Source organism: Herbaspirillum sp. 1173 (genome assembly GCF_031455335.1).
GTDB lineage: Bacteria > Pseudomonadota > Gammaproteobacteria > Burkholderiales > Burkholderiaceae_D > Herbaspirillum > Herbaspirillum huttiense.
On sequence record NZ_JAVDSP010000011.1, the window covers coordinates 113610 to 168061 of the forward strand.

The 54452-nt window shown below is 64.1% G+C and carries 56 protein-coding genes (2 of these 56 cut by a window edge); 27 read left to right on the top strand and 29 right to left on the bottom strand.

Features of this window, described 5'->3' with window-relative positions:
• Positions 1 to 276 carry the 5' end (the start) of an RtcB family protein gene (locus tag J2X56_RS24435; RefSeq protein ID WP_134137646.1) on the bottom strand. Its footprint begins 978 nt before the window's first position, so the window shows 276 of its 1254 coding nt (coding positions 1–276); it begins with the start codon at positions 274 to 276; its stop codon lies off the left edge, out of view.
• Positions 277 to 625: 349 nt separating this feature from the next.
• Positions 626 to 2179 carry a TROVE domain-containing protein gene (locus J2X56_RS24440; RefSeq protein ID WP_134137645.1) on the bottom strand — a complete coding sequence of 518 codons (1554 nt, stop codon included), beginning with the start codon at positions 2177 to 2179 and terminating at the stop codon, positions 626 to 628.
• A gap of 198 nt (positions 2180 to 2377) precedes the next feature.
• On the opposite strand from J2X56_RS24440, the gene rtcR reads away from it, so the two are divergent.
• Positions 2378 to 3979: an RNA repair transcriptional activator RtcR gene (gene rtcR / locus J2X56_RS24445; protein ID WP_121037338.1), complete on the top strand. Its 1602-nt coding sequence runs from the start codon at positions 2378 to 2380 to the stop codon at positions 3977 to 3979.
• 21 nt (positions 3980 to 4000) lie between these two features.
• Entirely contained in the window at positions 4001 to 4453 is a 453-nt protein-coding gene (locus tag J2X56_RS24450) for a GNAT family N-acetyltransferase (protein WP_121037335.1), read from the top strand.
• A 1-nt stretch (position 4454) separates the two neighbouring features.
• Here the strand turns inward: J2X56_RS24450 and J2X56_RS24455 are convergent, their stop codons facing one another.
• From J2X56_RS24455 to J2X56_RS24470, 4 genes are all read right to left on the bottom strand, one after another.
• Positions 4455 to 4628 carry a hypothetical protein gene (locus J2X56_RS24455; RefSeq protein WP_209569934.1) on the bottom strand — a complete coding sequence of 58 codons (174 nt, stop codon included), beginning with the start codon at positions 4626 to 4628 and terminating at the stop codon, positions 4455 to 4457.
• Positions 4629 to 4686: 58 nt separating this feature from the next.
• Positions 4687 to 5325, bottom strand: a complete 639-nt coding sequence (locus J2X56_RS24460; protein ID WP_134137644.1) for an ATP-binding cassette domain-containing protein — start codon at positions 5323 to 5325, stop codon at positions 4687 to 4689.
• Between the two features lie 41 nt (positions 5326 to 5366).
• Complete coding sequence (locus J2X56_RS24465; protein WP_034333872.1) at positions 5367 to 5618, bottom strand: hypothetical protein; 252 nt, start codon at positions 5616 to 5618, stop codon at positions 5367 to 5369.
• Between the two features lie 253 nt (positions 5619 to 5871).
• On the bottom strand, positions 5872 to 7107 hold the full coding sequence (locus J2X56_RS24470) for an MFS transporter (protein WP_209585124.1): 1236 nt from the start codon (positions 7105 to 7107) through the stop codon (positions 5872 to 5874).
• 134 nt (positions 7108 to 7241) lie between these two features.
• Here J2X56_RS24470 and J2X56_RS24475 point away from each other — a divergent pair, with 134 nt between their 5' ends.
• The 3 genes from J2X56_RS24475 (at position 7242) to J2X56_RS24485 (ending at position 10574) form a co-directional block, all read left to right on the top strand.
• Positions 7242 to 8216 carry a LysR family transcriptional regulator gene (locus J2X56_RS24475; protein ID WP_310163467.1) on the top strand — a complete coding sequence of 325 codons (975 nt, stop codon included), beginning with the start codon at positions 7242 to 7244 and terminating at the stop codon, positions 8214 to 8216.
• A gap of 245 nt (positions 8217 to 8461) precedes the next feature.
• On the top strand, positions 8462 to 8659 hold the full coding sequence (locus J2X56_RS24480; RefSeq protein ID WP_199724987.1) for a hypothetical protein: 198 nt from the start codon (positions 8462 to 8464) through the stop codon (positions 8657 to 8659).
• A 175-nt stretch (positions 8660 to 8834) separates the two neighbouring features.
• Positions 8835 to 10574, top strand: a complete 1740-nt coding sequence (locus J2X56_RS24485) for a methyl-accepting chemotaxis protein (RefSeq protein WP_310163471.1) — start codon at positions 8835 to 8837, stop codon at positions 10572 to 10574.
• An 85-nt stretch (positions 10575 to 10659) separates the two neighbouring features.
• Here the strand turns inward: J2X56_RS24485 and J2X56_RS24490 are convergent, their stop codons facing one another.
• Positions 10660 to 12162, bottom strand: coding sequence for an acetyl-CoA hydrolase/transferase family protein (locus J2X56_RS24490; protein WP_310163474.1), 1503 nt, complete (start codon positions 12160 to 12162; stop codon positions 10660 to 10662).
• A gap of 183 nt (positions 12163 to 12345) precedes the next feature.
• On the opposite strand from J2X56_RS24490, the gene J2X56_RS24495 reads away from it, so the two are divergent.
• From J2X56_RS24495 to J2X56_RS24505, 3 genes are all read left to right on the top strand, one after another.
• Positions 12346 to 13245, top strand: coding sequence for a LysR substrate-binding domain-containing protein (locus tag J2X56_RS24495; protein ID WP_039788456.1), 900 nt, complete (start codon positions 12346 to 12348; stop codon positions 13243 to 13245).
• 188 nt (positions 13246 to 13433) lie between these two features.
• On the top strand, positions 13434 to 15665 hold the full coding sequence (locus J2X56_RS24500; RefSeq protein ID WP_310163477.1) for an FUSC family protein: 2232 nt from the start codon (positions 13434 to 13436) through the stop codon (positions 15663 to 15665).
• 87 nt (positions 15666 to 15752) lie between these two features.
• On the top strand, positions 15753 to 16880 hold the full coding sequence (locus tag J2X56_RS24505; RefSeq protein ID WP_310163479.1) for a mechanosensitive ion channel domain-containing protein: 1128 nt from the start codon (positions 15753 to 15755) through the stop codon (positions 16878 to 16880).
• 92 nt (positions 16881 to 16972) lie between these two features.
• Here the strand turns inward: J2X56_RS24505 and J2X56_RS24510 are convergent, their stop codons facing one another.
• The 3 genes from J2X56_RS24510 to J2X56_RS24520 all read right to left on the bottom strand — a co-directional run bounded on the left by J2X56_RS24510 (position 16973) and on the right by J2X56_RS24520 (position 19019).
• Positions 16973 to 17263 (bottom strand): DUF4148 domain-containing protein, encoded by a 291-nt coding sequence (locus tag J2X56_RS24510; RefSeq protein ID WP_310163480.1) that lies wholly within the window; start codon positions 17261 to 17263, stop codon positions 16973 to 16975.
• 497 nt (positions 17264 to 17760) lie between these two features.
• Positions 17761 to 18051 carry a DUF4148 domain-containing protein gene (locus J2X56_RS24515; RefSeq protein WP_034332278.1) on the bottom strand — a complete coding sequence of 97 codons (291 nt, stop codon included), beginning with the start codon at positions 18049 to 18051 and terminating at the stop codon, positions 17761 to 17763.
• Positions 18052 to 18614: 563 nt separating this feature from the next.
• On the bottom strand, positions 18615 to 19019 hold the full coding sequence (locus J2X56_RS24520) for a DUF4148 domain-containing protein (RefSeq protein ID WP_204726266.1): 405 nt from the start codon (positions 19017 to 19019) through the stop codon (positions 18615 to 18617).
• Between the two features lie 24 nt (positions 19020 to 19043).
• Between J2X56_RS24520 and J2X56_RS24525 the strand changes: the two genes are divergently transcribed.
• Both J2X56_RS24525 and J2X56_RS24530 read left to right on the top strand, forming a co-directional pair.
• Positions 19044 to 19286: a hypothetical protein gene (locus tag J2X56_RS24525; RefSeq protein ID WP_209585116.1), complete on the top strand. Its 243-nt coding sequence runs from the start codon at positions 19044 to 19046 to the stop codon at positions 19284 to 19286.
• A gap of 214 nt (positions 19287 to 19500) precedes the next feature.
• The gene (locus J2X56_RS24530; protein WP_121037312.1) at positions 19501 to 20244 is read left to right on the top strand and encodes a glutamine amidotransferase; all 744 of its coding nucleotides are present in this window, start codon (positions 19501 to 19503) and stop codon (positions 20242 to 20244) included.
• A 4-nt stretch (positions 20245 to 20248) separates the two neighbouring features.
• Here the strand turns inward: J2X56_RS24530 and J2X56_RS24535 are convergent, their stop codons facing one another.
• Complete coding sequence (locus J2X56_RS24535; protein WP_310163486.1) at positions 20249 to 21175, bottom strand: LysR family transcriptional regulator; 927 nt, start codon at positions 21173 to 21175, stop codon at positions 20249 to 20251.
• Between the two features lie 150 nt (positions 21176 to 21325).
• Here J2X56_RS24535 and J2X56_RS24540 point away from each other — a divergent pair, with 150 nt between their 5' ends.
• Both J2X56_RS24540 and J2X56_RS24545 read left to right on the top strand, forming a co-directional pair.
• Positions 21326 to 22345: an NAD(P)-dependent alcohol dehydrogenase gene (locus J2X56_RS24540; RefSeq protein ID WP_310163489.1), complete on the top strand. Its 1020-nt coding sequence runs from the start codon at positions 21326 to 21328 to the stop codon at positions 22343 to 22345.
• Positions 22346 to 22689: 344 nt separating this feature from the next.
• Positions 22690 to 23046 carry a hypothetical protein gene (locus tag J2X56_RS24545; RefSeq protein WP_034332285.1) on the top strand — a complete coding sequence of 119 codons (357 nt, stop codon included), beginning with the start codon at positions 22690 to 22692 and terminating at the stop codon, positions 23044 to 23046.
• An 82-nt stretch (positions 23047 to 23128) separates the two neighbouring features.
• Here the strand turns inward: J2X56_RS24545 and J2X56_RS24550 are convergent, their stop codons facing one another.
• Positions 23129 to 24397, bottom strand: a complete 1269-nt coding sequence (locus J2X56_RS24550; RefSeq protein WP_204726353.1) for an MFS transporter — start codon at positions 24395 to 24397, stop codon at positions 23129 to 23131.
• A 149-nt stretch (positions 24398 to 24546) separates the two neighbouring features.
• Here J2X56_RS24550 and J2X56_RS24555 point away from each other — a divergent pair, with 149 nt between their 5' ends.
• Positions 24547 to 25446, top strand: a complete 900-nt coding sequence (locus J2X56_RS24555; protein ID WP_310163493.1) for a LysR family transcriptional regulator — start codon at positions 24547 to 24549, stop codon at positions 25444 to 25446.
• 14 nt (positions 25447 to 25460) lie between these two features.
• Here J2X56_RS24555 and J2X56_RS24560 read toward each other — a convergent pair whose 3' ends face one another.
• Positions 25461 to 25937 carry a hypothetical protein gene (locus tag J2X56_RS24560; RefSeq protein WP_252697518.1) on the bottom strand — a complete coding sequence of 159 codons (477 nt, stop codon included), beginning with the start codon at positions 25935 to 25937 and terminating at the stop codon, positions 25461 to 25463.
• Positions 25938 to 26185: 248 nt separating this feature from the next.
• Between J2X56_RS24560 and J2X56_RS24565 the strand changes: the two genes are divergently transcribed.
• From J2X56_RS24565 to J2X56_RS24580, 4 genes are read left to right on the top strand one after another with little or no spacing between them, the layout of a single operon-like run.
• Complete coding sequence (locus tag J2X56_RS24565; protein ID WP_209569948.1) at positions 26186 to 26371, top strand: hypothetical protein; 186 nt, start codon at positions 26186 to 26188, stop codon at positions 26369 to 26371.
• Between the two features lie 47 nt (positions 26372 to 26418).
• Positions 26419 to 26664, top strand: a complete 246-nt coding sequence (locus J2X56_RS24570) for a ferrous iron transport protein A (protein WP_034332290.1) — start codon at positions 26419 to 26421, stop codon at positions 26662 to 26664.
• The gene (locus J2X56_RS24575) at positions 26661 to 28487 is read left to right on the top strand and encodes a ferrous iron transporter B (RefSeq protein WP_310163499.1); all 1827 of its coding nucleotides are present in this window, start codon (positions 26661 to 26663) and stop codon (positions 28485 to 28487) included. The genes J2X56_RS24570 and J2X56_RS24575 overlap by 4 nt, the downstream gene beginning before the upstream one ends.
• Positions 28484 to 28771, top strand: coding sequence for a DUF6587 family protein (locus J2X56_RS24580; protein ID WP_209569952.1), 288 nt, complete (start codon positions 28484 to 28486; stop codon positions 28769 to 28771). Before J2X56_RS24575 ends, J2X56_RS24580 begins: the two co-directional genes overlap by 4 nt.
• A gap of 33 nt (positions 28772 to 28804) precedes the next feature.
• On the opposite strand, the gene J2X56_RS24585 is transcribed toward J2X56_RS24580, so the two are convergent.
• The gene (locus tag J2X56_RS24585; RefSeq protein WP_088757169.1) at positions 28805 to 30010 is read right to left on the bottom strand and encodes a threonine ammonia-lyase; all 1206 of its coding nucleotides are present in this window, start codon (positions 30008 to 30010) and stop codon (positions 28805 to 28807) included.
• A 360-nt stretch (positions 30011 to 30370) separates the two neighbouring features.
• On the opposite strand from J2X56_RS24585, the gene J2X56_RS24590 reads away from it, so the two are divergent.
• Positions 30371 to 30727: a hypothetical protein gene (locus J2X56_RS24590; RefSeq protein WP_121037288.1), complete on the top strand. Its 357-nt coding sequence runs from the start codon at positions 30371 to 30373 to the stop codon at positions 30725 to 30727.
• A 126-nt stretch (positions 30728 to 30853) separates the two neighbouring features.
• Entirely contained in the window at positions 30854 to 31426 is a 573-nt protein-coding gene (locus tag J2X56_RS24595) for a methylated-DNA--[protein]-cysteine S-methyltransferase (RefSeq protein WP_034332298.1), read from the top strand.
• A 54-nt stretch (positions 31427 to 31480) separates the two neighbouring features.
• Here the strand turns inward: J2X56_RS24595 and J2X56_RS24600 are convergent, their stop codons facing one another.
• Genes J2X56_RS24600 through J2X56_RS24615 form a run of 4 tightly spaced genes read right to left on the bottom strand, consistent with a single transcriptional unit; the run spans position 31481 to position 35262 of the window.
• Positions 31481 to 32347 carry an ABC transporter permease gene (locus tag J2X56_RS24600; RefSeq protein WP_039782903.1) on the bottom strand — a complete coding sequence of 289 codons (867 nt, stop codon included), beginning with the start codon at positions 32345 to 32347 and terminating at the stop codon, positions 31481 to 31483.
• Between the two features lie 15 nt (positions 32348 to 32362).
• Positions 32363 to 33235: an ABC transporter ATP-binding protein gene (locus J2X56_RS24605; RefSeq protein WP_121037285.1), complete on the bottom strand. Its 873-nt coding sequence runs from the start codon at positions 33233 to 33235 to the stop codon at positions 32363 to 32365.
• Positions 33216 to 34193 carry an ABC transporter substrate-binding protein gene (locus tag J2X56_RS24610; protein ID WP_199724986.1) on the bottom strand — a complete coding sequence of 326 codons (978 nt, stop codon included), beginning with the start codon at positions 34191 to 34193 and terminating at the stop codon, positions 33216 to 33218. Before J2X56_RS24610 ends, J2X56_RS24605 begins: the two co-directional genes overlap by 20 nt.
• A 40-nt stretch (positions 34194 to 34233) precedes the next feature.
• Entirely contained in the window at positions 34234 to 35262 is a 1029-nt protein-coding gene (locus J2X56_RS24615; protein ID WP_121037278.1) for an ABC transporter substrate-binding protein, read from the bottom strand.
• Between the two features lie 460 nt (positions 35263 to 35722).
• Here J2X56_RS24615 and J2X56_RS24620 point away from each other — a divergent pair, with 460 nt between their 5' ends.
• Positions 35723 to 37624, top strand: a complete 1902-nt coding sequence (locus J2X56_RS24620; protein WP_134221000.1) for a potassium transporter Kup — start codon at positions 35723 to 35725, stop codon at positions 37622 to 37624.
• A gap of 79 nt (positions 37625 to 37703) precedes the next feature.
• Here the strand turns inward: J2X56_RS24620 and J2X56_RS24625 are convergent, their stop codons facing one another.
• Positions 37704 to 38171, bottom strand: coding sequence for an Lrp/AsnC family transcriptional regulator (locus J2X56_RS24625; protein ID WP_083859554.1), 468 nt, complete (start codon positions 38169 to 38171; stop codon positions 37704 to 37706).
• A gap of 139 nt (positions 38172 to 38310) precedes the next feature.
• Between J2X56_RS24625 and J2X56_RS24630 the strand changes: the two genes are divergently transcribed.
• The 5 genes from J2X56_RS24630 to J2X56_RS24650 all read left to right on the top strand — a co-directional run bounded on the left by J2X56_RS24630 (position 38311) and on the right by J2X56_RS24650 (position 42896).
• Positions 38311 to 39354, top strand: coding sequence for an ornithine cyclodeaminase (locus J2X56_RS24630; RefSeq protein WP_310163517.1), 1044 nt, complete (start codon positions 38311 to 38313; stop codon positions 39352 to 39354).
• Entirely contained in the window at positions 39351 to 40259 is a 909-nt protein-coding gene (rocF, locus tag J2X56_RS24635; RefSeq protein WP_310163519.1) for an arginase, read from the top strand. Before J2X56_RS24630 ends, rocF begins: the two co-directional genes overlap by 4 nt.
• 212 nt (positions 40260 to 40471) lie before the next feature.
• Positions 40472 to 41251, top strand: coding sequence for a basic amino acid ABC transporter substrate-binding protein (locus J2X56_RS24640; RefSeq protein ID WP_121037266.1), 780 nt, complete (start codon positions 40472 to 40474; stop codon positions 41249 to 41251).
• Between the two features lie 164 nt (positions 41252 to 41415).
• Complete coding sequence (locus J2X56_RS24645) at positions 41416 to 42168, top strand: amino acid ABC transporter permease (protein WP_310163522.1); 753 nt, start codon at positions 41416 to 41418, stop codon at positions 42166 to 42168.
• Between the two features lie 5 nt (positions 42169 to 42173).
• Positions 42174 to 42896 (top strand): amino acid ABC transporter ATP-binding protein, encoded by a 723-nt coding sequence (locus J2X56_RS24650; RefSeq protein ID WP_034332173.1) that lies wholly within the window; start codon positions 42174 to 42176, stop codon positions 42894 to 42896.
• A gap of 64 nt (positions 42897 to 42960) precedes the next feature.
• On the opposite strand, the gene J2X56_RS24655 is transcribed toward J2X56_RS24650, so the two are convergent.
• The 3 genes from J2X56_RS24655 to J2X56_RS24665 all read right to left on the bottom strand — a co-directional run bounded on the left by J2X56_RS24655 (position 42961) and on the right by J2X56_RS24665 (position 44891).
• Positions 42961 to 43806, bottom strand: a complete 846-nt coding sequence (locus J2X56_RS24655; RefSeq protein ID WP_209569959.1) for a DMT family transporter — start codon at positions 43804 to 43806, stop codon at positions 42961 to 42963.
• Positions 43803 to 44498 (bottom strand): methyltransferase domain-containing protein, encoded by a 696-nt coding sequence (locus J2X56_RS24660; RefSeq protein ID WP_310163524.1) that lies wholly within the window; start codon positions 44496 to 44498, stop codon positions 43803 to 43805. Before J2X56_RS24660 ends, J2X56_RS24655 begins: the two co-directional genes overlap by 4 nt.
• A 135-nt stretch (positions 44499 to 44633) precedes the next feature.
• Positions 44634 to 44891 carry a DUF3567 domain-containing protein gene (locus tag J2X56_RS24665; protein WP_034332163.1) on the bottom strand — a complete coding sequence of 86 codons (258 nt, stop codon included), beginning with the start codon at positions 44889 to 44891 and terminating at the stop codon, positions 44634 to 44636.
• 89 nt (positions 44892 to 44980) lie between these two features.
• Here J2X56_RS24665 and J2X56_RS24670 point away from each other — a divergent pair, with 89 nt between their 5' ends.
• Complete coding sequence (locus J2X56_RS24670) at positions 44981 to 45310, top strand: hypothetical protein (RefSeq protein WP_204726254.1); 330 nt, start codon at positions 44981 to 44983, stop codon at positions 45308 to 45310.
• A gap of 66 nt (positions 45311 to 45376) precedes the next feature.
• Here the strand turns inward: J2X56_RS24670 and J2X56_RS24675 are convergent, their stop codons facing one another.
• From J2X56_RS24675 to J2X56_RS24700, 6 genes are all read right to left on the bottom strand, one after another.
• Positions 45377 to 46126: a response regulator gene (locus J2X56_RS24675; RefSeq protein WP_134137614.1), complete on the bottom strand. Its 750-nt coding sequence runs from the start codon at positions 46124 to 46126 to the stop codon at positions 45377 to 45379.
• 167 nt (positions 46127 to 46293) lie between these two features.
• Positions 46294 to 48570 (bottom strand): ATP-binding protein, encoded by a 2277-nt coding sequence (locus J2X56_RS24680; RefSeq protein ID WP_121037251.1) that lies wholly within the window; start codon positions 48568 to 48570, stop codon positions 46294 to 46296.
• Positions 48567 to 49196, bottom strand: coding sequence for a DUF4390 domain-containing protein (locus J2X56_RS24685; protein WP_227022836.1), 630 nt, complete (start codon positions 49194 to 49196; stop codon positions 48567 to 48569). The genes J2X56_RS24680 and J2X56_RS24685 overlap by 4 nt, the downstream gene beginning before the upstream one ends.
• On the bottom strand, positions 49193 to 50512 hold the full coding sequence (rsmB, locus tag J2X56_RS24690; RefSeq protein ID WP_121037248.1) for a 16S rRNA (cytosine(967)-C(5))-methyltransferase RsmB: 1320 nt from the start codon (positions 50510 to 50512) through the stop codon (positions 49193 to 49195). The genes J2X56_RS24685 and rsmB overlap by 4 nt, the downstream gene beginning before the upstream one ends.
• 292 nt (positions 50513 to 50804) lie before the next feature.
• The gene (locus J2X56_RS24695) at positions 50805 to 51149 is read right to left on the bottom strand and encodes a DUF1840 domain-containing protein (RefSeq protein WP_039790503.1); all 345 of its coding nucleotides are present in this window, start codon (positions 51147 to 51149) and stop codon (positions 50805 to 50807) included.
• 172 nt (positions 51150 to 51321) lie between these two features.
• Positions 51322 to 51849 (bottom strand): hypothetical protein, encoded by a 528-nt coding sequence (locus J2X56_RS24700; RefSeq protein ID WP_134137610.1) that lies wholly within the window; start codon positions 51847 to 51849, stop codon positions 51322 to 51324.
• Positions 51850 to 51989: 140 nt separating this feature from the next.
• On the opposite strand from J2X56_RS24700, the gene J2X56_RS24705 reads away from it, so the two are divergent.
• A complete protein-coding gene (locus tag J2X56_RS24705; protein WP_134137608.1) occupies positions 51990 to 53996 on the top strand; it encodes an OPT family oligopeptide transporter in 2007 nt (668 codons plus the stop codon).
• Positions 53997 to 54026: 30 nt separating this feature from the next.
• Here the strand turns inward: J2X56_RS24705 and J2X56_RS24710 are convergent, their stop codons facing one another.
• On the bottom strand, positions 54027 to 54452 hold the end of the coding sequence (locus J2X56_RS24710) for a phosphatidate cytidylyltransferase (protein ID WP_121037242.1). The gene runs 516 nt beyond the window's last position; the window shows 426 of its 942 coding nt (coding positions 517–942); its start codon lies off the right edge, out of view; the stop codon is at positions 54027 to 54029.

Genomic DNA, 54452 nt, shown 5'->3' on the forward strand with positions numbered 1-54452 from the left:
CGCCATCATGCCGCAGCCGATATCGACCCCCACGGCGGCGGGAATGATCGCGCCCAGGGTCGGGATCACGCTGCCGATGGTGGAGCCCTTGCCCACGTGCACATCCGGCATGACCGCAATGTGCTTGTAGATGAACGGCATCTTGGCCGTATTGCCCAGCTGGGTTTTTGCCTCAGCTTCCACCGGCACACCGCGGGTCCACATTTTGACCGGCTTGCCCTGCCCGGTGGCCAGGGTGTCGTAGGACGCTGGTGCGATGTTGTCGAGTTTGTCCATTTTCGTTACTTTCTTGCTGAACATGAGGGAAGGCGAGACGCGACAAGAGTGCCAGCGACGGGTTTTCCGTGAAGGTAGTCGCTTGCGCATTCGCGCCTCATCTGAAAAAGTCGGGGCTCCTGCCCCTCGGCGGCCCGGCAATTCCGGGCCGCCCGCTTCATTCCGACCAGATCGGCAGGATTTGCGCCGATTCTTGCGAACCGCCGCCCCGGAGTTGAACCGGGCTACCCAATGTAATCCTGCCAGCATTCGGAATGATCAGGACCACGTCCGCCCGACCAGAATGTGCGCGATACGGAGATGTAATCGCAACGGCATTCGGGCGGCAATGGCAACCTGTCTTGCACTATCAAAGCGGTGTGGACGCGATCTCTTGCACCCAGTGTCCCGCCTGCATCTGTCCGGCCGCAAAGCTGGCCAGCAGTTTGAAGACCTCATCGGAGAATCCGCCGATGTTGAGGATGTCGTCCGACTCCGGCGCCTGGCTGGTGGCATACGGCGCCAGATCGATGCAGACCAGGCGCGCCTTCGGATTGCGGCGCTTGAACTGCTGCCACTGGCGCATCGTTTCGGTCGCGCCGCTGGCGTGATGGCGCAGCCAGGACTCGTTGTCCGACACCAGCACCACCAGATCCGCGCGCTGCTGGCGTTCGTTCAACCAGCGCAGCGGCGCACTGCAGTCCGTTCCGCCACCGCCGATACGCGCCAGCCGCGCGGCGTTGGCCATGACCTTGTCATGGGGAACCAGCGGGCAAGGCACCACGCGCTGTTCGAACGGCAGCACGCAGGCCGCAGGATTCTTGCGCACGATGGCCGCGGCCAGCAATGCCGCCACGTCAATGCATCGCACCGCGCTGGTCCCACCGGCACGCATGCCGCTCACCGGGCTCGACATGGACCCCGACACATCCGGGCAGACCACGACCGAGCCTTCCAGCACCGGCACATTGGCCAGCGCGATTTCCATGGCGCTCTGCAAGGCGTCGCGCACCAGCTCCGGCACTGCCCCGGCAGCAGCCTGCCACGCGGCCATCAGCTGATACGGGAACACCCGTGCCGCGGCAATGGCCTGCGGATCACACAGCTTGGCGGCGATCAGCTCGGTCATGCCGGGCAGCTCGAACACGCCGTGGCGCGCGAAGCTGTTCAGGTTCATGCGCACCATGTGCCAGCCACCCTGCCGCGCCATCCCGGCCCATTCTTGCGTGCCCGGCTGCAAGGCAGTGAGCAACTGGAATGGCACCGCCGGTACCGGCTGGCTGCGGTCACGCTGGTAGGCCCGCAGGGCACGCGTCAGCGGCGGCAGCGCGGCCTCATCAAACGGACGGCCGATCAGCCAGGCGAAGAACGCGGCGCGCCACGCTTCAGCCGGCTTGGGGTGGACCATGCGGACCACGTCCGCCAACGATGGCGACTGCCCTACACAGGCGGCCAGCAGTTGCTGCTCCGTGGCCTGGTTCAGCCAGGCCTGCACCAGCTTCTTGGGACGAGTGCCCAGCGACTTGCGGCCGGTCACGCCGGAACGCAGGATCTGTACGAAATTGCGCAGCATCTTGCCCTGATCCACCACGCCGGCAAATGCCGGTGCCAGTTCATCGGCACCACGGGCCGCCAGTACGGCCAGCAGCAGCGCCGGCATGTCTTTCATGTAGCTGCGGCGCCGAGCGTACAGCGCGGTCTGGGCGATGAAGCGCGGGGCGATGTCCTGGCTCAGTTCCAGCACGGTGGCCAGTTGCGCTTCGGCACTGGCGTAGAAGGTGCGGTTCAGACAGCCGGTGGCCGCGTACTGCGCCAGGATGTGCTCCTTGCTCAGGGCATAGGCAGCGCCGCCGGCGTGATTCATCGCATCGGCTGCCGGCAGCAGGCGACGCTTCAGGGTCTGGAACAGTTGCACATTCGCCATTTTCTTTTCCTCGTTGATCGCTTGGTCTTGTTCCCTGTATTGCAACGGGTGTGCCAGCTCGGACGAGATGTGCGGAAACTCCTTTTAACTCATTGAATTGATTGAATAAATCTGATTTTGGCCTGATTTCCCGAGATTTGCCTGTACCCGAGAAAAACAGGATAATTTATCCATCAAGATAAGAAGTTATCTAAAAATATGGCAAAGAAAAAAGTCGTCATCGGTTTCGTCGGTACCCAGCTCGACCACGGACGTGGTGCGCCGCGCTGGGAAAAATGGCGTCCGACCATCGCGCTGACGCAGTACCCGGACGTGGTCATCGACCGTCTGGAACTGCTCTACATCGGCGAGCGCCATCTGGGGCTGGTCGGCCAGATCGGTCGCGACATCGCCAGCGTCTCGCCCGACACCGTCGTGCGGCCGCATGATCTGCCGATCCAGGACCCCTGGGATTTCGGTGAGGTCTACGCCAACCTGCTCGACTTCGCGCGCGCCTATCCTTTCGACACGGACAACGAGGAATACTGGATCCACATCACCACTGGCACCCACGTGGTCCAGATCTGCCTGTTCCTCATGACCGAGGCGCGTTACCTGCCCGGCGTACTGTTGCAGACCTCACCACCGCGCCGGCAGGCGGCGGGCTCTCCTGGCAGCTATGCCCTCATCGACCTCGACCTGTCGCGTTACGACCTGATCGCGCAGCGCTTTTCGAGCGAACAGCGTGAAGCGCTGGCCTTGCTGAAGTCCGGTATCCCCACGCGCAATGCGCACTTCAACCACATGATCGAGGAGATCGAGCGCGTGTCCATCCGCTCGCGCGCGCCGATGCTGCTGATGGGGCCGACCGGGGCCGGCAAGTCCTTCCTGGCCCGGCGAATCTACGAACTGAAGAAGTCGCGGCATCAGTTGGAGGGCCGCTTTGTCGACATCAATTGCGCCACGCTGCAGGGCGACGGTGCGGCCTCAACCTTGTTCGGTCACGTGCGCGGCTCCTTTACGGGCGCAGCCCATGATCGTCCGGGCTTGCTGCGTTCGGCGCACAAGGGATTGCTGTTCCTCGACGAGATCGGCGAACTGGGGCTGGATGAACAGGCCATGTTGCTCAAGGCTATCGAAGAGAAGCGCTTTCTGCCGGTGGGTGCCGATGTCGAGGCGCAGAGCGATTTCCAGCTCATTGCCGGCACCCATCGCGACCTGGCGCGCGAGGTCGCGGCGGGCCGCTTCCGCGAGGACCTGTTTGCCCGCATCAACCTGTGGACCTATGCCCTGCCCGGCCTGGCCCAGCGCCGCGAAGACATCGAACCCAACCTCGACTACCTGCTCGAACGCTTCAGCGCCGAGCATGGACAGGTGGTGCGTTTCAACAAGGAGGCCCGGATGCGCTATCTGGCCTTTGCGGCGTCATCGGCGGCCAGCTGGCCGGGCAATTTCCGCGACCTGTCGGCGTCCGTCGTACGCATGGCCACGCTGGCCGATGCGGGGCGCATCAACGATGCGCTGGTGGAGGAAGAGACTGCGCGCCTGCAGCGTCAATGGCGCGCCAGTGCGCAGCCTGCGTCGGGGGAGCAGGACGTTGATCTGGACGCCTTGCTGGGTGAGCACGCGCAAGCGCTGGATCTCTTCGATGCGGTGCAGTTGCGCGCCGTGGTCGCCGTGTGCCGCCGTTCGCGCTCGCTGTCGGAAGCGGGACGCACGCTCTTCGCGGTCTCGCGGGATGCCAAGGCAAAACCCAATGATGCGGATCGGCTCAAAAAATATCTGGCGCGCTTCGGCTTGGCTTGGGATGATGTGGCGTAGACAGAACCCGGAGCCACTAGCATGAACATCTCCCTGGAATCGCCCACCCTGCCAGAGGTCAGGCAGCTCATTGAAGCGCTGGACGCTTATCAGCAGCCCTTGTATCCGCCCGAAAGCCATCATGGCATTGATATCGATGCGCTGGCGGCCGATGATGTGCTGTTCGCCGTGGCACGTGATGAGCATGGCCAGGCGGTAGCTTGCGGTGCCATGCGACTGGAGGATGGCAGAGCCGAACTGAAGCGCTTCTTCACGCTGCCCGCACAGCGCGGAAAAGGAACCGCCCGCCAACTGCTGGCTTGGCTTGAAGCCCGGGCCTGCCAGCTTGGATACCGTGAATTCCTGCTGGAGACGGGCTATCTGCAGCACGCTGCCATCCGCTTCTATGAAAGCTGCGGCTATCTCCCGTGCGGACCCTTCGGCACTTACGTGGACGATCCCAACAGTGTTTTCATGCGCAAATGCGTCGCCTGATTCACTGCCCCTGCATCACCACATCCCGTAGCAACCGATCCAGTACCGAATATTCGCCCCGCGCATCCTTGTGCGGCGTGGGCACGTGCTCCAGCCGCTGCAATTCCAGTTCGATGAAACGATTGATCTCGGGAATGGCCGCGCCCTCTTCGGCTTCGCCCGCGCGCCTTGCCACCACGCCTTCCAGGGGCAACGCATCTCGCAGATTGAATGTGAACAGGCCCTGGTGTTTCTCAGTCCCCCAGATCGATCGTCCCCGCCAACCGCACCGCTTCCGGCGTCTCATACATGGCCACCACCCAGGCCTGATCGGCATCAGCTGCATGCGCGTTGAGCGTAGCCGCAACGAACTGGATGGAAGCACGATCCAGGCTGGCGTAGGGATCGTCCAGCAAGGTCAGCGTCGCGTGCGCCGCGAAGGCGGCCGCCAGGTAGACCTTGCGCTTGCTGCCGGTGGAGAGCATGAAGAGCTTTTTCTCCAGGTGCGGCGTCAGTGACAGACCTTCGGTGAGTGCCGGCAACAAGCCATGATCGAAATGTGGATACCGTTGCGCCAGGGCTGCGAAGACTTCCGGCGGCGTCATCTGGTCATAGGCCTCGGTCCGCGAATCGATGAAGAACACTTGCCGGCGGTAATTCTCGGGCTCGCCATCGAGTCGCAGACCATTCAACTCCAGCACGCCATCGCGCGCCGGCATCAAACCACCCAGCAGATTGAGCAGCGTGGTCTTGCCGCGGCCATCGCCGCCGCGCACTAGCGTCACGCCGGCCGTGATGCGGGCCGAGAAGTCCTGGAACAGGTCCAGGCCGGGATAGGAAAAATTCAGGCGCGATACCAGCAGCAGCGCTGCGCGGTCAGAAACTTGGGTCATCGGTGAGGGGCGTGGGGAATCGAAGGGAGAGCGGATGGCGCTCAGGAGCGCTGGCGGCGCGCCGCCTGGCGTTTGGCTTCCTCGGCGGCCTGCTTTTCCTTGCGGGCATCGGCCAGCATGGCCAGGGCCAATGCCAATGGCGGATACAGCAGGATCAGGCCGCTCCAGTCATGGTCCGACAGAAACATCAGCGCGGCAATGCACAGGTCGACCGCCATCAGGAACATCAATGGCCACCCCACGGGCGCACCCAGGAAGGTCTTCTGTCGCTTGTTCTTGAAATACAGTGCCATGCCGTTCACCCTGCTTTGTGTTTCGCTGCATGGCCGCCGGGCAGCGCCGCAGGGCGCATTGATGGGCGGGCAACATGCTGGCGATGGGTTGTCTCCTGCCCCGGATTATAAAAGATGTGGACCCGGGGAGGGAGCCGGCAGCACATCTTCCCATCCGGCAAAAATGGTCCGGCCTGTGGAAAAAATATAAAAAAAACGGTCCCGGCAAACGCCGGGACCGTTGTCCTTGGCAAGACCACCGCAGGGCGACAATTCAACGGGCCTTGGCTGCCCCCGGCCACATGCGTACCACCAGGGCCAGCACGGCCGCCGCCACTGCCAGTGCCACCACCGCGATCCAGCCCCACTGAGCCAGCGCCAGGCTACCCAGCGCCGCACCAGCGGCCATGCCGATGAACATCCCCACGAACAGCACCGCATTCAGACGGCTGCGGGCACCGGGTTCGATGCTGTAGACGATGGTCTGATGCGCCACCAGCGTCGCCTGCACGCCCAGGTCAAAGCCGATGGCGGCCAGCGCCAGCAAGACCAGTTGACCTTGCGTCGAGAACCACGGCGACAGGGCCATCGAGGCGAAGGACAGCGCCGCCAGGCTCACACCCAGACGGGTCACCAGCTCCGGACCTTTCTTGTCCGAGATGCGGCCCGCCAGGGGCGCTGCCAGCGCACCAGCGGCACCGGCCAGGCCGAAGGCACCGGCCGCCGCACTGCCCAGGTGGAACGGTGCGCCATGCAACATCACCGCCAGCGTCGACCAGAAGGCCGAGAAACCGACCGACAGCAAGCCCTGGGCCAGCGCCGCGCGGCGCAACGCGCCATGCTTGCGCACCAGCGTACCCAGCGAGCCCAGCAGTGCGCCATACGACAGATGCGTGGTCGGATGGAAACGTGGCAGCCCGCGCCACGCGGCCAGGCCGATCAGCGCGATGCTGGCCGAGGCCCCCACGAACATGGCGCGCCAGCCAAAGTGCTCGGCCACGAAACCGCTGACCACGCGCGACAGCAGGATGCCCAGCAGCAAGCCGGTCATGACGGTACCGACGATGCGGCCGCGATGCTGTTCCGGTGCCAGGGTGGCGGCGGCCGGGACGATGTCCTGCGCCAGCGTGGCCGTCAGGCCGATGGCCAGGCTGGCGGCCAGCAGGGTTGCGATGCCGGACGCCGCACCGGCCAGCAGCAGTGCCACCGTCAGGATGGCCGCCTTGATGAGGATGATGCGGCGGCGGTCATAACGGTCGCCCAGCGGTGCCAGCAGCAGGATACCCAGTGCATAGCCGAGCTGGGTCGACATCGGCACCATGCCCACGGCGCGCTCGGAGGCCCCGATGTCATCGGCCAGCACGCCCAGCATGGGCTGCGAATAGTAGAGCGAAGCCACGGCCAGGCCGGCACCGGTGGCCAGCAGGCCGATCAGCCCGGTCGACAGGCCGTGGGCATGAGAGGAAGCCGCAGCGGGAGCGGCTGTATGCGTCTTGGGAATGCTGTTCATGATGGAACCTCAATAAGTGAGTCTGGCTGCCGGCCCGGAAAAATCCCCTTTCTGCCAGCGTTGGAACGGATTGTCCGCTTCCCGGCTCGCATCTGGTAGTAGCGCCTGCGGCAGAATTGTTATACGTTAGCCGTATGACCAAGCCCCTCTCCCCTGCCCCCAGTTTCTCCGCCACCGGCCTGACGGACCGCATCGAGCTGATCCAGACCTTCGTGCGCATCGTCGAGGCCGGCAGCCTGTCGGCAGCAGCGGCCCAGCTCGCGACCACGCAGCCCACCGTCAGCCGCCGCCTGCAGGCGCTGGAGCGCTCGCTGGGAGTGCGCCTGCTGCAGCGTTCCACCCACGCCATGAAGATGACCGAGGATGGCGAACGTTGCTACGAGCGCGCCAAGGAATTGCTGGCCGGCTGGGATGAGTTCGAAAGCGAATTGCGCGGTGCCCGCCAGCACGCGGAAGGTACGCTGCGGGTAGTGGTGCCGCACGCCTTCGGGCAGAAGCAGCTGATCGCGCCCTTGTTGCAGTTCATGCAGCGACATCCGCGCATCACCGTGGAATGGCTGCTGCATGACCGTGCCGCCGATTTCATCAGCCAGGGCATCGATTGCGCCATCCAGGTCGGCGAAGTCAATGATCCCTCGGTGGTCGCCATCCATCTGGCCGAGGTGCCGCGCATGACGGTGGTGGCGCCGGCGCTGCTGCAGGGCCGCGCCCTGCCGCGCCAGCCTGAAGAGCTGGCGGATTTCTCCTGGATCGCCATTCCGGCCTTCTACCGCCGCGAGATCACGCTCACCCACGCCACCAGCGGCGAACAGCGCCAGGTGGCTTTCCGTCCGCAGCTGGTCACCGACAGCCTGTATGCGTTGCGCAATATCGCCATCGAAGGCATGGGCGTGGCGGTAGGCTCATCATGGGTATTGGCCGAGGATGTGGCCGCCGGCCGCCTGGTCCAATTGCTGCCGGAGTGGGAGCCGGCACCGCTGCCGGTGTCGCTGATGTACCCCTATGCACGTTTCTACCCGGCCCGGCTGCGCCACTTCATCGACGCCATGAAGGAAGCGATGCCCTCCGTGGTGCACCAGGCCGTGGGACGGGGTGCGCTGCAGGGGTGATGGCCGCTGCCCATGAAGCCTTGGCCCCGACACGCTCCACCCAGGCAGCGATGTTGTCATCTAGGGAAATGCCTGAGGTTCAAGGATGAGTTATCCGCTTATAGTGGGCTCAACATCTAGTCCTGCGCGGCCGTGAATGCCAATGGCGGCTTCCGGCCCGGACAACGTTGGACAGGAATGATGTCCCCGCGCACAGGCGCGCAGACGCGCATTCGTATCGATCATCCAAAGCGGGGAACCAGAAAATGGCCATCGAAAAAGAGGATGACGCTCTTGCTGAGCATCATTCCCGATCGCTGATCCACCAGCTCAACCGGCTTGAGCAGATCATGGAAACCCTCACAGCGACGTTTGAAGAGATCGCACTTCAGGCCGACATCCGGACCGGGGATTCTTTCAAATCCCAGGCTGCTGATGCCATTGCCAAGGCCATGAAGACCTGATGCCGGTGCGCATCGGGTACGCGCTTCGACTTCCTTTTTAACTGTTTGCATCAAAGACCCCGCCGCCTCGTGCAGAGCGCTGCGGGTACGCTGTCGCGCATTCCGGTGCGCGGCATTTCAACGTAATGACATGAAAACCAACCAGTGATGCGCTGGCAACAATGGGGTGAGGAAAATGTTTGGATCAATGACCGTCGGTCGAAAACTGGGGCTGGCCTTTCTCAGCATGGTGGTGGTGTCGCTGGCGGTAAGCAGCCTCTCGCTGTTCAACTTCAACCGGCTCGAAGGGGCCAGTGCCATGAATGTCCATACCTATGAGGTCATGGGCGCGGCCGACGACATGCTGATCAACATGGTCAACATCGAGACCGGCATTCGTGGTTACGTGGCCTCCGGCAACGAGGCGTTTCTCGATCCCTACCTGGGTGGGCGCAAGGCGTTCAGCAAGGCTTTTGATCAGGCCAAGGCGCTGACCGCCGACAACCCGGTCCAGCAAAAGCGGCTGACCGAGATGCTGGAGCTGACCAACAAGATCGAAGAGGTCGACCAGACCCTGATCAGGTTGCGCAAGGAAGCCAATGCCAGCGCCTCCACCCAAGCCCTGCAAGCCTACTTCGGCGCGACCCACGACAAGGTCTTCATGGACCGCTTCCGCGGCCTGCAGAATGAATTCGTGAAAGCCGAAGAATCGCTGCTCAAGATGCGCGGCGAGCAGGTCCGTGAGCTCAGCAGCGCCACCCTCGCGGTGCTCATCGGCGGCGGGGCGCTCACGGTACTGTTGGCCATCGTCGCCGGCCTTGCGATCACCCGCAGTATCGTCAACGCCCTCGGCGGAGAGCCGGCCGCCGCCGCGCTGGTCGCCCAGCATATCGCCGCGGGAGACCTGACGGTACCGGTTCCCCTGAAGCAGAATGACCGCACCAGCCTGATGGCCTCGCTGGCCAGCATGCGCGAGCAGCTCACCACCATCGTGCGTGGCATCCAGACCTCGGGGGAATCGATTTCGGTGGCCGCAGGCGAAATCGCCACCGGCAATACCGATCTGTCGCAACGCACCGAGCAGCAGGCGGCATCGCTGGAAGAAACCGCGTCGAGCATGGAAGAGCTGACCTCCACCGTGCGCCAGAATTCCGACAACGCCCGGCAGGGCAACGTCGTGGCCGAGGATGCTTCCGCGCTGGCCCTCAAGGGTGGCGAAGTGGTCGGCCGCGTCATCTCCACCATGAACGAGATTTCCGACAGTTCCAGCAAGGTGTCCGAGATCATCACCGTCATTGAAGGCATCGCCTTCCAGACCAATATCCTGGCGCTCAATGCGGCCGTGGAAGCGGCACGCGCCGGTGAGCAGGGACGCGGCTTTGCCGTGGTCGCCAGCGAAGTGCGCTCACTGGCCCAGCGCAGCGCCGCCGCCGCCAAGGATGTGAAGGACCTCATCGTGCTGTCGGGGGAACGCGTACAACGCGGCACTCACCTGGTCAGCGAAGCGGGCGGGACCATCGATGAAGTGGTGCAGGCGGTGCGCAACGTCACGCAGATCATGAACGAAATCTCCGCCGCTTCGCTGGAACAGACGGCCGGCATCGAGCAGGTCAACCAGGCGCTCGGCCAGATGGACCAGGTCACCCAGCAGAATGCGGCACTGGTGGAGCAGGCAGCTGCGGCGGCCCAGGCCATGTCTGAACAGGCAACCGAACTGCGCAGTGCGGTGGGGATCTTCAAGACCGCCGGCGGCGTGGTGCGGCCAGTGCCGGTGGTGCCTGCGGCTGCTGCCGCCAAGCCGGCCCCCAAGGCCGTGTCCAGGCCGTCGCTTCCGGTGGCACCTGCGCGCGCCGCCAAGGCACAGCCGGCTGCCGGGCAAGGCCCTTCCTCCTCCTACAAGAAGGATGCTGGCGAGGGCGACTGGGAAACCTTCTGAGGGGTTGTCCCGCTGACGGGCCCGCGTATCAACGTGAAAATGCCTGCATCACGCAGGCATTTTTTTTGATGGCGCGTGGTGCACGTCAAGCCTGACGCTGATCCAGCCGCATGGTGCGCTGTTGCGCGTAATGCTGGTGCCAGGAGAACGCCTCGCCCAGCAGATGCGGCGTATGGCCACCGGCCCGGCAGGCGCGTTCGAAATAGTCGCGCAGCTGCGGCCGGTAATCCGGATGGCAGCACTGCTTGATCACCTTCACCGCGCGCTCGCGCGGTGCCAGGCCGCGCAGGTCGGCCAGGCCCCATTCAGTGACCAGCACGTCCACATCATGTTCGCTGTGGTCCACATGCGAGACCATGGGCACCACGCTGGAAATGGCGCCGTCCTTGGCCACCGACTTCGACACGAAGATCGATAGCTGTCCGTTGCGCGCAAAGTCGCCCGAGCCGCCGATGCCATTCATCATGTGGGTGCCGCCCACGTGGGTGGAATTGACGTTGCCGTAGATGTCGAATTCCAGCGCGGTATTGAGCCCGATGATGCCCAGCCTGCGCACCAGCTCCGGATGATTGCTGATCTCCTGCGGACGCAGCACCAGCTTGTCGCGATAGCGATCCAGGTTGGCCAGGAAATGCGCATACTTGGCCTGCGACAGCGTGATCGAGGAGGCCGAGGCAAAAGCCAGCTGGCCCGAGTCGAGCAGATCGATTGCGCTGTCCTGCAGCACTTCCGAATACATCACCAGATTGCGGAACGGTGACTCCACCAGCCCGTGCAGCACCGCATTGGCGATCGTGCCGATGCCTGCCTGCAGTGGCGCCAGCGTATGCGGCAGACGTCCGGCTTCCACTTCGCATTCGAGGAAATGGATCACGTGACGCGCAATGGCCCGCGTCTCATCGTCCGGCGGCAGCACCGAGGAGGGGCTGTCGGGCGTCTCGGTGAGCACGATGGCCACCACCTTTTCCGGGTCGAAGGGAATGGCCGGATGGCCGATGCGATCGCCCGCTGCCGTCAGCGGGATGGGTTTGCGCTCGGGTCGTGCGGCCGGCAGGTAGATGTCGTGCAGGCCCTCCAGCGCCAGCGGCATGCTGGTGTTGAGTTCGATCACGATATGCCGCGCCTGCTCCACGAAGCTGGCCGAATTGCCGACCGACATGGTCGGCACGATGCCCTCTTCGGTGATGGCGGCAGCTTCGATGACGGCGATATCGATGCGTGAGGGCGTGCCGCTGCGCAATTGTTCGGCGGTCTCCGAGAGATGCTGGTCGATGAACATGACCTCGCCCGCATTGATCTTCCTGCGCAGTGTGGGATCAACCTGGAACGGCAAGCGTCGCGCCAGCAGGCCGGCCTCGGCCATCAGGCCATCGCTGCCATTGCCCAGAGAGGCCCCGGTGATGACGGTGAAATGCAGCTCTTCCTGCGCGGCGCGGTCGGCCAGCGCACGCGGCATGGCCTTGGCATCACCGGCGCGGGTGAAGCCGCTCAGGCCGATGGTCATGCCGTTGTGGAAGAAGGTGGCCGCCTCGGCGGCGGACATGACTTTGCCGGCCAAGGCGGGCTGGCGAATGCGCTGGCTATCCATGAGAGTGTGCTCCTGCTCGGGTTCTTTAGGGGACGTGAAGTGCATCCTTGACGGACTTCTTGCATCTTGTTTGTCCCAAGTATAGGAGCCGGCAGGTATGCACTGTATGATTAAAATTCCGCCGTTCCAGTCGGAAAATGCATACTTCCCTGCCACCCTGAAACACCGCCGAAAGCCGCTGCCATGGACATCCGCGCCCTGCGCTACTTCACCGAGACGGTCCGCCTGGCCAGCTTCAGCCGCGCCGCCGATGCCTTGCACGTGACCCAGTCCACCGTCAGCAAGATGGTGCGCCAGCTGGAAGACGAGGTCGACGCCCCGCTGCTGGTGCGCGATGGCCGCCGCCTGCAGCTCACCGATACCGGGCGCGTGGTGTATGAGCAGGGCCAGCAGATCCTGGCCTCGATGCAGCGCCTGGACGCCGAGGTGCGCGATACCAAGGCGCTGCGCTGCGGCCGTCTGGAGATCGGCATCCCGCCCATGATCAACATCCTCTGCACGCCGGTGCTGAAGGCCTTCCGCGAACGCCATCCCGAGATCGCCATCGTCCTGAAGGAAGACACCGGCCCGCAGATCGAAGAGCGCGTGGCCAATGGCGAACTGGAAATCGGCATGACGGTCCTGCCCGCTGATCCGGAACTGGAATTGCAGACCCTGCCGGTGGCGCGCTATCCCATGTGGGCCGTGGCCCAGGCCGGCCGCTTCCAGAAGAACCGCGCCACCCTGCGCTGCGCCCAGCTCGATGGCATGCCGCTGGTGCTGCTCAACAACGAGTTCGGCCTCACCCGCAGCCTGCGCGGCATGTTCGGGGAATTGGGCATCCGGCCCGAGATCGTGGCCCAGAGCGCCCAGTGGGACTGGCTGGTGGCCATGGCCCTGGCCGGCATGGGGGCGGCGCTGCTGCCCGAACCCTTCATCCACCGCCTCGCCACCGACCAGTTGCAGGCGGTGCGGCTGGTGGAGCCGGAAGTGCAATGGCAGGTTGCCTATGTCACACGCGGCGGCGGGTATCTCTCGCATGCGGCGCGGGCGTGGATGGCCTTGAGCGAGGAATTGTTTGCGGGTGGCCGCGTGCGCAGGTAAAGAGAAAAGAGCGTACCGGAGCGCCTCGGTGCAAAAAGCGTCAGCATTCCATTTTGGAATGGAATTGGTGAATTTAAGTCATGCCATGAATACAGCCAGATTCCTATACTGGACCTGCCGATACCTGCCGCCCCTCCTCACTCGTGAATTCGGAACCGGAATGACGTCTTGACGCCGTGAGTGCGCAGGTGTCGGCACTCTCCACGAGTGCCCTGCCCTCCTCCACCTGCCCGCTCGCCAGCACGATCATGCCGCCGCTCTTGTCGTCGCGTTTTTCCGTCCGTTTTTCCCTCTATCGATTCCTGCTGCTGCACTACTGCCGGCGCTGCCGCACCCGTGTCGAGCGCTGGCGCCTGCAGTTCCCGCTGCGCCACGCCAACCTCTCCGAGGGCCTGCGTGCGGCCTGCGGGGCGGCGGCCATGCTGCTGCTGGGCGAGTGGCTGGGCAATCCCCTGTTCTCGTGGGCGGCCATCGGCGCCTTCCTGACCAGCCTGGCCGACAGCGCCGGTTCCAATCGCGCGCGCCTGGCCTCCATGGGGGGCTTCGCGCTGGCCTCGACGCTGGGCGGCATGATCGCCGCCAGCGCCGCCGGCTGGCGCGTGGAAGCGGGTTTGCTGACCATCATGGCCTGCGCCGGCGTGGCCGGCTTCTCGCGCATCTACGGTGCCGCAGCGGGTCTGGTGCTGATGCTGGCGGCGGGCGTCTCTGCCATCATGGCCGATGCGCCGGTGGTGCTGTGGCCGCTGGCGCAGAGCCATGTCCTGATCTATTTCGCCGGTTGCCTGTGGGCGCTGCTGCTGGGCTTGACGGTGTGGCGCATCCACCCCTTCGCCCCGGCGCGCCAGGCGGTGGCGCGCGCCTATGGCACGCTGGCTGAACTGGCCGCCCTCGCAGCCGAGACCGATGCCGCCGATCCCGCCTATGCCGTGCATGCCGCCGATCTGGCGGCCCACACCCGCCGCCATGCGCGCTTCGATCTGGCCGCCGCCCATCGCACGCTCGATGCGGTGGCGGTCGAACGCACCGAGTCCCGTCGCCTCTACGAAAACCTGCTGGTGCGGCTGGCGCGCGCCGACGCTCTCCTCGATGGCATCACCGTGCTGGCCGACCTGCAGCTGACGCATTACCAGCCCCTGCGTGCGCGTCAGCGCAGTGCCCGCGTGCTGGGTGCGATTGCGCGCCAGCAGCAGGCCATGCAGCGCGAGATGCAGCGCGGCGAGGCGATTGCCGCCGATGAAGATGCGCGCATCATGCTGCGCCTGCGCCAGCTGGTGGCGCGCCTGCCCAGCGGCACCGGGCGGCTGTTGCAGCAGCTCGATACCCCGCTGGCCCTGGGCGCGGACGATCCGGCCCGCCTCAAGCAGGCCGCCCGCGCCGGACATCAGGCGCGCCACGGCATGTCTGCCCTGCTGCATCGCCTGCGCGCCCTGGGGCGCAAGGCCGCGCTGCACGTGCGCGCCGGATCGGCGGAATGGCATCACGCCTGGCGCTGCGCGGCAGCGGCCGGGGCGACCTACCTCATCGTGCATCTGCTGGAACTGCCTTTCGGCTACTGGGCCACCATGGCCACCATGCTGGTCATGCAGCCCAGCATTGCCGACAGCTGGTCGCGCAGCATGGAGCGCGCCGTCGGCAGCGTGGTCGGCGGCGCGCTGGCCGTGGCCGTCTGCCTGGTGGTGCATTCGCCGCTGGGGCTGGCGCTGCTGGTGTTCCCGCTGACGGTACTGACGATGGCGCTGCGCCCGGTGAGCTATGGGCTGTATGCGACTTTTCTCACGCCGGTATTCGTGCTGGTGGCCGATGTCGGTGGCGATCCCGCGCATGAGCTGGCCAATGCCGCGCTGCGCGCGGGCAACAATGTCATCGGCGCGCTGGTGGCGGTGCTGGCCAGTTACCTGTTCTGGCCGCGCCGCCACGAGGCCGATCCGCAGGGCCAGTTGCGCACCATGGCCGGTCTCAATCTGGCCTATCTGACGGCGGCACTGGCGGTGCACGACACGGCACCCGACAAGGCCCGCCTGTCGTCGCTGCATGCGCATCGCCGCGCGGCCTGTGTGGCCAACGTCGAGGCCGGTCTGCTGTTGCAACGCCTGGCGCGTGAACGCGGCTGGCCCGAACGCGATCACGGGCGCGGCCGCACGGCGGTGGCCCTGTCGCGCCGCCTGGCTGCGGCGGCCAGCCATCTGTGGGCGCATCCGCAGCCGGTTGAAGCATCCCTGCCGGCCTGGCTGCTTGCCCTGGCGCAAGCCCTGCAGGAACAGGATGCTGCCGCATTGCACGCCCTCACGCGCCAGCGGCCGGCCCCGGTTGAGCTGGCCCAGGCGGCGGCGGTGGAGACCGCCTGCCTGCTGGTGGCGGCGCTGGAGGCCACGTCCGCTACCGGTTCGGCCGCATCAATCGGGCCCATGCCAGGAAATTGACGGAAACAAATTCCCCCATCCCTGTTCGAACCGGAAAAAGCGCCCCGCGCGTACCGCTTCAACAACACTCTGGATGGAAGGGAACGGATGAGCCTGGATCTCGATTTTCTGTACAACATGAACGAGGGGCCGCTGCGCTCCGGCCTGATCGTATTGGGCGTGGCCCTGGTGGCGGTGGTCGTCGGCATCGTCCTGCACCGCATGGGCATCGCCCTGGTACGACGCCTGGCGCGCGGCCGGCCCTTTACCACCACTGCCACGACCGTCACCTTCAATGCCAGCCGCACCTGCGTGATCCTCTTCATGCTGCGCCTGGTGCTGGCCGGTGCGCCGGACAATACCCCCGGCCTCACGCGCATCTCCTACCTGACCTCGGTGGCCTTCATCCTGGCGCTGACCTGGTTCCTCATGCGCTGCGTGAAATCGGTCAGCACCACGGTGGTCAACCTCAATCCCTATGATGTGGCCGACAACCTCAAGGCACGCCGCATCCTCACCCAGACCCGCGTGCTCTCGCGCAGCGCCTACTTCATCATCGCCCTGCTGGGCCTGGCCTTCGTGCTGCTGACCTTGCCCGGTGCGCGCCAGTTCGGTGCCAGCCTGCTGGCCTCGGCCGGGGTGGCCGGTATCGTGGCCGGTATCGCGGCCAAGCCGGTGCTGGGCAATTTCTTCGCCGGCCTGCAGATTGCCTTCTCGCAACCGATCCGCATCGATGACGTGCTCATCGTCAAGGGGGAATGGGGCCGTGTGGAAGAGATCACGGGCACTTTCGTCGTGGTGAGGATCTGGGATGAGCGGCGCATGATCGTGCCGCTGCAATGGTTCATCGAGAATCCCTTCGAGAACTGGACCCACACCTCCTCCACCATCCTCGGCACGGTCTTCCTGTGGCTGGATTTCGCCGTGCCGACGAACGCCATCCGCGCCGAATTCGAGCGCGTCTGCCAGACCCTGCCGCTGTGGGACAAGCGCGTCTGCGTGATGCACGTGACCGATACCAGCGAACGCAACATGCAGATCCGCCTGCTGGTCTCGGCCCGGGATTCGGGCTCGGCCTTCGACCTGCGCTGCCAGATCCGCGAGCACATGATCGGCTTCATCGCCAGCAATTATCCGGAAGCCCTGCCCCGCCTGCGCGCCGAGGTATCGTCGCGCAACCAGCCTGAGACACTGGACACCATCATCGATGGCGCGCCGGGAGAGAAAACCGGCTGAACAAAACGAAGCGGGCCGCACTTGCGTGGGGCCCGCCTGGAGGGGAATCTGGCGCGCCGGCTGGTCCGGGGCGCCTTTTTTGCGACCGCAACTTACTGATTCGAGATGGCCAGCTCGCCATTGGCGCGGGCCTGGACCAGTTCGGCGCGGACTTCATCACGGCTCTTGCCGGAGGCCACGACCTTCACGTCCTGGTCACGATCACTCACCAGCAGCTGGCCATTGGCACGGGCCTGTTGCAGCTCGGCCACGACATCGGCGCGGGTCTTGGTGGAGACGAAACGGGTTTCAGCGGGGTATTGGGCTTCAGCCATGGCAGCACCGACGGCGGTGGTCAGCAGCAGGCCGGCAAACAGGTTCTTGGCAATGTTCCTGGTGTTCATGATGGGTTCCTTTTTCGTGAGAGAGGATGCGCACGTCAACCCGTTCCGGTGGTGGTGGATCAGTCATCGCGTGCTGTCATCTTGGTGCCCAGTTTAGGGAAACACGGCACCGGGAAAAAGACGAAAAACCGGAATTCATTGTTCCGCAAAATACTAACAATTCGATTTCTTCAGCGATCACCTCGTGGTCACATACCTGACTGATGAATGAGAGACCAATGATCGAGAAAGTCGCGCAAGAAAAACTTAGAAACAGGAATGGACGTTTCTAAGACTTTGTTGCATAAGAAACTAAGTAAATGGGACTGCATGCTGTTCCACAAAAATGGCCAGCAAGCGATGAAGAGAGGAATGCGGAAGCGCAAAGGCAGGCGGGCCAGATTACCGGCGACCGAGGGGAGAGAACGTCGCTTTCATGAGGCCCGCCTGGGGAGAAACGCTGGCACCGGCGCGGCCGGTGCGAAGTGATGCCGATACGGAGACTGATGCGTCAGGGCTTACTGGTTGGAGATGGCCAGTTCACCATTGTTGCGAGCCTGGACCAGTTCGGCGCGCACTTCGTCGCGAGTCTTGGCGGAGGCCACGGCCTTGACGTCCTGGTCACGGTCGGTCACCAGCAGCTGGCCGGTGGCGCGGGCTTGCTGGAGTTCGGCGATGACTTCGGCGCGGGTCTTGGTGGAGACGAACTTGGTGTCGGGGACGCGCGAGGCTTCAGCCATGGCGGTACCGACGGCGGTGGTCAACAGCAGGCCGGCGAAGAGATTCTTTGCAATGTTCTTGGTGTTCATGATCGTTCCTTGGTGAGTGAGGAGATGAGCACGTCAACCTGGGCCGACGTTGGTGGTTCAGTCGTTGTGTGCTGTCATCTTGGAATCCAGTGTAGGCATCTGCAGCAAATCGATAAAGAGGCCAAAACGGAATTCATCATTCCGAAATCCAGAACAAGCGGATGCAGAAAAACTTATAACTTGATATTCGCAAAACTTATAAATGTAAAAGTCGAAATTTAAGTTTTATGACAGTCGTGAAATTGTCGTTTTCAGTGCTTCTTCATAGGAGAAATGCCCTTCGAGACGAGGCAAATCGCCTTGCAGAAAACTTAGAAAACGGGATGAATGAAGCAGGCAGATTCGTGGTGGCGAAATCGCATCCATGCAGATCCGCAGAGGCCTGTTGACGACCGGTGGCCGCAGGCAGAAAAGGCAGGCGGGCCGCACTACCGGCGACCGAGGGGAGAGAACGTCGCTTTCATGAGGCCCGCCTGGGGAGAGACTGTCGCACCGGGATCGCCGGTGCGTTTGCTGCGGCCCTGGCCTGGCGCGTAGGCCGGGTCAGGACGGGATGGTGCGGGTTACAGCGAAGGTGCCTGGGTGTTGCTGACGGCGGTGCCGTCCTGGCGGGCTTGTTGCAGCTCTTGTTGCACCTGCGCGCGGGTCAGGGTCGAGTGGAAAGGCTTTTCCACCGGATATTGATCGCTCACCAGCAGTTCACCATTGGCGCGGGCTTGCTTGAGCTCGGCGACCACGTCGGCGCGGGTCTTGGTGGAGACGAAGGGCTTGTCGACCGGATATTGGTCGGTGACCAGCAGCTCGCCGTTGGCGCGGGCCTGTTGCAGGTCGGCGATCACTTCAGCGCGGCTCTTGGTCGAGACGATCTGGGTCTCGGCAGGATACGGTGCCTCGGCCATGGCGGCGCCAACGGCGGAGGTGAGCAGCAGACCGGCAAACAGGTTCTTGGCAATATTCTTGGTGTTCATGATCGTTCCTTTGTGAGTAAGAAGATGAGCACTGCAACCTGTGACTACCCTTGTGGTTCAGTCGTTGTGTGCTGTCATCGTGGAACCCAGTTTAGGGATTTCCGCCGCCGGGAAAAACCGGATAAAGCGGAATACATCATTCCAGATATGCGAACAATCAGTTTTTTCGAGGCTGTACCGGCGATTTCACGCCGCAACTGCACATGGGATTTTGACAAGAAGTTGCATTTCTTCTTCTTGGATATTGGTCTCAAGTTATTGATTTAAAAGGGCTAAGGCGAAATTCCTTTCATATCGACCTTTTAGCTGCCCCTCCATCTTTTGCGCCGCCGCAAAGCTTTTTCTATTTCATCAATAGAGAATACCAATGACTTGTTCAACAAATTTGAGCAAGTTTTTCAGGCAGTCGCTGTATACGATACGATATAGCGAATCCGGATTCTCCAGCTTTTCCCTTCATATCACTCACAGGAGCAGCCCGATGAAAACCGCCCTCGCCCTGCGTCACGTTGCCACCGAAGACCTGGGCCAGCTGGCCCCGCTGCTCACTGCCGGCGGTTACCAGATTCGCTATTTCGATGTCGGAGTGGAGTCCTTCATTGACGTTTCGCCGCTGGATGCCGAGCTGGTGATCGTGCTGGGCGGTCCGGTGGCGGTGTATGACAGCGAGTCCTATCCCTGGCTGCGCGCGGAAGTGGCATGGCTGCGGGCACGCTTGCTGGAAGATCTGCCGACGCTGGGCATCTGCCTGGGTGCGCAGCTGATGGCGGCGGCCTTGCATGCGCGGGTGTACCCGGGCAGCTGCGGCAAGGAGATTGGCTGGGCCAGCCTGCAGGCGGGCCAGCATCTGGCCGAGACTCCCTGGCTGCAGGAACTGGTGGAACAGCAGACCCCCGTGCTGCACTGGCACGGCGACACCTTCGACCTGCCGCCGGGGGCGCGTCATCTGGCGTCGTCGGCGCTGTATCCCAACCAGGCTTTCGCCTGGGGGCGACATGGGCTGGCGCTGCAGTTCCATCCCGAGGTGGACATGCGCACGGTCGAACACTGGCTGGTGAGCCACGCCCATGAGATCGCCCACACCCGCAACCTCAGCCTGGCCACCCTGCGCGCCGATGCCCAGCGCCATGGCCGCCAGTTCGAGCGGGCGGTACGGCGCTTCTGGCAAGGCTGGCTGGAGAGCCTGCCCGCTCAGTCCTCGGCAGCGGAACAACGCCGCGCCTGAGGTCTCAGCGCGCGGCGGCCGCGGCGATCTTGCGACGGTCGACCCGCAGCAGCGGTGGCAGTGCTGCGGCCAGCGCATCGATCACGGTGCGCACGCGCAGCGGCAGGTGGCGCGTGAGCGGCCAGGCCAGGTGCATGTCGATGGTGGCGAAGGAAGCTTCGGGCATCAGCTTCACCAGCCGGCCGGCCTTCAGGTGGTCGCGGATGAGCCAGCACGGCAGGTGGGCCAGCCCGGCCCCGGCGACGGTGGCATCGGCAATGGCTTCCAGATCGTCGAAACGCAGCCGGCTGCTGACGGTGGCGATGCGCACTTCGCCCGTTTCATCGCGGATGGGCCAGCCGCTGGTCTTGCCGTAGAGGATGCCGTGATGCCGCGCCAGATCCTTGAAGTGGCGCGGCCGGCCATGCTGCGCGAGATAGTCCGGCGAGGCATACAGCATCATGGTCTGCGCGCCCATCCTGCGGGCGACCAGGTCACTGGTGTCGGGCATGGGACCGCTGCGCAGGACCAGGTCCACCCCCTCTGCGATCAGATCCACACGGCGGTCCGTGAAGGAGGCCACGATGTCCAGCTGCGGCCAGCGCCGCGCCAGTTCGACCAGCACCGGGGCCACGCACAGTCGGCCGAACAGGACCGGTGTGCTGATGCGTACCTGGCCAGCGGGCTCGCGCTGGCCATCGCCGACCAGTGCCTGGGCGCTTTCCAGTTCTTCCAGTGCGCGCAGGCAGCGTTCATAGTAGGCGCGTCCCTCGGCGGTCAGGCTCTGGCTGCGCGTATTGCGCTGGAACAGGCGCACGCCCAGCCGTTCCTCCAGCCGCGCGATGCTCTTGCCGACCGCCGAGCGCGTCAGGTGCAGGCGTTCCGCCGCGCGAATGAAACTGCCCGCCTCCACCGCCTGAATGAAGACCGAGATGCCGCTGAAGCTGTCCATGTGTTTCCTTTGAGCGCCCGGAACTTGTCCGCAGTGCCAGGTGATTGGTGAATCTGATTCTACAAGCAAGAGAAAAAGTGCCGCCACAAGCCGGGGCGCAATTTTTCTACACTGGCGCTCTTCTTTTTCTCTCGATCATCAGGAGCCACCATGGACCACACCATGCGCCGCTGGCATCTCGGCCAGTTCGGCAAGCAACACCTGCAATTGCAGACCGTCGCCATTCCCCGGCCTGGCCCCGGCCAGATCCTGGTTCGCGTGACCGCCGTCGCCCTCAACTATCGCGACAAGATGAACATCGACAACGGCACCGGCGGCGCGCAGGTGCAGCCGCCCTTCACGCCCGCTTCCGACATGGCCGGCGAGGTGGTGGCGGTGGGAGACGGTGTGCAGCGTTTCATTGCGGGCCAGCGCGTGATCTCCACGTTCTGGGGCGGCTGGCTCGATGGTCCCTGGCCGCAGGGCACGCTGGCACTGGGCGCGCCCGGTCCCGGCATGCTGGCCGAGTACGTGCTGCTGCAGGAAGACTGGGCCGTCGCCGCGCCATTGCACTTGACGGATGCGCAGGCCAGCACCCTGCCCTGCGCCGGTCTCACGGCGTGGATGGCGCTGGTGGAGCAAGGTCATTTGCACGCCGGGCAGACGGTGGTGCTGCAAGGCACGGGCGGCGTGGCGCTGTTCGGTGTGCAACTGGCGGCGGCGCATGGCGCGCGCACCATCCTCCTCTCGGGCGATGCCGGCAAGCTGGAACGCGCACGGGCGCTGGGTGCCACGCACGGCCTGCTGCGCAGCCAGTATCCGGAGTGGCAGCACGAGGTGCGGGCCCTGACGGAAGGACGGGGTGCCGATCATGTGCTGGAACTGGTGGGCGGCGAGAACATCGGGCGCTCGCTGCAGGCCCTCAGGCAAGGCGGCCGCTTGTCGGTCATCGGCTTGCTGGGCGATGCGCAGTTGCAGACTTCGATCTTCCCGTTGCTGCTGGGTCGCCACACCATCCAGGGCATCGGTGTGGGACACCGCCGTGCGCTGGAAGACCTGGTGCGTGCCGTGGATCACCTGCGCCTGGTGCCGGTGGTGGAACAGGAATATGGATTCGCGCAGTTGCCCGAGGCACTGGCGCATCTGGAGCGTGGGCCCTTCGGCAAGGTGGTGGTGCGCGCGGACCGTTGAACGAAGCTGCCGTGATGCCCGCCGGAAAGTGAGTACAAGCCTTGCCGGGCGGGCAGTTCCCGCTTGTTACGATTGCTTGCAACGCTCACTGACGCTTGCACTTTCCTCCGAACCTTGTTGTGCGGGATGCGTTCAGAGCATCACGCATGACGCAAACCGAGCTGAGCGGCAGGTCACGAAACCGCTCATCAATTTGCGGCATCGGGGAAGCTGAGAATCAGACCTTGTCCGACATAGCGCAACAGCAAGCCTGCCTATAGTGATGGACATGGATCAACGATCCAGCGACCCGACCTTACTGAAAGCCTCGGGCTTTTTGATAAACACAACGCAAGGAGGTAAGCATGAAGACTCGTCACATCCTGATTTCGTCCCTGTTCATGGCCCTGGCCGGTAGCGCCATGGCCCAGAATGCACCGACCAACGGCAACGCCGTGGGTGCTGCACCGACTGCGCCGATGAGCGCCACCGCGACCACGCCGTCGGCTGTGCCGTCGAACGACCCGTTCGTTCAGAAGCGTCAGGCTGATGCCGACGCCAAGGCCGAGTACAAGGCGCAGAAGAAGGCTGCCAAGCAGGAGTACAAGGCCGACAAGAAGGCCGCCAAGGCCCAGTTGAAGCAGGAAAAGAAGGACTCCACTGCCCAGCGCAATGAAGCCCTGGCCACTTCGCCGGCCACCCCGACTGACAAGACTCCGTAATTTGACAGACTGAGGTCTTGAGGATTATCCCCGGCTGCGGCCGGGGATTTTTTTGTCCGGGTCTTCTTGCCTGGTGGCCTTTTCAATTGCGTCCCTGCCGCCACAGACGCCGCGCCAGCCAGGCTGCCGTCATCACCTGCAACAGCATGAAGGCGGCCACCGCATTCCAGCCCGAGTGTTCCCAGAACCAGCCACCAGCCGAACCGAGAACGCTGCCGCCCAGGTAGTAGGACAGCAGATAGAGCGAGGCCGCATGGCCGCGGCCGCTGCTGGCCATGCGTCCGACCCAGCTGCTGGCGGCCGAATGCGTGGTGAAGAAACCGATGGTCAGCAGCACGATGCCCGTGATCACCAGCGCCAGTGACGAGGTGCAGGTCAGGAACAGTCCGGCGCACGAGGTGGCGATGCCGGCCGCCACCAGCGGTGCGCGGCCATAGCGGTCGGCCAGCGAACCGGCCCAGGAAGAGGACACGATGCCGAAGATGTAGGCGCTGAAGATCAGCCCGGTCAGCGTGGCCGAGAGCGAGAACGGCGGGCTCATCAGACGGAAGCCCGCATAGTTGTACGAGGTGGCGAAGATGCCCATGTTGAGCGCCGCGATGCCGAAGGTCAGCGGCAGGCGCGCATGGCCGAGATGGCGCTTCCACAGCGCGACGTGATCGCGCAACTGCATCGTGCCGTTGCGCACGAAGTTGCGCGAGGCCGGCAGCATCAGCACGAAGGCCACCGCCAGCGCCAGATCCAGCGCGCCGATGGCCAGCATGGCATGACGCCAGCCGATGTGCTCGGACAGGGTGCTCATCGCCACCCGCCCCACCATCCCGCCAAAGGCATTGCCGCCCACGTACAGCCCCATCGCATAGCCCAGCCCGCTGGCATCGATTTCCTCCGCGAGATAGGCCATCGCCACCGCCGGTACGCCACCCAGTGCGATGCCCTCCACCGCACGCACCACCAGGATCAGCTCCCAGTTTGGTGCCACCCCGGCCAGCAGGTTGCAGCAGGCCGCGGTGGCCAGCGAGGCGAACATCAGTTCCTTGCGGCCATAGCGTTCCGACACCATGCCCGCCAGCAGAATCGACACCGCCAGAAAACCGGTCGACAGCGAGAGTGCCAGCGATGCGCTCGCGGCACCGATGCCGAATTCCTGCGCGAAGGCGGGCAGCAGCGGCTGCACGCAATACAGCAGCGAGAACGTGGCGAAACCGGAACAGAACAAGGCCAGTACGATGTTGCGATAGGCGGCTGATCCGCGCACGGCCCCGCGCGGTAGAACGGTGGCGGGTTGCTTGACCGGCTTGCCGTGGAGGGCGCTGCTGCCGGTGGTGGAGGTATCGGAGACGGACTGCATGGCGATGCGCGCGCCAGGGATGGGCCGGCGCACGGGGTGTGTTGTGGAGGGAGGCAGTCTGGAATAATTCGGCTATATTGTCCAATATATGGCACCCACGCTCGCCATCTATAAAACAGATATCAGCCACTCTTCACAGGGCGCCCGACATGGAACTCCGACACCTCCGCTATTTCCTGGCCGTGGCCGAACAGCGCAGTTTCACGCGCGCCGCCGAGAAGGTCGGCATCGGCCAACCGCCGCTGTCGATGCAGATCCAGGATCTGGAAGCCGAGATCGGCGGTGCCCTCTTCCTGCGCACCTCGCACGGCGTGGAGCTGTCCGAGGTCGGCCGCGTGTTCCTGCCGCACGCACAGAAAGCGGTGGACGATGCCGAGCAGGCCTTGCGTGCCGCGCAGCAGGCGGCCAGCGGCGAAGTGGGTTTGTTGCGCATGGGATTTACTTCGTCGGCGGTATTTCATCCGCTGGTGTCGCACGCCTTGCAGCAATTCCGCGAACGCCATCGCAAGCTGGAAATTTCCCTGAGTGAAGGCATCACCGAACAGCTGCTGGCCGATATCGCTGCCTCACAGCTGGATGCGGCCTTCGTGCGCATCGTCACCACGCCCTCGGCGGAGCTGGGCGTGGTCGAGCTGCCGGCGGAAAAACTGAAGGTGGCGCTGCCGCGTTCGCATCCGCTGGCGCGGCGCAAGTCGCTGTACTTGCAGGATCTGGCCGGGGAGAATTTCATCATGGTCCCGCGCGGCAAGGGCTCGGCACTCTATGACAACATCTTCAGCGCCTGCCAGGCGGCCGGCTTCGACCCGCAGGTGATCCAGCTGGCCCCGCAACTGACCTCGGCCATCAATCTGGTGGCCGCGGGGCTGGGCATCTCCATCGTGCCCGAGGCGATCGAACAGGTGCAACTGGCCCAGGTGCGCTATATCGACATCCGTGAGCCGGCACCGCGCGCGCAGCTGTCGCTGGCCTATCACCGGCAGTCGATTGCGGCCTCGCGCTTTGCGGCGCACTTGCAGCGTTCGCTCAAGCGCAGCGCGCCGGACAAGTGAGTTGAATAAACGTCCTAGTTGGACTTGAAGCGCCCCAGCACCGAGTTGGCCTGCCGCAGGAAGGCGCGCGGATGCGCCTCCACCAGCAGTTCCAGCGCGGGCAGCATGCGCTCCAGCGCGATGGTCAGCGCGATGTCGCTGATCTCCTCGCCCCACAGCACCTTCTGCACGAAGGCGGCCGGGCCGATCTCGGCGATCAGGCTCATGCTCATCTGGCGTTCCAGGGTGTCGGTGCGCGGCCCGAAGGTCTCGTCGAAGATGCGCAGGATGGCGTCTTCCAGGTCTACCGAGGGGGATGGATGGGCGGGGCTGGCATCGGCCTCGTCATCCTGGCTGCTGACTCCTGAGGGTGACGGGGCAATGGGTGCCGGCCTCTGGCTGTTGTCGATCAGTGCGCTGGCCTCGCCGGCCATGCGGCTCAGTTGCTGTACGTGCAGCGTCAATGCGCTGATTTCAGCCAGCAACGTGCGCAGCGGCATCGGCTGCGGCATGTCGGATCCGGCGGGCCCTGCTGGATGTGGAATCATCTTGTTGTTGTCACTCAGGCCGACAGGCCTGCTCCCGTGCAAGCTGCTTGAATCGATCGCACCGGCCCGGCCACCCCCACGCGGCCCTTCCGGCTCCCAGTCATCCGGCCTGCGCAGCCGGTCATGCATTTCCCTGTGGAAACAAAAATAAGTATAGTGCGCTGCAAAAATTTACGCATGGAAATTTCAACGGGATTCGGCGAAGAAGCGACATGATTGCCGAAATTATTGTTCAGATGATAAAAGAAAATGATGAAGTTGCGTTTCTTTCATTATCTTTAATACAACACCTTGGAGAGGATTGCGCGGCGGTCGCTGCGGCATATCGCCGCAGCCGCGCCGGACAAGGCCCGGCGGGGCGCTGCCGGTCAGCAGCCGTCAGGCGTTCATCAGGGTGAGGGAATATAATGAGAATCGTTCCTGAATCCTGATCAGAAGAAAAACCATGCGTCTTACTGAACTAGCCAAGGGGGTCGGTGCCATCGTCGACCAGGTGACTGACCTTCAACCCGCCGATGCCGTGGCCGCGCGCCTGCGCGACCTCGGTTTCGTGCGCGGTGAACCGGTGCGGGTGGTGGCCAGCGCACCCTTTGGCGGCGATCCCATCGTGGTCCAGATCGGCTCGACGCGATTTGCCCTGCGCCGTGCCGAAGCCGAGCGCGTGACGCTGGCTGCGGGAGCGGCGGCATGAGCAGCGCCGCCCTCAACATCGCCCTGGTGGGCAATCCGAATTGCGGCAAGACCGCCCTCTTCAACCAGCTGACTGGCGCGCGCCAGAAGGTCGCCAACTACGCGGGGGTGACCGTGGAGCGCAAGTCGGGTGCCTTCACCGCCCCTTCCGGACGCCATGTACGTGTGATGGACCTGCCGGGCGCTTACAGCCTGCAATCCGTGAGCCCTGATGAACGCGTGACGCAGGCGGTGCTGGCCGGCCGCTATCCCGGCGAGACGGTGCCGGACCTGATCGTCTGCGTGGCCGATGCCACCAACCTGCGCCTGCACCTGCGCTTCGTGCTGGAAGTACGCCGCCTGGGCCGGCCCATGGTGCTGGCGCTGAACATGATGGATGCAGCCGCCCGGCGCGGTATCCGCATCGACGTGGCGGCGCTGTCGCAGCGGCTGGGCATGCCGGTGATCGAGACCATCGCGGTCAGGCGCGGCGGCACGCGCGCGCTGGTGGCGGCCATCGATACGCAGGCCCCCGTGCCCTCCCCGGCCGCGCAGGCACCGGAGGACCTGCACGTGGAAGTGCGCGCGCTGCTGGCCGATACCGTGGTGATGCCGGCCCCGACCGACCGCCGCGATGATGCGATCGACCGCGTGGCGCTGCATCCGGTCTTCGGGGTGCTGTTGCTGGCGCTGACCATGTTCCTGGTGTTCCAGGCGGTGTATGCCATCGGCAAGCCCATGACGGACGCCATTGCCGATGGTTTCGGCACGCTCGGCGGCGTGGTCGGCGAGTGGCTGCCGGAGGGGCCCTTGCGCGGGCTGGTCACCGATGGCCTGCTGGCCGGGCTGGGCACGGTGCTGGGTTTCCTGCCGCAGATCCTGGTGCTGTTTTTCTTCATCCTGCTGCTGGAGGAGTCCGGGTACCTGCCGCGCGCGGCCTTCGTGCTGGACAAGCTGATGGTCTCGGTGGGCTTGTCGGGACGTTCCTTCATTCCCCTGCTTTCCAGCTTCGCCTGTGCCATTCCCGGCATCATGGGCACGCGCAGCATCACCGATCCGCGTGACCGGCTGGCGACCATTCTGGTCGCGCCGCTGATGACCTGTTCGGCGCGCCTGCCGGTGTATGCCTTGCTGATCGGTGCCTTCATTCCGCATCGTCCGGTGCTGGGGATCTTCAACCTGCAGGGGCTGGCGCTGTTCTGTCTCTATGTGGCGGGGATTGCCGCCGCCATGTTGGTGGCCTGGGTGGCCAAGCGCATCGGCAATGCGCGCCAGGAGCGCGCGCTGTTGATGGAGCTGCCCTCCTATCGCCTGCCGAATTGGCGCGACATTGCGCTGGGCCTGTGGGAACGCGGTGCCATCTTCCTCAAGCGCCTGACCGGCGTGATGCTGGCGCTGACGGTACTGATGTGGGCCATCTGCACTTTCCCCTCGGCACCGGAGGGCGCGACCCGCGCCGCCATCGATTATTCCATCGCCGGTTATATCGGCCACAGCCTGCAAATGCTGTTCGCTCCGCTGGGCTTCAACTGGCAGATCAGCCTGTCGCTGATCCCCGCCTTCGCCGCGCGGGAGACCGCCGTGGCCACGCTGGCCACCGTCTATGCGGTGGGCGGTGAAGAAGGCGCGGCGCTGCAAAGCGCGCTGGCTGCGCATATCTCGCTGGCCAGTGCGCTGTCGCTGATGGTGTGGTTCGCCTTTGCGCCGCAGTGCATGTCCACGCTGGCCATCATCCGCCGCGAGACCCAGTCCTGGCGCATGGTGGCGCTGTCCTTCGGCTACATGTTCGTACTGGCCTATGCCGCGTCCTTCCTGACCTACAACATCGCGAGGTGGCTGGCATGAATCACACGCTGTGGTGGCAATACGCGGTCATTGCCGCGCTGGTGACGGCCAGTGCGCTCTACATGCTGCGCAAGCTGGCACCCTCGGCAAGCTGGCGCTGGCAGGCGCGGCTGGCGAGCTGGTTGATACGTCGTCGTGCGGGGATGTGGCAGGCCCTTGGCCGGCGCTGGCTGCCGCCCGCCAAGAGCGGTGGCTGTAGTGGCGGTGCGTGTGATGGCTGTGGCGATAGCGGTGAGGCCCTGCCGCCGCTGGAACAGAAGATCCGGTTCCATCGCCGCCGCTGAATCCGGGATCCGGCGCGGCGGCGAGGCTGGCGGTCAGTGCAGCTCTTCGGCCTCGAAGCCGGCCGCGCGCAAGGCTTGCAGCACCTGGGCCAGATGCGGACGGCCACGGGTTTGCAGCACCAGTTCGATATCCACGTTTTGCGCGGCCAGGAGCGTAAAGGCGCGTTGATGGTGGACTTCGTCGATGTTGGCACCGGCCTCGGCGACGATGCCGGTGATGCGCGCCAGCGTGCCGGGCACGTCGCGTGAACTGACCTTGACTCGGGCCAGCCGTCCGGCGCGCACCATGCCGCGTTCGATGATGGCCGTCAGCAACAGCGGATCGATGTTGCCGCCCGACAGCACCAGTCCCACGCGCTTGCCGCGGAAGCGGTCCGGATAGCGCACCAGCGCGGCCAGTCCGGCGGCACCCGCCCCTTCCACCAGGGTCTTTTCGATTTCCAGCAGCATCAGCACGGCCTGTTCGATATCGCCTTCATCGACCAGCAGCAGCTCGTCGGCTTCGCGCGCGATGATGGCGCGGGTCAGCGTGCCGGGCGTGCCGACCGCGATGCCTTCGGCGATGGTGCTGGCACCGACCGGGTGTTCCGTACCCTTGACGGCATTGACCATGGTCGGGAAGCGGCGTGTCTGCACGCCCACGATCTCGATCTCCGGCTTGATGGCACGCGCGGCCACGGCCATGCCGGCCAGCAGGCCGCCACCGCCGATGGAAACCACCAGGCAATCCAGGTCCGGCACCGCCTTCATCATCTCCAGCGCAACCGTACCCTGGCCGGCGATGATGGCTTCGTCGTCATAGGGGTGGACGAAGGTCAGGCCCTCTTTCTCGGCCAGTTCGTAGGCGTGGGTGCGGGCCGCTTCCAGGGTGTCGCCATGCAGCACGACATTGGCACCGAAGCCGCGTGTACGTTCGATCTTCACGCCGGGCGTGAAGCGCGGCATCACGATGGTGGCTGGCAAGCCCAGCCGCTGTGCGTGATAGGCCACGCCCTGCGCATGGTTGCCCGCCGACATGGCCACCACGCCGCGCGCACCGCCTTCGCTGGCGGCGACGTCGACCATCTTGTTGCAGGCGCCGCGTTCCTTGAAGGAGGCGGTGAATTGCAGGTTTTCGAATTTCAGGAAGACCTGGGCGCCGACGATCTGGGACAGCGTGCGCGATTCCACACAGGGTGTCTCCAGGATCTGGCCTTGCAGCCGCTGGGCGGCGGCTTCGATGTCGTTGAGCGTTGTCATGCTGAGATTGTAGAGCCAATGGGGTGATTTGTAGCAGTTCGGGCATGCAGCCCCTCAGGATGCCGCGAAAGCAAAGTCATGGGCCGTTCTGCTTGCAAATTCGAAAATCCGTCGCGTAATTTTTTGCCTGGCCGATGATAACCATTACCTGAGCAATTGCAGTCCAGACAACACAAAATTTCTTTGCGAGTGGCCATTGAAGTCCGTCGCTGCGCCGACTAGAGTAAAGACTCGTCGCGCCGCCAGCTGCTTCCACCAGGAGACAACAGCCAGCGCGGATGCGGCACCCGGAAGTGGCGCGCGCCCTTCCTTCTCACGCAGATCCGAACAGTCTCAGCAGTTCTCACCCAGGAGATACCCATGAGCATGGCCACCCGGCAACCGGATGTCCGATCGTCCCCGCCCCTGCCCTTCAGTCCCCTCGTTCCCCCGCGCGAACGCGCGCGCTACCACCAGCGCACCACACCCCTGCTGTTGAAACTGGTGGAACTGGATCCGCGCGAAGTCGTGGACGGCATCATGACCCCCAACGGCTTCCTGGCCGCCGAGGTCACGCCGGTGGGCCCGATGCGCGAGGCTTGCCCGCATTGCGAAGGCGTGGCGCTGCAGCTGGTGCTGCGGCATCACCATGTCAAGCGCAGCCATCTGTTTTGCCGCGTATGCACGCGGGTATATGACGCGTTGAACGAGAGCGGGCAGTCGGTGTTGACGGTGTGAAGCGAAGCAACCTCATGCGCAGGGCGCTGCTGGAAGGCAGCGCCCTGTTTTCATTGGGAGAATGCCTCCCCATCTCGCTGCCGACACAGTAGAATCAGCCCCCTCAACGCAACAAACGAGATGCCAATGGAATACGCGTACAAGCTGATGGCCTCCCCGGCCGGTTTGCTCAAGCTGGTGGCCAAGGGGGATCACCTGGCGGCCATCCTGTGGGAGGACGATGATGCCCTGCGCGTGCGCCTGGGTGAGATGGTGGAAGATGAAGACCGTCCGGTCCTGATCGAAACCGAACATCAGCTGCGCGAATATTTTGCCGGCGAACGCGAGAGCTTCGATATCCCGCTGCATTTTGAAGGCACCGAATTCCAGCGCCAGGTATGGTCGGCCCTGCTCGACATCCCTTATGGACAGACCCGCACCTATCTCGATATCGCGCGCCAGCTCGGCAACGACAAGGCGGTGCGCGCCGTGGGTGCTGCCAATGGCCGCAATCCCATTTCCATCATCGCGCCCTGCCATCGCGTCATCGGTACCGGCGGCGAACTGACCGGCTTTGCCGGCGGACTGCACGTCAAGAAACTGCTGCTGGCCATCGAGGGCATTTCCACCGAAGGCCGCGATATCGGCCAGGTCATCGACCCGCGCCGCAAGGCGCAATCGCGGCGGCGCGAGGATCCCAACCAGCTGTCGCTGCTGTAAGTCCGAAAACGCAACTAACTCCTGAGCAACAGCCAGCCTGGCCGTGCAGCGCGCTCAGCGCTGCATGCCCCACTTCTTTACGGTCACGCGTTCCAGCGTATTGAAGACCAGGTTCTCTACCAGCAGGCCAATCAGGATCACCATGGCCAGCCCGGCGAAGACCTTGTCGGTATAGAGTTCGTTGCGATTCTGGAAGATGTACCAGCCCAGTCCGCCTTTGCCGCTGGTGGCACCGAACACCAGTTCTGCAGCAATCAGCGTGCGCCATGCGAACGCCCAGCCGATGCGCAATCCCGCCAGGATGGAGGGCAGGGCGGCCGGCACCAGTACCTGCAGCACGAAGCCCAGGCCGCGCAGGCCGTAGTTGCGGCCGGCCATGCGCAGGGTGTCCGAGACGCCCAGGAAGCCCGCATAGGTATTGACCGCCAGCGCCCACAGCACCGAATGCACCAGCACGAAGATCAGGCTGCCTTCGCCCAGCCCGAACCACAGCAGGGCGATGGGCAGCAGCGCAATGGCCGGCAGCGGGTTGAACATCGAGGTGAGCGTACCCAGCAGGTCGCGCCCGAATTGCGTCGACACCGCCAGCGTGGTCAGCACGAAGGCCGCCACGATGCCCAGCAGATAGGCCTTCAGCAGCACCTGCAGCGACAGCCAGGTCTTGCCGAACAGCTCGCCCGTCTTGAGGCCATCGATGAAGGCCTGGGCGGTCTGCAGGAAAGTCGGCAGCAGCAGGTCATTGTTCTGCCAGCGCGCGACGCCTTCCCATATCAACGCCAGCAGCAGCAGGATGGCCCCCTTGCGCACCCAGCCCTGTTGCCAGATGCGCTGCGGCAGCGAGAACTGGCGCTGCAGCACCAGGCCGGGCAGGGGAGTCAGCGGCAGTTCGTATTCGTCGCGGATCGGGGGAGTCTGGGGCATGGCGTATTTCGGTCTTTAGTAAGAAAAACGGACATCGCTGAAATTGATGACCGGTGCCGCTGTGCTGGCCGCGCTGTTCTCGCCGCCTTCATCGAAGAGCAGGCGGTGAATGCGCTGTGCGGTCTGCTGGAAGCCCACGCCGCCGAGGCTGGACAAGTCGTATTGATGGCTGTTGATCTCGGCGCGCACGCGGCCCGGATGGGGCGAGAGCAGCAGGATGCGGTTGCCCACCACCAGTGCTTCTTCGATGGAGTGCGTCACGAACAGCAGGGTGAAGCGCACCTCATCCCACAGCGCCAGCAATTCTTCCTGCATCTTGCGGCGGGTCAGCGCATCGAGGGCGGCGAAGGGCTCATCCATCAGCAGCATCTTGGGTTGCATCGCCAGCGCGCGGGCAATCGCCACGCGTGCCTTCATGCCGCCCGAGAGCGTGTGCGGATAGGCATCGGCAAAGCGCGCCAGGCCCACCTTCTCCAGGTAATGGCGCGCGCGCTCGGCGGCTTCGCGCTTGCCCAGCGTGCGTGAGGCCAGCAGCGGAAACATCACGTTCTGCAGCACCGTCTTCCACGGCGGCAACTGGTCGAATTCCTGGAACACCACGATGCGGTCCGGCCCCGGCTGATGCACCACCTGGCCGTCGAGACGGATCTCGCCGCCAGCCGGTGGCAGGAAGCCCGCGACCGACTTGAGCAGGCTGGACTTGCCACATCCCGACGGGCCCAGCAGCACGAAGCGATCCGCCGGATGCACGTCGAAACTGACTTCATGCGTGGCCTGCACCACGGCCGTGGCGGTACGGTATTGCAGGCTCACGCGGTCCACCTGCAGCAGCGGCTGCAGGCTGGCTGCGGCGCTCACGCTGGCGGTTTCAGCTGCCGGGTTGTGCATACGCTTCCTCGAAGAAGTAATCCTTCCAGCTGCTGGCGCGATTCTTCAGCACGCCCAGCGCATGCAGCTGCTCGGCATAGACGAAGGTGCGCTCGGGCGAGACGGTGAAGTTGATTTCCGGGTCTTCCACGATCTTGCGCACGAACTCCGGCGAGAGCTTGGACTTCTGCACGCGGATGAAGGTATCGGCCGCCTTGGCCTTGTTGTTGCGCACGAACTCGGCCGCTTCCACCAGCGCCTTGTAGAAGGCGCGGTAGGTCTTGGGATTCTCGTCGTGGAATTTCTGCGTCGTGTAGAGCACGTTGAAGGTCGCCGGGCCGCCCATGATGTCGTAGGAGCTGATGACCTTGTGCACGTTCTTGTTTTCCAGCGCCTGGTACTGGAAGGGCGGGCTGGAGAAGTGCGCATTGATTTCCGAGCCGCCCGCGATCAGGGCCGCCGTGGCATCCGGATGCGAGAGGCTCACGCTGATGCTGTCGAAGCGCTTGAAATCTTCCTTGCCGAATACCTTGGCAGTTTCGATCTGCAGCGTGCGCGACTGGAAGCCGACGCCTGCGGCCGGGACGGCGATGCGGTCCTTGTCGCTGAAGTCCTTGATGGTCCTGACCTTGGGATTGTTGCTCAGCAGGTAGTTGGGCATGGAGCCCAGCGAGGCGATTGCCTTGACGTTCTGGCGTCCGCGCGTGCGGTCCCACAGCACCAGGGCCGGCGGCGCACCGGCCGAGACCACGTCCAGCGCCCCGGCCAGCAGGGCTTCGTTCATGCCGGTGGCGCCCGACAGGCTGGTCCACTCGACCTTGATGTCCACGCCTTCCTGCTTGCCGTATTTTTCGATCAGCTTCTGGTCCTGCACCACGTCGAGTATCAGGTAGCCGATGCCGAATTGCTGGGCGATGCGGATCGTGCCTTCGGCGTGGACAGAGGCTGCGCTGCCCAGCGCGATGACGCCGGCCAGCATGGCTGCAAATGATTTATATGATTTCAGCGAAAAAGCCATTTCAGCTGCCCCCTTGCACGTGCGCATCATCAAAGAAGTAATCCTTCACCGAGGCCGGCTTGTTCTTGATGGCCCCCACGCGATGCATGAACTCGGCCAGGCCATAGGTATTCTGCGGGGCGATCTTGAACTGCACTTCCGGGTTCTTGATGATCTGCAGCAGCAGCTTGCGGTCGGTGTTGCCCTTGTTGACCTTCAGGTAGATGTCGGCCGCCTTCTCGGGATTGGCGCTGATGAATTTGGCCGCTTCATCCAGGGCACCGAGGAAGGCACCGTAGGTCTTGGGATTGTCCTTGCGGAATTTCTCGGTGGCGTACAGCACGGTGGCCGAGGAGGGGCCGCCCAGCACGTCATAGGACTTCAGCACGATGTGCGCGTTGGGGTTGCCGGCCAGTTCCTGTTCCTGGAATGGCGGATTGCCGAAGTGGCCCGTGATCTCGGTACCGCCGCTGATGATGGCCGCAGTCGCATCCGGGTGCGGCACGGCGATGCTGATCTTGTCCAGCTTGTTGTACTGGGCGTCGCCCCACAGCTTGGCCGAGGCCAGCTGCAGCACGCGCGACTGCACCGACACGCCTACCGCAGGCACGGCGATGCGGTCCTTGTCGCCGAAATCGGCGATGGTCTTGACCTTGGGATTGTTGCTCACCAGGTAGTAGGGGAAGTTGCCCAGCGAGGCGACGCCGCGCACGTTCTGCTTGCCATAGGTGCGATCCCAGATGGTCAGCAGCGGGCCCACGCCGGCGCCGGCGATATCGACCGAACCCGACAGCAGCGCGTCATTGACGGCCGAACCGCCGGAGAGCTTCAGCCACTCCACCTTGATGTCGACCCCGGCGGTCTTGCCGTGTTTTTCGATCAGTTGCTGGTCCTGGGCCACGTTCAACAGCAGGTAGACGATGCCGAACTGCTCGGCAATGCGCAGCTGGCCTTCGGCGCGCGCCATCAGCGGCGCGCCCAGCAGCGACAGCGCCAGGGTGGTGGTAAAGAGACGCCGCAGGCGCCCTTTGGAAGAGAGTCGAGTAGTCATGGTGTCCTGTGCGGTGGAGGTCGGCCGGCTTCGGTGGAGAATCCGGCAGTGGATGTGCGGCTTCGGCTTAGAACCGTCATGGTGGTAAAACGCGGTTCTTTATTCGTTCGGAGTATATAAAGGGCAAGGGAGAAAGAAAAACTCGATTACCGCATATCGATATGCGGCCGCTGTATAGGCCGCAAACCCTTGTCCCACGCCGGTTCCAGGCGATATGAAGGTTTTTGCGGCAGTGCAATTCCGGAACCGCGTCCGTGCGCGGCTGTCAAGTTCCGCAAGCCAGGCGAGAGGCGCGCGCGCAACGTCAGGGTGACGTCTGCGGCATTTTGAGCGCACCACGGGTAGAGTGCGCTAAAGTACGCGTCCTGCCCGGACAGTGGCCAGCCCTCCCCGCCGAGGGTGGCGTCTGCCCCCAGAACCTGTCCGCCGGCACTCTATTTGAAGAAGCAAAGGGAGCAAGATGGGTTCATCTCATACCAATTCAGGCCTTTCCCTCCGGTCGACCAAATTCCACCTGATTACCCTGGCCGCGCTGGGTGTGGTGTTCGGCGATATCGGTACCAGCCCGCTGTACGCATTGAAGGAATGTTTCAGCCCCGACCACGGCATCGCGTTTTCTCCGGGCGCGGTGCTGGGCATCATCTCGATGCTGTTCTGGTCGATCTCCATCGTGGTCACCATCAAGTACGTGATGTTCGTGCTGCGCGCCGACAACAACGGCGAAGGCGGCGTGCTGGCGCTGATGGCGCTGTCGCTGCGCTCAGCCATCTCAGGTTCGCCGCGCGCCAAGCTGCTGATGATGCTGGGCGTCTTCGGTGCCTGCATGTTTTATGGCGACGTCGTCATCACGCCGGCCATCTCCGTGCTCTCGGCGGTGGAAGGGCTGGAGATCGCCGCGCCGAGTACGGCGCATGCGGTCATTCCGCTCACGCTGGTGATCGTGGTGATCCTGTTCCTGATCCAGCGGCATGGCACCAGCGTGGTGGGCCGCTTCTTCGGGCCGGTGATGTTCCTGTGGTTCTTCTCGCTGGCGCTGCTGGGCCTCTACAACATCGTCAAGGCACCGGAAGTGCTGGTGGCGATCAACCCGTATTACGCCGTGCATTTCATGGCCGAGCATTCGCTGCAGGCCTTCATCGTGCTGGGCTCGGTGGTGCTGGTGCTGACCGGGGCCGAGGCGCTGTATGCCGACATGGGCCACTTCGGCATCAAGCCGATCCGCTACGCGTGGCTGTTTACGGTCATGCCGTCGCTGCTGATCAATTACTTCGGCCAGGGCGCCAACCTGATCGCCAATCCGGATGCGATCAAGAATCCCTTCTACCTGATGATCCCCGATCCGCTGGTGCTGCCCATGGTGGTGCTGGCCACCTGCGCCACCGTGATTGCGTCGCAGGCGGTGATCTCGGGGGCCTTCTCGCTGACCAGCCAGGCCATCCTGCTGGGCTTCGTGCCGCGCATGCGCATCCTGCATACCTCCGAGGATGAACAGGGCCAGATCTACATTCCCCTGATCAACTGGATGCTGCTGGTGCTGGTGGTCGCTGTGGTGCTGGCCTTCAAGAAATCCGACAACCTGGCCGCCGCCTATGGCGTGGCCGTGACCACCACCATGGTGATTACCACCATGTTGCTGGGCGTGGTGATGCGCCACATCTGGAAGTGGCGCATGCCGGCCGTGGTGGTGGCCATCGGCTGCTTCATGGTGGTCGACGTGGCCTTCTTCGCGGCCAACCTGCTCAAACTTACCGAGGGTGGCTGGTTCCCGCTGGTCATCGGCGGCGCGGCCTTCTTCCTGCTGATGACCTGGTACTCGGGCCGCATGCTGCTGCGCATGCGCATCAAGGACGACGGCATTCCCATCGAGCCCTTCATCGAAGGCCTGCTGGCGCATCCGCCGCATCGCGTGGGCGGGACCGCCGTCTTCATGACCGGCAACATCGCTACCGTCCCGGTCGCGCTGCTGCACAACCTGAAGCACAACCGCATCCTGCATGAGCGCGTGTTCTTCCTGAAAATCAGCATCTGGGACGTGCCTTACGTGGCCGACAGCGAGCGCCTGACCATGAAGGACCTGGGCGGCGACGTCTACCTGCTGCGCGCCGCCTTCGGCTTCAAGGAAGCACCGGAAGTGCAGAAGGTCATGACGCTGACCGAGCAGCAGTTCGGCCATCACTTCGACCTGATGGATACCTCCTTCTTCCTGGCGCGCGACACGGTGGTACCGAGCAAGCTGCTGGGCATGTCGCTGTGGCGGGAGCGCCTGTTCGCCTGGATGTACCAGAACGGTGCCAAGCCGTCGGACTTCTTCCACATCCCGGCCAACCGGGTGGTGGAGCTGGGCACCAAGGTGGAGATCTGAGCGGTATAGCACACGCCGCGTGATGCAGAAACAGGGCCGTCCTTCGGGGCGGCCCTGTTTTTTTGTGGAGTGCCCGGACCTATCGCGGGGGCAGGGTGATGGGCAGTGGCGAGGTCGGCTTGACCTCTTCCAGGCAGATCATGGAGCGCAGCCCGGCCACGCCGGGGACCTGCATCAGGCGGTCGGTGAGGAAGTGCGACAGGCTCTTGAGATCCTGCGAGACCACCTTGAGCAGGTAATCGAAGTCGCCCGAGATGGTGTAGCACTCGACGATTTCAGGAAAGGCCTTGATCACCTTTTCCACTGCGCGCACCTGCTTGAATTGCGCCCGGTCCAGCGACAGCGAGACAAAGGCCGTGACATTGAGTCCGACCTCGGCCGGTGCCACCAGGGCGGCATAGCGGCGGATCACGCCTTGCTCCTCCAGCGCACGCACGCGCCGCATGCACTGCGGTGGCGAGAGGTGGATGCGCTCGGCCAGGTCGACGTTGCTGATCTGGCCGTCGGCTTGCAGCAGTTCCAGGATCTTGATGTCGATCTTGTCCATGAGATTCATCGCCACGAAATAATATTTCGTCATCATGGCAAATCATGACGAAAAACGAAAGCCTGTTTCGCTTCGTTGTGGATAAGATTTCATCCATCGCCACTGCCGAGGCAGCCTTTGCACAAGAGGCTGATGCATCATGGTCAAGTACATCGGAACGTCGGACCTGCAAGCCTATCTGGCCACGCATCCCTTGCCGGAGGTGATCGGCGGCATGGTGCAGTATCTGCGCGAGGACTTCCTGCGCTGGCCGCAATTCGACAAGAGCGCGCGCGTGGCCAGCCACTCGGCGCGCGGGGTGATCGAGCTGATGCCCATTTCGGATGGACGCTGGTATGCCTTCAAGTACGTCAACGGCCATCCCGCCAATACGGCGCAGGGTTTGTTGACGGTTACCGCCTTCGGTGTGCTGGCCGAGGTGGCCAGCGGCTATCCGCGCCTGCTCTCGGAGCTGACCTTGACGACGGCCTTGCGCACGGCGGCGACCTCGGTACTTGGGGCGCATCACTTGGCGCGCCCGAACAGCCGCAGCATGGCGCTCATCGGCAATGGTGCCCAGGCGGAGTTCCAGGCCATCGCTTTCCATACTCAGCTGGGCATCACGGAAATGCGGCTCTTCGATGTCGACCCGGCCGCCACGGACAAGCTGATGCGTAATCTGCGCGATTGGCCTGCATTGCGGCTGATCCGTGCGCGCAGCACGGCCGAGGCGGTGGCGGGGGCCGACATCGTCACCACCGTGACCGCCGACAAGCGCCGGGCAGTGATCGTGCATCCGGACATGATCGAAGCGGGCATGCACCTCAATGCGGTCGGCGGCGATTGCCCCGGCAAGACCGAACTGCATCGCGGCGTGCTGGAGAAAGCGCGCGTGGTGGTGGAATTCGCACCGCAATCGCGTATCGAAGGGGAAGTGCAGCAGATGCCGCCGGACTTTGCGGTGACCGAACTGTGGGAAGTGCTGGCCGGCAAGGCAGCAGGCCGCCGCGATGCCCATGAGGTGACGGTCTTCGATTCGGTCGGTTTCGCGCTGGAGGATTTCTCGGCGCTGCGCTACCTGGATGACCATATCGATGCGCATCATGCGCAGCAGATCGATCTGGTCCCCGTACTGGACAACCCCAAGGACTTGTATGGCTTGGCCATCCCCGTTCTTCCCTACAAGGAGCAGGCAAACGCATGAACAAGATCAGGATGATGGGCGCCCCCACCGATGTGGGCGCCAGCCGCCGTGGTGCCTCCATGGGACCGGCCGCCCTGCGCGTGGCCGAGCTGCAGCGCAGCCTGCAGCAGCATGGACTGGACGTCATCGATGGCGGTGACCTGGGCGGTCCGGCCAATCCGCAGCAGCCGCCGGTACAGGGCTTGCGCCATCTGGAACAGGTGGTGCAGTGGAACCAGGCCGTCTTCGATGCCGTATCGGGCAGCCTGGCCGAGGGTGAAGTCCCGCTGCTCATGGGCGGCGACCACGCGCTGGCGGTCGGGTCGATCACTGCCGTGGCGCGTCACTGTCGCACGCATGGCAAGGACTTGCGCGTGCTGTGGCTGGATGCCCATGCCGATGCCAACACCAGCCAGTCCACCCCGACCGGCAATATCCACGGCATGCCGGTGGCCTGTCTGCTGGGGATGGGGCCCGAAGCGCTCATTCGCCTGGGTGGGCAGACGCCGGCCATGCAGCCGCAGCAGATCTGCCAGATCGGCATCCGCAGCGTCGACCGTGAAGAAAAGCGCCACCTGCGCGAGCTGGGCGTGCGCGTCTTCGACATGCGCCACATCGATGAATACGGCATGCGCGCCACCATGCAGGAGGCGCTGGCCGGCATGGGCCCGGAGACCCATCTGCATGTGAGTTTCGATGTGGATTTCCTCGATGCCGCACTGGCTCCCGGCGTGGGCACGGCCGTGCTGGGCGGGCCGACCTATCGCGAGGCGCAGCTGTGCATGGAAATGATCGCCGATACCGGCCGCCTCGCTTCACTGGATGTGATGGAATTGAACCCGGCCTGCGATGTGCGCAACCAGACGGCGGAGGTGGTGGTGGACCTGGTCGAAAGTCTGTTCGGAAAATCCACACTGATGCGCTGAGTTTGGCTGATGGCTCTCATCGTCTGCAATTGGAGGTTGAAGGATTGCGGGCAATGCCCGATCATTCAGGGTTTTGTCGCGTCCGGTGGGCGGGTGCAGGGTAATGTCCCCGTATTCCCGCGTGCCGGGAAGCGCTCGCACGCCGGGGGCGACAGCGGGGTGCGCACGCATCTTGCTCTCCCGGATTACTCCTCCGTCAGAAAGAAGTCATCATGTCTCTCAAGAAATTCTTCACCGTGGCCGCCAGCGCGCTGGCCCTGTCCTGTGCTGCCGGCAGCACCTTCGCAGCTGACCAGACCTACGTGGTCGGCGCCGGCGGTACCTATCGCCCCTTCGAATTCGAAACCCCGAAGAAGGAACTGGTCGGCTTCGACATCGACCTGATCAAGGCCATCTCGCAGGCCTCCAACTTCAAGATCCAGCTGGTGAGCACGCCCTGGGAAGGCATCTTCGCCACCCTCGGCCAGGGTGACCGCGACATCATCATCTCCGGCATCACCATCACCGACAAGCGCGCCCAGATGGTCGACTTCTCGCTGCCGTACTTCCCGGCCGAACAAGTCATCATCACCAACGCCGATGCCAAGATCGCCTCGCTGGCCGACCTGAAGAAGACGCAAGTGGCCGTGGTCAATTCCACCGCCGGTGACATCGTGGTCTCCGAAGAACTGGGCAAGGCCAGCACCGCCATCCACCGCTTCGACAACACCGTGCTGATGCTGGAGGAACTGTATCGCGGTGGCGTTGATGCGGCCGTGGGCGATGTGGGCGTGATCAAGTTCTACATCAAGAGCCATCCCGAGAAGAAATTCAAGGTGGTCGGCGACACCAAGTTCGTGCGCCAGTACTTCGGCATCGCCGTCAAGAAGGGCAACAAGGAACTGCTGGACAAGATCAACGCCGGCCTGAAGCAGATCGTCGCCGATGGCACCTACGCCAAGATCTACAAGACCTGGTTCGACGGCGAAGTGCCGACCCTGCCGCTGAAGTAAGCCTTCCGGTGCACCGGCCCAGGGGCCGGGCACTCGCCTGAAAGCGCCGCCCCGTGCCGTCTTGCGGGGTGGGCTGCTGGTGTTGCCGGGTTCGCCGGTATCGCCTGTTCCGCTTTTTTCCGCTTCTCCGCTTTTCTCAACACCTCCGTTTGAACGGATTCATCATGCATTCCTTCTTCCAATGGGAAATCATCGGCGAATACGCGCCGCTGTTCGTCGAAGGCACCTGGATGACCCTCAAGGCCGCGATCATCTGCGTGATCGCCGGCACCTGCTGGGGCCTGGTGCTGGGCGTGGGCCGCCTGGCCGAAGCACGCCATGGTTTATGGAAATATTTCCTGTGCTACTGCGTGCAGTGGCCGATTCGCTTCTACGTCAGCTTCCTGCGCGGCACGCCGCTGTTCGTGCAGATCCTGCTGATCCACTTCGCGCTCATGCCGATGCTGATCAACCCCAGCGGCGGCCTGATCCTCTCGGGTGATCTGGCGCGCGAGATCCGCTCGCACTACGGTGCCTTCGCTTCAGCGGTGCTGGCCATCACGCTCAACTCGGGCGCGTATGTGTCGGAAATTTTCCGCGCCGGCATCCAGTCCATCGACCGTGGCCAGAGCGAAGCCTCGCGCTCGCTGGGCATGAGCTACCTCGGCACGCTGCGCCGCGTGGTGCTGCCGCAGGCCTTCCGCCGCATGCTGCCGCCGCTGGGCAACAATGCCATTGCCATCGTCAAGGATTCCTCGCTGGCCTCGGCCATCGGCCTGGCTGAACTGGCCTATGCGGCGCGTACCGTTTCGGGTGCCTACGCGCGCTACTGGGAGCCGTACCTGACCATCTCGGTGATCTACTGGGTCATCACGCTGGCGCTGGCGGCGCTGGTACGCCATCTGGAAGCACGTTACGGCAAGGGAGATGCACGATGAGCACGATGATCAAGGTCAATCAACTGCAGAAGCGCTTCGGCCAGGCGCACATCCTGCGCGGCATCGATTGCGAGATCCGCGCCCGCGAAGTGGTGTGCGTGATCGGGCCCTCGGGCTCGGGCAAGAGCACTTTCCTGCGCTGCCTCAACGGACTGGAAGAAGTCAGCGATGGCGACATCTTCATCGAAGGCGTCAAGCTCAATGACCCCAAGGTCAACCTGAATGCCTTGCGCGCGGAGCTGGGCATGGTGTTCCAGCGCTTCAACCTGTTCCCGCACATGACGGTGCTGGAAAACCTGATCATGGCGCCCATGCAGGTGAGGAAGCTGTCGCGCCGCGACGCGGTCTTGGTGGCCGAGAAGCTGCTGCAGAAGGTCGGCCTGCTGGACAAGATCGATGCCTTCCCCAACCAGCTTTCCGGCGGCCAGCAGCAGCGCGTGGCGATTGCCCGCGCGCTGGCCATGGAACCGAAGGTGATGCTGTTCGATGAACCCACTTCCGCGCTGGACCCGGAACTGGTGGGCGAAGTGCTGACCGTCATGAAGCAGCTGGCCGAAGAAGGCATGACCATGGTGGTGGTCACGCACGAGATGGGTTTTGCGCGTGAAGTGGCGGACCGGGTCTTCTTCATCGACCAGGGCGTCATCATGGAAGAAGGTCCGCCGCAGCAGGTGCTGGGTGAACCGGTCCATGAGCGCACGCGCGATTTCCTGCGCAAGGTGCTGTAAGCCATCACGCAGTGCGCCGCAAACGAGAACGCCGGGAGCAATCCCGGCGTTTTTCGTTGCAGGCTCAGTGATGCGCCCCAAGCACGATGGCTCCTGCCGCAATGACCGCACAGGACAGCACGCGCCGCAGCGTCAGCTTCTCGCCCAGGAACAGCGTGCCGATCAGGAGCGCAAACAGCACCGAGGTCTCACGCAGCGCCGAGACCATGCCCATGGGGGCGAGCGTCACGGCCCAGATCACGATGCCATAGGCCAGCAGCGACATGACGCCGCCCGCCAATCCGATCCAGGTGTCCTTGTGCGAGAGCACCACCGGCGAGCGTCCATGCTTGTACTGGTAGAGCAGGGCCAGCGGGATGCTGTCGGCGACGAACAGCCAGCCCGCATAGGCGATGGCGTCGCCCGCCAGCCGCGCGCCGATGCCGTCGGTGATGGTATAGGCCGCGATGAAGGCTCCGGTCGCCAGGGCTGCCAGCGGGCCGGACAGGTGCTCGCGCCGGCGCATGGCGCGCAGGTTGGCCAGGCTGACGATGCCCAGCGAGACCAGGGCGATGCCGATCACCGTATAGATGCCCAACTGCTCGCCTGCAAAGACCGCCGCCCCCAGCGCCACCAGCAAGGGTGAGGAGCCGCGCGCAATCGGATAGGACTGGCCGAAGTCGCCAATGCGGTAGGCGCGGATCAGGAACAGGTTGTAGCCGGTGTGCAGCAGGCCCGAGAGCAGGATGTAGAACCAGCTCTCCGCTTGCGGCCACGGTCGCCACAGCACCAGCGGGATCGCGCCCAGCCCCGCGCCCAGGGTCATGAGCGAGAGTGACGCCAGGCGGTCGTGGCTGCTTTTGAGCAGGGCGTTCCAGGAAGCGTGCAGCAGCGCAGCGGCCAGGACCAGGGCGATGACGGGGAGCGTCATGCGCGGCGGTCCGTCAGTGCCTGCGCATCCAGATCGGCTGCGACGCGCCACAGCGTGTGGCCTGAGGCGAGATATTTGCGCTCGAAGGGCGTGATGGGCTGATCGGGTTGCCAGGCTTCAGTGCGGAAAGTGCCGCCAGATAGCTGGTTCAGGGCCGAAGTGAATTCTTCGACATAAATCTGCCAATTGCTGCGGCATTCCAGCTGTCCACCCAGCGCCACGATGAAGGGAAACACCGGATGGCCCTGCCAGCGCCGGGCCAGGTGGCCGATCTTGGGCCAGGGATTGGGGTAGAGCAGGTAGTGCCGCGCCGGCCGCAGCCCGGTTTCATGCGCCAGCCGCCAGTAATCGACCAGGTCGGCGCGCACGAAGCAGAGATTCGCCGGTTCCGGACCATCCCAATGCGTGTTGCGGGCCAGGCGGTCGGCCGACTGGTCGATGCCGATGACGAAATGATCCGGGTAGCGCGCCGCCAGGTGCAGCGTCGACAAGCCCACGCCACAGCCGGTGTCGAGGATCAGCGGCGGCTCGCCTGCGGCGCGCCAGGCCGCCATGCTGGCATCGAAGGCGCGCTGGTTGTAATCGGTGACGGGTTTGCGGAACGGATGGGCGGGATCGGCGTGGCGCGCCACCAGGGTGGCCAGTTGCTCATGCACGCCGGTCTGGGCGCTGCTGATGGGGGATGAATTCACGACAAGGTGGTCAAGGCGGCAAAACGCCATTTTAATGGACGTCGCGTGCGCGCCGCTGATGGCAAGCTGACCAAAAGAAAACGCCGCGCGGGGGGCGCGGCGTCATTGCCTGTAAAGCGGGAGTGCTTGACCCGATCAGTGCAAGGTCATGGGATGACGCATCATCACGTCGTAACGGCTCAGGAAGTTGTCGATATCGTCCATGGTGGGTTCGGACGCGATCAGTTCCTGGACATCCTTGCGGAACAGTTCGGCCGCCGGGCCATCGATGTAGATTTCACGCTGGCCGGACTTGTCCATGATCTCGTAGCCGCCGAAGCGCAGGGCTTCGTGGTCGGAATCGGCACCGAATTCGACGACGCTGTACTGCTCACTGTTGTAGATCAGGTTCATAGTGACTCCTTATGCTGGAATACTGCTTCGAAAAGGAAGTGGCGCCTTCACCGTAAATTTCAAGACCCTTCACCTGGGCCGCGCCTCGTGTGCATCTCTGCTACTTCGATACAGCTCCCTCGGGCAACGCCGCGTCGCTTGCGTTCCTGAGTCTGTTGACGGCAGTTTGTCCGAAAAACTTTGATGCCTGCCGTATTGCCTTTCCGCATGCACGAAATCTTGCATGTTTCTTCATGATGCACCGTCACCTGCAGAAGATAGATGACAAGCCCGCCTGGAAGTTCATCGCGTTGCAGCAGGCCGGGTTGCGGCCTGGCAAGCCTCATCACGCCTTCAGCATGCCGCTGTCGGACGTAAAAGAACATCAGGAAATTTCTGACGCCGCCACACCCCTGTGGCGGACTGCCCCCAAAACGTGATCAGACTACCAAAAGAAACGGGACCGCGCTGCGATCCCGTTGTCCTAGTATTCATGCCGGTGCGGCTCAGTGATTCTTGCGCGCCAGCTTGCCCGGTTCCACGCCGAGCTGCTTGAGCTTGCGGTAGAGGTGGGTACGTTCCAGGCCGGTACGTTCGGCCACGCGCGTCATGCTGCCGTTTTCGCGCACCAGGTGGTATTCGAAGTAGGCGCGCTCGAAGGCATCGCGGGCTTCGCGCAGCGGCAGGTCGAAGGAAATATTGGCGGCATTGTCGGCCACCTGTCCGAAGGGTGCCGCGGCCGGCGTGCCGTGATGCAGCGGTTCGCTGCCCAATGCGGGCGCGTAGGTGGCCACCGGGGCGACGTGTTCGGGGGTGTGCAGGCCGTCGGCTGCACCATTGGCCACGGCGGCCACCGGGGCCGGGCGATAGCTGGCCGGACGCACCGCTTCGCGGCTGTGTGACAGCCCTTGCTGCACGGCCTTGAGCAGCTTTTGCAGCGCGATCGGCTTTTCCAGGAAGTTCAGTGCGCCGATGCGAGTGGCCTCGACGGCAGTGTCGATGGTGGCGTGGCCGGACATCATGATGACCGGCATGGTCAACAGGCCATCGCGTTGCCATTCCTTCAGGAGCGTGACGCCGTCGGTGTCGGGCATCCAGATGTCGAGCAGCACGAGGTCGGGGACTCCGGCCTGGCGAAGCTCGCGTGCCTGCTGCGCGTTTTCCGCAGTGGTCACGACATGCCCCTCATCGCCCAGAATTTCTGAGAGCAATTCGCGGATACCCATTTCGTCATCGACGACCAGGATGTTAGCCATGTGCTGCTTTCCTCGCTGCTAGTTCATTGTCCAAGTTTTCGATCTTGTTCCGGGCCGGCGCGCTCGACGCGGCGTTAGCGAGCGTGCCTTGATGAACTGCCGGGTCCCTCCCGGCGACTTGCTGTCGAATCTTGACCCTGGGGACGGTTTCCTGAGAAAACTGTCTCTTAATCAATAGGTGCTAACTTTACCAGCAAAATTACAATTTTTGCGCCTCGGCCATCGGTCCGATTCTGGATATCGATGCGACCGCCATGTTCCTCGACGATTTTCTTGACCATCGCCAGTCCCAGGCCGGTCCCTCTGGCCTTGGAAGTGACGTAGGGTTCGAAGGCACGCGCCAGGATGGTCGGCGAGAAACCGGGACCGTTATCCATGATCGACAAACGCACGGCCGGCCGGCGCTGGCCGTCGGTGCCGGCGATGTCGATCTGTTCGGTCAGCACGTCGATGCGCGGCGCGCTTTGGCCGTCATCGGTCACGGCATCCTGGGCATTCTGCAGCAGGTTGTGGATGACCTGGCGCATCTGGGTGGCGTCGCCCATGACCTTGCTCATTACCGGGGCCAGGCGCGCATGGATCACGTCGCGGCCATCGCCGGCCAGGTAGAGGTTGAGGATTTCCTCGATCAGGGCATTCAGATCGAGCGCCACCGGCTTGGCCGGCGGGGTCTTGGCGTAGTCGCGGAAGTCGTCGACCATGCGCTTCATGGCGGTGACCTGGTTGACGATGGTGGTGGTGCCCTTGTCGAGGATGGCGGCATCGGCCGGCATGAGCTTGTCGGCCAGGCGATGCTGCAGGCGTTCGGCGGAGAGCTGGATGGGGGTCAGCGGATTCTTGATCTCGTGCGCCAGGCGGCGCGCCACCTCACCCCACGCAATCGAGCGCTGGGCCGAGATGACGTTGCTGATGTCATCGAACACCACCACGTAGCCGACGCCGTTTTCCACCGGCAGGTGCGAGCCACGCGCCAGCAAGGTCAGCTTGTCATGGTCGGGCTTGCCGCCTTGCTCGTCACCGGCATCCAGCACCGCGCCGGGCTGGCGCGACAGTTCGAACTGCCGCTGCCAGTGCAGGCCGTCGGCCCCTTCGCTGCTGTGCTGGGCCAGCTGTTCGGAGAAGGCGCGGATGACTGCCTGGGCAAACGGTGCCTGGCTGTCGATGGTTTGCAGCGGCGTGCCGATGTTGGCCGAGAAGTCGTAGCCCAGGATGCGGCGCACCGAATCGTTGGCGCTGACGATGTTGAATTGCCCGTCCAGCACCATCACCCCGGCCGACATGTTGGCCAGCACCGATTCCAGATAGGCCTTGGCGTTTTCCAGTTCGGCCCGGTTCTTTTCGACGGAGGTGCGCGCTTCCAGCAGCTGGCGCGTCATGGTGTTGAAGGATTGGGTCAGCGTGCCCAGCTCATCCGAGGTACTGACGATGGGGCGCGGCGAGAGGTTGCCTTCGGCCACCGCCTTGGTACCTTCGGCCAGCAGCAGCAGTGGCTTGGCGAGGTCGCTGGCGATCAGGAAAGCGCTGGCGATGGCGGCGAAAATGGCCAGCAGCAGGGTCAGGGTCAGCGTCACCAGATAGATCTTGCGCAGCCCCGAGCGCGACACGGAACGTTGCTGGTACTCGTTGTAGGCCAGGCGCAGCGTCTCGGCGTTGGTGGCCAGATAATCCGGGACCGGCTGCAGGATCTGCAGGTAGCGCGTTTCATTCTGCAGCGACAATCCGCGGCTGGGAGCCGGAACCAGCACCACCACGTGCAGCCGCAGGTTGCCGTCGGTATCGGAGCCGCTGGGGGGGCGGGTGTCATCGCTTTCTACCGCCGAGAAGGCACGCGAGACCCGCGCCTGGCGCATCGCCTGGCTGCTGGGCAGGATGGGCGTGAGCGAGCCGATGGAGCCGCCCACCGTACTCATCACCTGGCCATTGGCGTTGACGATGGTGATCTCCATGTTCTGGTCGCGCTGGCGCGAAAGGTAGGTCACCTGTTCGGAGTCGCTCATGTCGGAGAGCTCCTGGGCCATGCCGCGCGCCCGCGAGACCAGGTCCGACAGCGAGGAGTCCAGTGCATTGCGGCCCAGGTTCAGGCCCGATTCCAGCGCCGCTTCCATGCGCACGTCGAACCAGGATTCGATGGAGCGCGACACGAACTGCACCGACATCAGATAGATCACCGCCCCCGGCACGATGCCCACCAGGGCAAACATCAGCACCAGCCGCGCCAGCAGCTTGGAGCCGAACTTGCCGCGCCGGTAGCGTTTGTAGAGCCGGCCCAGCAGCAGCAGCACCAGGCCCAGCAGCGAAATGGCCGCCAGGCCGTTGAGGAACAGCAGCCACGGATAGTGCTGCTCGAAGAGGGCGGAATTCTCGGAGGCCGACGCCAGCAGGAACAGCAGGACACTGATGACGCCCCCGCCGACCACCAGCAGATAGCGTAAGGTGCGGCTCATTCGGGTTTGTAGTTGAATTCGATCCAGTCGGAGGACAGCCGCCAGTCATTGTTGTTGAGCGCGTTGACCTGGAAGGGCTTGGGCAGCTGCGCCACGTCCAGCCGCATGCGCAGGCCGACATGGTAAGTCTCGCCGGCCTTGAGCGTGTTGTTGTCGGCGATGATCCAGCGTGGCGGACGGCGGATCAGGGTCAGCGCGTCGTCCAGGTTGGTGAAGCTCTGCTGCAGCTGGCCGCTGATGGCGGTGTGATATTGCCGCGTCAGCACGTTGTAGGACAGGCGCAGGGTGCGGGTGGCCGCGACGCTGGTCTCGTCGAACCAGTACCAGCGCCGCCGGGTCAGTTGGACCTCGGTGGTGAAGTACAGGGGCACGCCGCGCGAGAGCGCATCTTCCAGGCCGCGATTCAATTCGAAGTCATAGGACACCGAGAGCCGGTAGCCTTCGTCGCTGGCTTCGATGGCGGCCTGGTTGACGGTGATTTCAGCAGCCTGGACGGCCAGAGCGGAACAGGCCAGCAGCAGCGCCAGCAGCCATTGCAGCGCCGCGCGCAGCAGCCGCGGGAAGCCGGCATCGCGCGGGCGTGCGGACGTGGAAGTGGGGAAGGGGGCCGATTGCGTCAAATTCATGCACCAGGTTTTTGGAACAGCGCATAGAACAGGCCATCGTGATCGGCATCGGCACCGGCGGTCGGCAGCAGTTGACCTGGAGCGGGCAGCCGGATGGCATGGTTTTTCTGCGCGAAGGCGATCGCTTGCTGCTCCGATTCCTGGGGCCACAGCGAGCAGGTTACGAGCAGCAATTTACCATCCGGTCGCAGCATCTGCCAAAGCTTGTCCAAAATTTGCGCGGAAAGTGTTGCAAGCTGCGCGGTGTCGGTCTTGCGGCGCAGCCAGCGGATATCCGGGTGGCGGCGCACGATGCCGGAGGCGGTACAGGGCACGTCAGCCAGGATGCGGTCGAAGCCCTGGCCATCCCACCAGCCATCTTCCCGGGCATCGCCGGTGATCAGTTGCGCCTTGAGCTGCAGACGGTCCAGGTTTTCGGCGATGCGCTGCAGGCGGCGCGGATCGTGGTCCAGCGCCTGCAGTTCGATGTCGGCCAGTTCCAGCAGGTGGCCGGTCTTGCCGCCCGGCGCGGCGCAGGCATCGAGCACGCGCATGCCATCAGCTACCTCCAGCAGCGGCGCGGCCAGTTGGGCCGCCGCATCCTGCACCGAGACCACGCCCTCGGCAAAGCCGGGGATCTGTTGCACCGGGACCGGCTTGTCCAGCCGCACCGCGTAGGGCCCGACGGCACGTGCGCCGATGCCGGCCTGCTGCAGGGTGGACAGGTACTGTTCCACGCTGGCGCGGCGGCGGTTCACGCGCAGGGTCAGCGGCGGTGGCTGGTTGCCGGCGTGCAGGATGGCCTGCCACTGCTCGGGATAGGCGCCCTTGAGGCGGTCGATCCACCAGGTCGGATAATTCCAGGTGCCAGGCGGGGTCTTGGTGGCCTGCGGCATGAGCGTCGCGCGTTCGCGCAGGAAGCGGCGCAGGATGGCATTGACCACGCCCTTGGCGAAACTCATCTCCTGGCTGATGGCGGCGGCCTCGACGGCCTGGTCCACCACGGTGAAGCTGTCGTAGCCCGCGTCTTCTTCATTGACCAGCAGTGCCAGGGCCGTCACCAGCAGGCCGTGCAGGACCTCCGGTTGCGGTGGCTTGTTGGCCAGCAGGCCCAGCAGGCTGTCGCTCAGCCCCAGGCTGCGCATGGCGCGATAGCTCAGGTCCTGGATGGCACCGCGTGCCGGCGGCGGGGCGTCGCTGCGGGAGAAGATCTGCGCCAGTGCCTGCGGCAGGGCGTGGCCGGCGCGTACGGCGGCCACTGCCTGGGCGGCATAGGCCAGCTGATAGGCCAGGGAATCGGCCTTGGCACCGGGAGGGAGGAGAGAAATCTGGATCACGTCTTTGCTGGCTCGGAAGATAAGGCGGCACCCCGTATTGCAACCCGGCAATGGTCGGAGCAAGGGGCGCGGGCCGCCAGTGTACCAGCGGCCAATGGTGCTCACACCTGCGCGATGCATTTTGGGTGGTGCAAGTGTCGGTCCGGCACGGCAGAATGCCGCCCGACAAGGACAAACGGCCGCCGCGGTGGATGTTCGCGGCAGCCGTTCGGCGCGGGTATGTCAGGGTGATGCAGGCAATCAAGCGTCAGGAAGTGTCAGGAGCGCAACGCGTCCGGGCTTCCTGCAGGCATCAGACGCCCCACAGGATGTCGTAATTGCCCTTCTTGGCTTCGCGCAGCATGTCCAGCAGCGGATAGGCGCGTGCCGAGAAGCTGACCGGCTCGATCTTTTCGTGGTTGTGGTCGTCGACGTCGGCGTTGTGGTGGGCGTTGACGTCACGCGCCAGCGCTTCGGCCGCTTCATGCGACTTGCTGGCGTTGATCTGCTGTTCCAGCAGAGTGATGGCGTCACCGGCCTCGGCGGCGGTGATCACGCCACGGGCAGGATCCTTGTGCAACAGGTCCAGAATGGGTTTGGCGTGCGACTCATACATCACCACATCGGCAGCCGCTTTTGATTTGAAGGTAATCAGCATATTTCCTCAGGGTCTTTGATTGATAACGTTTTTTGGGCAGGCCCGCCAAGGCGGGCGCGCTGGAAATGCGCTGCAGACTGCATCCGCATTTCTGCGGGAATGCCTGTTTGGAGAGTCAGGCAGGACAAGAATACCCCGGTAGCCGGAATATTGTCATCCGGCTCGGCCCCGCTCAGGTTGGTTTGAAAGAGCTGAAAAAGGTTTCAATATTTTCCTCGGTGAAGGCCTTTAGTTCCCCCACGATGAGAATCTGGTACACCCGCCGCTCACGCACCGCCAGCCGGGCGACCAGCCGCAGAGGGCGGCCGCGGGACACGCCCCGCGCGTCCAGGTCCAGCGTGCGCGCCAGGCCCGTGGTCTTGCCCGGCCACACCGGCGTGCCCTGCGGCTGGCCGCCGATGTTGTTGAGCAGGGCGGTGCGCATTGCCTCCAGCGCCCGGTTGGCCGCGGCCGCATCGGGCAGTTCGGCCGTTCCCACGGCGAAGGTGAGGCCGTCGACTTCGGCGGCGGTCATGCTCATGTCGACCTTGGGGCCGTCCAGGTCGACCGGGCGCGTCACGCTGGCCGGCTTGGCGGGCAGGAGCACCACGAAATGCGCGCCGTTGTCGCTGGCTTCACGCCAGTTGTAGCGCGGAGAGCAGGCCGCCAGGCACAGGCAGGCCAAGGACAGCAACAGCAGGGCAGGGCGGAGGCGGCGCATGGGAAGGGTCCGGAACGGGGAGAGGGGCATCATATCAAAGCCGGTTTGAGGCACATATGAAGCAAATACCGCGATTGTCCGATGGCCGTACGGCAATTCTTGCGGTATAAGAACGCATCGAAACGGAACCCTTTCCCGATATGAACCAAGATAACCAAACCGGCCTGCCGGAACTGACCCTGCGCGGGATGCTGCTGGGCGCGCTCATCACGGTGGTCTTCACCGCCTCCAACGTGTATCTCGGGCTGAAGGTCGGCCTGACCTTTTCCTCGGCGATCCCCGCAGCGGTGATCTCGATGGCGGTCTTGCGCCTGTTTTCCAATGCCAACATCCTGGAAAACAACATGGTGCAGACCCAGGCCTCGGCGGCCGGCACGCTCTCCTCCATCATCTTCATCCTGCCCGGCCTGGTGATGATGGGCCACTGGCAGGGCTTCCCCTTCCTGCAGACGCTGGGCATCTGCGCCGCCGGCGGCATGCTGGGGGTGATGTTCTCCATCCCGCTGCGCCGGGTGATGGTGGTGCAGAGCGCGCTGCCCTATCCGGAAGGCGTGGCGGCCGCGGAGATCCTGCGCGTGGGCAGCGCCGACGCCGAGGGCGGCGAGGAAACCCGGCGCGGTCTGCGTGACATCCTCTTCGGCGGCACAATTGCAGCAGCCTTCAGCGTGATCGCCAGCGGACTGAAGCTGTTTGCCGAAAGCATCAGCCTCTGGTTCACCGCCGGTGCTTCGGTGGTCCGCCTGACCATGGGCTTCTCGCTGGCCCTGGTGGGCGCGGGCTACATGATTGGCATCGTCTCCGGCATCGCCATCCTGATCGGCCTGGTAATCGCCTGGGGTGTGGCCGTGCCTTATCTCACCGCCGTCACCCCGCATGCGGCCGATGTCGCCCTGTCGGACTTTGCCAACGGATTGTGGAAGAGCCAGGTACGCTTCATCGGTGCCGGCATGATCGGCGTGGCTGCAGTGTGGACCCTGGCCACCCTTTTCAAGCCCATGCTGGAAGGCGTGAAGGCCTCGCTGTCGACGCTCTCGCGCCGTCAGCAGGGCAGCACCGAGCGCACTGACCAGGATATGTCGCCGCGCTGGATCATCGTCATCAGCCTGGCCATGATTGCGCTGCTGGCGGTGGTGTTCGCGTCCTTCCTGTCCGAAGCACCGGTGTCGCCTGCGCTGTTCATCGGGCTGATCGTCTATGCGGTGGTGTTTGCCTTCATCTTCGGCTTCCTGGTGGCGGCGGCTTGCGGCTACATGGCCGGGCTGATCGGCTCCTCGTCCAGCCCGATCTCGGGTATCGGCATCGTGGCCGTGATCCTGGTGTCGGTCCTGCTGCTGGTCTCGGGCGCAGTCGATCCGCTGCTGGCCACGCCCGAAGGCAGCAAGCTGGCCATCGCGGTGGCGCTGTTCGTCACCGCGGCCATCATTGCGGTGGCGGCCATCGCCAATGACAACCTGCAAGACTTGAAGACCGGCCAACTGGTCGGCGCCACCCCCTGGCGCCAGCAGGTGGCGCTGCTGGTCGGTTGCGTGGTGGGCGCGCTCATCATCCCGCCGGTGCTGAACCTGCTCTACAACGCCTATGGCTTCACCGGTGCCCTGCCGCGCGCGGGCATGGATGCAGCCCAGGCCCTGGCGGCTCCGCAGGCGACCCTGATGACGGCCATTGCCACCGGTATCTTCACCCGCGAGCTGAACTGGACCATGCTGGGCGTCGGCGTGGCGCTGGGCATCGTGCTCATCGTGATCGACTGGCTGCTGGCCCGCCGTGGCGGCGTGGCGCGCTTGCCGGTACTGGCCGTGGGCATCGGCATCTACCTGCCGCCGATGGTCAGCAGCGCCCTGTTCCTGGGGGCGGTCCTGGGCTGGCTGATCGAACGTGCACTGCGCCGCCGGGCACTGGCCGCCGGTGCGGATCTGGAAGCCTATGCCGACAAGCCGCGCCAGCGCGGCATCCTGGTGGCCTCAGGCCTGATCGTGGGGGAAAGCCTGGTGGGTGTGCTGCTGGCCGCCATCATCGGCTTTACCGGCAAGGATGCACCGCTGGCCGTGGTGTCGGGGGCCTTTGAATTGACCGGGCAGTGGCTGGGCCTGGTTGCGCTGGTGCTGGTGCTGATCGCGTTTGCGCGCCGCATCCTGCCGTCACGTTGACGTTAGCGGGAATGCGCTGCTGGTGGTGCTTCAGTGCACCCACCAGTAGCGCAGGATATGAAAGAAAATCGGTGCCGAGAAACTGATCGAATCGACCCGGTCCAGCATGCCGCCATGGCCTTCGATCATGGCACCCCAGTCCTTGAGTCCGCGGTCACGCTTGATCGCCGACAGCACGAATCCCCCGAAGAAGCCCAGAATGTTGATGGTCAGCGCCACCAGCGCCGCCTGCCACACATTGAAAGGCGTGATCCAGTACAGCGCAGCACCGACGGCGGTGGACGTCAGCACGCCCCCGACCAGGCCTTCCAGCGTCTTGGAAGGTGAAATCTGCGGGGCCAGCTTGCGCTTGCCGAACAGCTTGCCCCACACGTACTGGAACACATCACTGGATTGCACCGTCAGCACCAGGAACACGATGAGCTGCAGGTTGCGGCCTTCGAAGCCCTCGATGGG

Coding starts and splice junctions, on each gene's coding strand:
- J2X56_RS24525 (WP_209585116.1), top strand. CDS start 19,044: ATGAGCACTGCAACCTGTGACTACCCTTGTGGTTCAGTCGTTGTGTGC.
- J2X56_RS24685 (WP_227022836.1), bottom strand. CDS start 49,196: ATGAATTTGACGCAATCGGCCCCCTTCCCCACTTCCACGTCCGCACGC.
- J2X56_RS24620 (WP_134221000.1), top strand. CDS start 35,723: ATGGGTTCATCTCATACCAATTCAGGCCTTTCCCTCCGGTCGACCAAA.
- J2X56_RS24615 (WP_121037278.1), bottom strand. CDS start 35,262: ATGACTACTCGACTCTCTTCCAAAGGGCGCCTGCGGCGTCTCTTTACC.
- J2X56_RS24650 (WP_034332173.1), top strand. CDS start 42,174: ATGATCAAGGTCAATCAACTGCAGAAGCGCTTCGGCCAGGCGCACATC.
- J2X56_RS24705 (WP_134137608.1), top strand. CDS start 51,990: ATGAACCAAGATAACCAAACCGGCCTGCCGGAACTGACCCTGCGCGGG.
- J2X56_RS24475 (WP_310163467.1), top strand. CDS start 7,242: ATGACCAAGCCCCTCTCCCCTGCCCCCAGTTTCTCCGCCACCGGCCTG.
- J2X56_RS24625 (WP_083859554.1), bottom strand. CDS start 38,171: ATGGACAAGATCGACATCAAGATCCTGGAACTGCTGCAAGCCGACGGC.
- J2X56_RS24555 (WP_310163493.1), top strand. CDS start 24,547: ATGGAACTCCGACACCTCCGCTATTTCCTGGCCGTGGCCGAACAGCGC.
- J2X56_RS24550 (WP_204726353.1), bottom strand. CDS start 24,397: ATGCAGTCCGTCTCCGATACCTCCACCACCGGCAGCAGCGCCCTCCAC.
- J2X56_RS24440 (WP_134137645.1), bottom strand. CDS start 2,179: ATGGCGAATGTGCAACTGTTCCAGACCCTGAAGCGTCGCCTGCTGCCG.
- J2X56_RS24580 (WP_209569952.1), top strand. CDS start 28,484: ATGAATCACACGCTGTGGTGGCAATACGCGGTCATTGCCGCGCTGGTG.
- J2X56_RS24495 (WP_039788456.1), top strand. CDS start 12,346: ATGGACATCCGCGCCCTGCGCTACTTCACCGAGACGGTCCGCCTGGCC.
- J2X56_RS24560 (WP_252697518.1), bottom strand. CDS start 25,937: ATGCCGCAGCCGATGCCGCTGCGCACGTTGCTGGCTGAAATCAGCGCA.
- J2X56_RS24505 (WP_310163479.1), top strand. CDS start 15,753: ATGAGCCTGGATCTCGATTTTCTGTACAACATGAACGAGGGGCCGCTG.
- J2X56_RS24605 (WP_121037285.1), bottom strand. CDS start 33,235: ATGCACAACCCGGCAGCTGAAACCGCCAGCGTGAGCGCCGCAGCCAGC.
- J2X56_RS24485 (WP_310163471.1), top strand. CDS start 8,835: ATGTTTGGATCAATGACCGTCGGTCGAAAACTGGGGCTGGCCTTTCTC.
- J2X56_RS24545 (WP_034332285.1), top strand. CDS start 22,690: ATGAAGACTCGTCACATCCTGATTTCGTCCCTGTTCATGGCCCTGGCC.
- J2X56_RS24470 (WP_209585124.1), bottom strand. CDS start 7,107: ATGAACAGCATTCCCAAGACGCATACAGCCGCTCCCGCTGCGGCTTCC.
- J2X56_RS24480 (WP_199724987.1), top strand. CDS start 8,462: ATGGCCATCGAAAAAGAGGATGACGCTCTTGCTGAGCATCATTCCCGA.
- J2X56_RS24645 (WP_310163522.1), top strand. CDS start 41,416: ATGCATTCCTTCTTCCAATGGGAAATCATCGGCGAATACGCGCCGCTG.
- J2X56_RS24675 (WP_134137614.1), bottom strand. CDS start 46,126: ATGGCTAACATCCTGGTCGTCGATGACGAAATGGGTATCCGCGAATTG.
- J2X56_RS24510 (WP_310163480.1), bottom strand. CDS start 17,263: ATGAACACCAGGAACATTGCCAAGAACCTGTTTGCCGGCCTGCTGCTG.
- J2X56_RS24655 (WP_209569959.1), bottom strand. CDS start 43,806: ATGACGCTCCCCGTCATCGCCCTGGTCCTGGCCGCTGCGCTGCTGCAC.
- rtcR (WP_121037338.1), top strand. CDS start 2,378: ATGGCAAAGAAAAAAGTCGTCATCGGTTTCGTCGGTACCCAGCTCGAC.
- J2X56_RS24575 (WP_310163499.1), top strand. CDS start 26,661: ATGAGCAGCGCCGCCCTCAACATCGCCCTGGTGGGCAATCCGAATTGC.
- J2X56_RS24585 (WP_088757169.1), bottom strand. CDS start 30,010: ATGACAACGCTCAACGACATCGAAGCCGCCGCCCAGCGGCTGCAAGGC.
- J2X56_RS24460 (WP_134137644.1), bottom strand. CDS start 5,325: ATGACCCAAGTTTCTGACCGCGCAGCGCTGCTGCTGGTATCGCGCCTG.
- J2X56_RS24465 (WP_034333872.1), bottom strand. CDS start 5,618: ATGGCACTGTATTTCAAGAACAAGCGACAGAAGACCTTCCTGGGTGCG.
- J2X56_RS24515 (WP_034332278.1), bottom strand. CDS start 18,051: ATGAACACCAAGAACATTGCAAAGAATCTCTTCGCCGGCCTGCTGTTG.
- J2X56_RS24490 (WP_310163474.1), bottom strand. CDS start 12,162: ATGGATAGCCAGCGCATTCGCCAGCCCGCCTTGGCCGGCAAAGTCATG.
- J2X56_RS24595 (WP_034332298.1), top strand. CDS start 30,854: ATGGAATACGCGTACAAGCTGATGGCCTCCCCGGCCGGTTTGCTCAAG.
- rocF (WP_310163519.1), top strand. CDS start 39,351: ATGAACAAGATCAGGATGATGGGCGCCCCCACCGATGTGGGCGCCAGC.
- J2X56_RS24640 (WP_121037266.1), top strand. CDS start 40,472: ATGTCTCTCAAGAAATTCTTCACCGTGGCCGCCAGCGCGCTGGCCCTG.
- J2X56_RS24450 (WP_121037335.1), top strand. CDS start 4,001: ATGAACATCTCCCTGGAATCGCCCACCCTGCCAGAGGTCAGGCAGCTC.
- J2X56_RS24535 (WP_310163486.1), bottom strand. CDS start 21,175: ATGGACAGCTTCAGCGGCATCTCGGTCTTCATTCAGGCGGTGGAGGCG.
- J2X56_RS24530 (WP_121037312.1), top strand. CDS start 19,501: ATGAAAACCGCCCTCGCCCTGCGTCACGTTGCCACCGAAGACCTGGGC.
- J2X56_RS24695 (WP_039790503.1), bottom strand. CDS start 51,149: ATGCTGATTACCTTCAAATCAAAAGCGGCTGCCGATGTGGTGATGTAT.
- J2X56_RS24610 (WP_199724986.1), bottom strand. CDS start 34,193: ATGCTGGCCGGCGTCATCGCGCTGGGCAGCGCAGCCTCTGTCCACGCC.
- J2X56_RS24665 (WP_034332163.1), bottom strand. CDS start 44,891: ATGAACCTGATCTACAACAGTGAGCAGTACAGCGTCGTCGAATTCGGT.
- J2X56_RS24700 (WP_134137610.1), bottom strand. CDS start 51,849: ATGCGCCGCCTCCGCCCTGCCCTGCTGTTGCTGTCCTTGGCCTGCCTG.
- J2X56_RS24590 (WP_121037288.1), top strand. CDS start 30,371: ATGAGCATGGCCACCCGGCAACCGGATGTCCGATCGTCCCCGCCCCTG.
- J2X56_RS24600 (WP_039782903.1), bottom strand. CDS start 32,347: ATGCCCCAGACTCCCCCGATCCGCGACGAATACGAACTGCCGCTGACT.
- J2X56_RS24680 (WP_121037251.1), bottom strand. CDS start 48,570: ATGAGCCGCACCTTACGCTATCTGCTGGTGGTCGGCGGGGGCGTCATC.
- J2X56_RS24570 (WP_034332290.1), top strand. CDS start 26,419: ATGCGTCTTACTGAACTAGCCAAGGGGGTCGGTGCCATCGTCGACCAG.
- J2X56_RS24540 (WP_310163489.1), top strand. CDS start 21,326: ATGGACCACACCATGCGCCGCTGGCATCTCGGCCAGTTCGGCAAGCAA.
- J2X56_RS24565 (WP_209569948.1), top strand. CDS start 26,186: ATGATTGCCGAAATTATTGTTCAGATGATAAAAGAAAATGATGAAGTT.
- J2X56_RS24520 (WP_204726266.1), bottom strand. CDS start 19,019: ATGAACACCAAGAATATTGCCAAGAACCTGTTTGCCGGTCTGCTGCTC.
- J2X56_RS24630 (WP_310163517.1), top strand. CDS start 38,311: ATGGTCAAGTACATCGGAACGTCGGACCTGCAAGCCTATCTGGCCACG.